Annotated in this window: 34 protein-coding genes, 1 tRNA gene, 1 other RNA gene and 1 pseudogene; 28 read left to right on the forward strand and 9 right to left on the reverse strand. The window is 69.2% G+C overall.

Annotated elements, in window-relative coordinates:
• Window positions 1–90 precede the first annotated feature (90 nt).
• A pseudogene (locus AC0Z36_RS23470) lies at window positions 91–444 on the forward strand (tyrosine-type recombinase/integrase); the annotation flags it as partial.
• A gap of 66 nt (window positions 445–510) precedes the next feature.
• On the opposite strand, the gene AC0Z36_RS23475 reads toward AC0Z36_RS23470, so the two are convergent.
• Window positions 511–595: transfer RNA gene (locus AC0Z36_RS23475), tRNA-Ser, on the reverse strand.
• 96 nt (window positions 596–691) lie between these two features.
• On the opposite strand from AC0Z36_RS23475, the gene ffs reads away from it, so the two are divergent.
• The 10 genes from ffs (at window position 692) to AC0Z36_RS23525 (ending at window position 11,011) form a co-directional block, all read left to right on the forward strand.
• Window positions 692–788: signal recognition particle sRNA small type (ffs, locus tag AC0Z36_RS23480), an RNA gene on the forward strand.
• Window positions 789–940: 152 nt separating this feature from the next.
• A complete protein-coding gene (locus AC0Z36_RS23485; protein WP_485465003.1) occupies window positions 941–3,436 on the forward strand; it encodes a DNA polymerase III subunit gamma and tau in 2,496 nt (831 codons plus the stop codon).
• Between the two features lie 175 nt (window positions 3,437–3,611).
• Window positions 3,612–3,959: a YbaB/EbfC family nucleoid-associated protein gene (locus AC0Z36_RS23490; protein ID WP_485465004.1), complete on the forward strand. Its 348-nt coding sequence runs from the start codon at window positions 3,612–3,614 to the stop codon at window positions 3,957–3,959.
• A 227-nt stretch (window positions 3,960–4,186) separates the two neighbouring features.
• Entirely contained in the window at window positions 4,187–4,786 is a 600-nt protein-coding gene (gene recR, locus AC0Z36_RS23495) for a recombination mediator RecR (protein WP_485465005.1), read from the forward strand.
• Window positions 4,779–5,474 (forward strand): DUF5063 domain-containing protein, encoded by a 696-nt coding sequence (locus AC0Z36_RS23500; RefSeq protein ID WP_485465006.1) that lies wholly within the window; start codon window positions 4,779–4,781, stop codon window positions 5,472–5,474. Before recR ends, AC0Z36_RS23500 begins: the two co-directional genes overlap by 8 nt.
• A 171-nt stretch (window positions 5,475–5,645) precedes the next feature.
• Window positions 5,646–6,911, forward strand: coding sequence for an aspartate kinase (locus AC0Z36_RS23505; protein ID WP_485465007.1), 1,266 nt, complete (start codon window positions 5,646–5,648; stop codon window positions 6,909–6,911).
• A complete protein-coding gene (locus AC0Z36_RS23510) occupies window positions 6,908–7,996 on the forward strand; it encodes an aspartate-semialdehyde dehydrogenase (protein ID WP_485465008.1) in 1,089 nt (362 codons plus the stop codon). Before AC0Z36_RS23505 ends, AC0Z36_RS23510 begins: the two co-directional genes overlap by 4 nt.
• 547 nt (window positions 7,997–8,543) lie before the next feature.
• Complete coding sequence (locus tag AC0Z36_RS23515; protein WP_485465035.1) at window positions 8,544–9,062, forward strand: SigE family RNA polymerase sigma factor; 519 nt, start codon at window positions 8,544–8,546, stop codon at window positions 9,060–9,062.
• Window positions 9,062–10,174, forward strand: coding sequence for a hypothetical protein (locus AC0Z36_RS23520; protein ID WP_485465009.1), 1,113 nt, complete (start codon window positions 9,062–9,064; stop codon window positions 10,172–10,174). The genes AC0Z36_RS23515 and AC0Z36_RS23520 overlap by 1 nt, the downstream gene beginning before the upstream one ends.
• A gap of 30 nt (window positions 10,175–10,204) precedes the next feature.
• A complete protein-coding gene (locus AC0Z36_RS23525) occupies window positions 10,205–11,011 on the forward strand; it encodes an SURF1 family protein (protein WP_485465010.1) in 807 nt (268 codons plus the stop codon).
• Between the two features lie 51 nt (window positions 11,012–11,062).
• Here the strand turns inward: AC0Z36_RS23525 and AC0Z36_RS23530 are convergent, their stop codons facing one another.
• Window positions 11,063–12,877: a S9 family peptidase gene (locus AC0Z36_RS23530; RefSeq protein WP_485465011.1), complete on the reverse strand. Its 1,815-nt coding sequence runs from the start codon at window positions 12,875–12,877 to the stop codon at window positions 11,063–11,065.
• Between the two features lie 336 nt (window positions 12,878–13,213).
• A complete protein-coding gene (locus AC0Z36_RS23535) occupies window positions 13,214–16,591 on the reverse strand; it encodes an ATP-binding protein (RefSeq protein WP_485465012.1) in 3,378 nt (1,125 codons plus the stop codon).
• A 790-nt stretch (window positions 16,592–17,381) separates the two neighbouring features.
• Between AC0Z36_RS23535 and AC0Z36_RS23540 the strand changes: the two genes are divergently transcribed.
• The 5 genes from AC0Z36_RS23540 to AC0Z36_RS23560 all read left to right on the forward strand — a co-directional run bounded on the left by AC0Z36_RS23540 (window position 17,382) and on the right by AC0Z36_RS23560 (window position 21,624).
• Window positions 17,382–17,597, forward strand: a complete 216-nt coding sequence (locus tag AC0Z36_RS23540) for a hypothetical protein (protein WP_485465013.1) — start codon at window positions 17,382–17,384, stop codon at window positions 17,595–17,597.
• Window positions 17,598–17,621: 24 nt separating this feature from the next.
• On the forward strand, window positions 17,622–19,160 hold the full coding sequence (locus AC0Z36_RS23545) for a GMC family oxidoreductase (protein WP_485465014.1): 1,539 nt from the start codon (window positions 17,622–17,624) through the stop codon (window positions 19,158–19,160).
• A gap of 162 nt (window positions 19,161–19,322) precedes the next feature.
• The gene (locus tag AC0Z36_RS23550) at window positions 19,323–20,435 is read left to right on the forward strand and encodes an NAD(P)-dependent alcohol dehydrogenase (RefSeq protein ID WP_485465015.1); all 1,113 of its coding nucleotides are present in this window, start codon (window positions 19,323–19,325) and stop codon (window positions 20,433–20,435) included.
• Window positions 20,432–20,650, forward strand: a complete 219-nt coding sequence (locus AC0Z36_RS23555) for a hypothetical protein (protein WP_485465016.1) — start codon at window positions 20,432–20,434, stop codon at window positions 20,648–20,650. The genes AC0Z36_RS23550 and AC0Z36_RS23555 overlap by 4 nt, the downstream gene beginning before the upstream one ends.
• Window positions 20,651–20,769: 119 nt before the next feature.
• Complete coding sequence (locus tag AC0Z36_RS23560; RefSeq protein ID WP_485465017.1) at window positions 20,770–21,624, forward strand: alpha/beta fold hydrolase; 855 nt, start codon at window positions 20,770–20,772, stop codon at window positions 21,622–21,624.
• A gap of 422 nt (window positions 21,625–22,046) precedes the next feature.
• Here the strand turns inward: AC0Z36_RS23560 and AC0Z36_RS23565 are convergent, their stop codons facing one another.
• Complete coding sequence (locus tag AC0Z36_RS23565) at window positions 22,047–22,919, reverse strand: catalase (RefSeq protein WP_485465018.1); 873 nt, start codon at window positions 22,917–22,919, stop codon at window positions 22,047–22,049.
• A gap of 94 nt (window positions 22,920–23,013) precedes the next feature.
• Between AC0Z36_RS23565 and AC0Z36_RS23570 the strand changes: the two genes are divergently transcribed.
• The 7 genes from AC0Z36_RS23570 to AC0Z36_RS23600 all read left to right on the forward strand — a co-directional run bounded on the left by AC0Z36_RS23570 (window position 23,014) and on the right by AC0Z36_RS23600 (window position 32,399).
• Complete coding sequence (locus AC0Z36_RS23570; protein WP_485465019.1) at window positions 23,014–25,746, forward strand: AAA family ATPase; 2,733 nt, start codon at window positions 23,014–23,016, stop codon at window positions 25,744–25,746.
• An 89-nt stretch (window positions 25,747–25,835) separates the two neighbouring features.
• On the forward strand, window positions 25,836–27,359 hold the full coding sequence (locus AC0Z36_RS23575; protein WP_485465020.1) for a GMC family oxidoreductase: 1,524 nt from the start codon (window positions 25,836–25,838) through the stop codon (window positions 27,357–27,359).
• Window positions 27,360–27,405: 46 nt separating this feature from the next.
• Window positions 27,406–28,827: an aldehyde dehydrogenase family protein gene (locus AC0Z36_RS23580; protein ID WP_485465021.1), complete on the forward strand. Its 1,422-nt coding sequence runs from the start codon at window positions 27,406–27,408 to the stop codon at window positions 28,825–28,827.
• A complete protein-coding gene (locus AC0Z36_RS23585) occupies window positions 28,820–29,428 on the forward strand; it encodes an antibiotic biosynthesis monooxygenase (RefSeq protein ID WP_485465022.1) in 609 nt (202 codons plus the stop codon). Before AC0Z36_RS23580 ends, AC0Z36_RS23585 begins: the two co-directional genes overlap by 8 nt.
• 12 nt (window positions 29,429–29,440) lie before the next feature.
• Window positions 29,441–30,565: an NAD(P)-binding domain-containing protein gene (locus tag AC0Z36_RS23590; RefSeq protein ID WP_485465023.1), complete on the forward strand. Its 1,125-nt coding sequence runs from the start codon at window positions 29,441–29,443 to the stop codon at window positions 30,563–30,565.
• Window positions 30,566–30,648: 83 nt separating this feature from the next.
• Window positions 30,649–31,743 carry an LLM class flavin-dependent oxidoreductase gene (locus AC0Z36_RS23595; protein ID WP_485465036.1) on the forward strand — a complete coding sequence of 365 codons (1,095 nt, stop codon included), beginning with the start codon at window positions 30,649–30,651 and terminating at the stop codon, window positions 31,741–31,743.
• Between the two features lie 35 nt (window positions 31,744–31,778).
• Window positions 31,779–32,399: an FMN reductase gene (locus tag AC0Z36_RS23600; protein ID WP_485465024.1), complete on the forward strand. Its 621-nt coding sequence runs from the start codon at window positions 31,779–31,781 to the stop codon at window positions 32,397–32,399.
• Window positions 32,400–32,634: 235 nt separating this feature from the next.
• Here the strand turns inward: AC0Z36_RS23600 and AC0Z36_RS23605 are convergent, their stop codons facing one another.
• On the reverse strand, window positions 32,635–33,087 hold the full coding sequence (locus AC0Z36_RS23605) for a MarR family winged helix-turn-helix transcriptional regulator (RefSeq protein WP_485465025.1): 453 nt from the start codon (window positions 33,085–33,087) through the stop codon (window positions 32,635–32,637).
• A gap of 78 nt (window positions 33,088–33,165) precedes the next feature.
• Between AC0Z36_RS23605 and AC0Z36_RS23610 the strand changes: the two genes are divergently transcribed.
• The 5 genes from AC0Z36_RS23610 (at window position 33,166) to AC0Z36_RS23630 (ending at window position 36,703) form a co-directional block, all read left to right on the forward strand.
• Window positions 33,166–34,065 carry an alpha/beta hydrolase gene (locus AC0Z36_RS23610; RefSeq protein WP_485465026.1) on the forward strand — a complete coding sequence of 300 codons (900 nt, stop codon included), beginning with the start codon at window positions 33,166–33,168 and terminating at the stop codon, window positions 34,063–34,065.
• A 472-nt stretch (window positions 34,066–34,537) separates the two neighbouring features.
• Window positions 34,538–34,789 (forward strand): helix-turn-helix domain-containing protein, encoded by a 252-nt coding sequence (locus AC0Z36_RS23615; RefSeq protein ID WP_485465027.1) that lies wholly within the window; start codon window positions 34,538–34,540, stop codon window positions 34,787–34,789.
• Between the two features lie 45 nt (window positions 34,790–34,834).
• Window positions 34,835–35,359: an NsdA family TPR-like regulatory protein gene (locus AC0Z36_RS23620; RefSeq protein WP_485465028.1), complete on the forward strand. Its 525-nt coding sequence runs from the start codon at window positions 34,835–34,837 to the stop codon at window positions 35,357–35,359.
• A gap of 22 nt (window positions 35,360–35,381) precedes the next feature.
• Window positions 35,382–35,939 carry a GNAT family N-acetyltransferase gene (locus AC0Z36_RS23625; RefSeq protein ID WP_485465029.1) on the forward strand — a complete coding sequence of 186 codons (558 nt, stop codon included), beginning with the start codon at window positions 35,382–35,384 and terminating at the stop codon, window positions 35,937–35,939.
• Between the two features lie 32 nt (window positions 35,940–35,971).
• Window positions 35,972–36,703 (forward strand): haloacid dehalogenase-like hydrolase, encoded by a 732-nt coding sequence (locus AC0Z36_RS23630; protein ID WP_485465030.1) that lies wholly within the window; start codon window positions 35,972–35,974, stop codon window positions 36,701–36,703.
• A gap of 472 nt (window positions 36,704–37,175) precedes the next feature.
• Here the strand turns inward: AC0Z36_RS23630 and AC0Z36_RS23635 are convergent, their stop codons facing one another.
• The 4 genes from AC0Z36_RS23635 to AC0Z36_RS23650 all read right to left on the reverse strand — a co-directional run bounded on the left by AC0Z36_RS23635 (window position 37,176) and on the right by AC0Z36_RS23650 (window position 41,668).
• Window positions 37,176–38,456, reverse strand: coding sequence for an ABC transporter permease (locus AC0Z36_RS23635; protein WP_485465031.1), 1,281 nt, complete (start codon window positions 38,454–38,456; stop codon window positions 37,176–37,178).
• Window positions 38,453–39,163, reverse strand: coding sequence for an ABC transporter ATP-binding protein (locus tag AC0Z36_RS23640; RefSeq protein ID WP_485465032.1), 711 nt, complete (start codon window positions 39,161–39,163; stop codon window positions 38,453–38,455). Before AC0Z36_RS23640 ends, AC0Z36_RS23635 begins: the two co-directional genes overlap by 4 nt.
• A 32-nt stretch (window positions 39,164–39,195) precedes the next feature.
• Window positions 39,196–40,815: a peptidoglycan-binding protein gene (locus AC0Z36_RS23645; RefSeq protein ID WP_485465033.1), complete on the reverse strand. Its 1,620-nt coding sequence runs from the start codon at window positions 40,813–40,815 to the stop codon at window positions 39,196–39,198.
• 139 nt (window positions 40,816–40,954) lie between these two features.
• Window positions 40,955–41,668, reverse strand: coding sequence for a hypothetical protein (locus AC0Z36_RS23650; protein WP_485465034.1), 714 nt, complete (start codon window positions 41,666–41,668; stop codon window positions 40,955–40,957).
• Between the last annotated feature and the right edge of the window lie 124 nt (window positions 41,669–41,792).

Below are 41,792 nucleotides of genomic sequence, written 5' to 3' on the forward strand. Positions count from 1 at the left end.
TCGCCAAGCGCATAACGGACGAAACAACACCAACCTGGCGAGGGACTTACTAGTGCATAAAGGTAAATTTGCCTACATTAAACGCCCTCTCAGACCGGGTACGTCTTCACTTCGCCGACCGGGGCCCCGCTGATGCCGAGCACGGACTACGACGCGTGGAAGCAACTGCTCATCGACGCGAAGGTCCGGGACGGACGTCTGCACGACGCACGCCACACCGCCGGAACCATCCTGCTCATCCTCGGAGTGCCGGAGCGGGCCGTCATGGAAATCATGGGTTGGTCGTCGACGTCGATGGCCGCTCGGTATCAGCACATGACGGCAGGTATCCGGCGGGACGTGGCTAAGAAGGTCGGCGGTCTCGTCTGGGAAGTTGCCAAGAAGAAGGAAGGCAAGAAGGCCAAGAAGAAGGGCAAGAAGAAGGGCTCTCCGAAGGCTCGTTGAGACTACGGATGAGACTAAAAAACGCAGAAGCCCCGCACTGGTGAACAGTGCGGGGCTTCTGACCTGCGGAGGATAGGGGATTCGAACCCCTGAGGGGTTTCCCCCAACACGCTTTCCAAGCGTGCGCCCTAGGCCACTAGGCGAATCCTCCGTGGAGAACATTACCCGACTGGGGAGGGTGGTCGTACACAGGTATCTCCCGGGGGTCGTGGTGTCGGCTGGAGGCGGGGTTCCGGTACTGTAGCTGCGGGACCCCCCGCGTGGTGGCATCCGACTGAACTCCCCCAGGGCCGGAAGGCAGCAAGGGTAGGTTGGCTCTGTCAGGTGCGCGGGGGGTTCTTTTGATTTTCCGGCCCGACACCAGCCCCGCACCGGCCCGACACCAGCCCGACATCGACCCCACACCGGCCCGTATCGGCTCCGGACGGCCTGAGCGCAAGACCCGCCTCCGGGCTGTGGTCCGCAAGTGTCGGCCTCCCCGGCTAACGTTGGGGTCGTGTCGCTAGCCCTGTACCGCCGCTACCGTCCCGAGACCTATGCCGAGGTCATCGGGCAGGAACACGTGACCGACCCGCTGCAGCAGGCGCTGCGCAACAACCGGGTCAACCACGCCTACCTGTTCAGTGGGCCCCGTGGTTGTGGAAAAACGACCAGTGCGCGCATCCTCGCCCGCTGTCTCAACTGCGAGCAGGGCCCCACACCGACCCCGTGCGGGGTGTGCCGGTCCTGTCTGGACCTGGCCCGCGGCGGTGGCGGCAGCCTCGATGTGATCGAGATCGACGCGGCCTCGCACGGTGGCGTCGACGACGCCCGTGACCTGCGAGAGAAGGCATTCTTCGCACCGGTCCACTCGCGCTACAAGATCTACATCATCGATGAGGCCCACATGGTCACCTCGGCGGGCTTCAACGCCCTGCTGAAGGTGGTCGAGGAGCCGCCGGAGCACCTGAAGTTCATCTTCGCGACCACCGAGCCTGAGAAGGTCATCGGCACGATCCGGTCGCGGACGCACCACTACCCCTTCCGGCTGGTCCCCCCGGGCACCCTGCGCGACTACCTGGAGAAGGTCTGCGGGGAGGAGGGCATCGCCGTCGACCCGCTGGTGCTTCCGCTGGTCGTCCGGGCCGGTGCCGGCTCCGTCCGTGACTCGATGTCCGTCATGGACCAGCTGCTCGCGAGCTCCGCCGAGGACGGCGTGACGTACGCGATGGCGACCTCCCTGCTCGGTTTCACCGACCGGGCGCTGCTCGATGAAGTGGTCGACGCTTTCGCGGCCCACGACGGTGCTGCGGCCTTCCAGCTTGTCGACAAGGTGATCGAGGGCGGCTACGACCCGCGCCGGTTCGTCGCGGACCTGCTGGAACGTCTGCGTGACCTGGTGATCCTGGCCGCCGTCCCCGACGGCGCGGACAACGGGCTGATCGACGCCCCCGTGGACCAGCTGGAACGCATGGTCGAACAGGCCGGTCACTTCGGTCAGGTCGAGCTCACCCGCGCGGCTGACATCGTCAACTCCGGGCTGACCGAGATGCGCGGGGCGACCACGCCCAGGCTTCAGCTCGAACTGATCGTCGCCCGGGTGCTGCTGCCCGCCGCCGACCACGGCGAGCAGGGCCTGCAAGCCCGTCTCGACCGCCTGGAGCGGCGGATGGCCCTGGGTGTGCCCGTGGCGGCCGGGTCGCCCCCTGTCGGAGTCGCGATTCCGGCGGCGCCCGCCCAGCAGGCGGCACCGACCTATGCGGCACCGACCTATGCGCCCCCGAACCAAGCGCCGCTTAGCCACCCGGCACAGCACCCGGCAGCACCGCAGCAGGCGCCTGGGCAGATCGCGCCGACACAGCCCGCAGCCGCGCAGCAGCAACCCGTACAAACTGCTTCGCTGCCGCCCGCCCCGGCAGCATCCGCTCAGCACGCACCGCAGTCCCCGCACCAGCAGCCTGCCCAGCCGCTGGCCCCGGCCGTCCCCCAGGGGCGGGCCCCCGGCAGTTGGCCTCTCCTGCGTTCGGCCGGCAGCGGACCTGCCGCGTCCCCGGCCGCACCGACGACCCCGCAGCCCCCCGCGCCGCAGGCCGCCCAGAACTCTCAGCCGGGGCACCCGACACAACTGGCCCAGCCTCTGCGGGGACAGGCTCCCCAGGGGGCCCCGGCACCGCAGCACCAGGCTCCGCCCGTCGGCGTGGTCCCTGCCGGGGACGCCTCGGCCATCCGCCAGATGTGGCCGGACATCCTTGAGAAGGTCAAGAACAAGCGACGCTTCACCTGGATGATCCTGACGCAGAACGCCCAGGTCGTCGGAATGAACGGCAACACGCTCACGGTGGCGTTCATCAGCGCCGGGGCTCAGGAGCGGTTCGTCGGCGGCGGCAGCGAGGACATCCTCAAACAGGCGATCTCCGAGACGCTCGGCGGCGAGTGGCGTATCGAGGCCGTGGTCGACCCCACCAAGGAGCCGGGTGGAGCCCCTGCCGCAGGAGCGTTCGGGGCACCTTCGGCACCCCCCGCGTCTCCGCCGGCCGCTGCCCCGGGCAGCGACTGGTCAGCCCAGAACCAAGTTCAGAATCAAGTTCAGAACCAAGCTCAGAATCAAGTTCAGAACCAAGCTCAGAATCAAGTTCAGAACCAAGCTCAGAATCAGGCTTACAACCAAGCCCAGAACCAAGTTCAAAACCAGGTCCAAGCCCAAGCCCAAAGCCAAGCCCAAGCCCAAGCCCAGAACCAGGCTTTCAACCAAGCCCAGCCCCAGGGCCACACCCACTCGCAGCCGCCGTCGGCCACACCTCCCCCCAACGGATTCCAGCCGACCGCGCGGCCCGCCGCCCGGCCCAGCGCGCCGCAGTCGGAGCCTCCCGTGCCGCCGCCGGTGCACGTCGCCCCCGAGGACGACGTGGTCAGCGAGAGCGACGAGAACATCGACGACGAAGGTGCCTCCGTACAGGCGTTGCTCGCTCAGGAACTGGGCGCGACGGTCATCGAGGAGACACCGAACTACTGAGTTCTCAATCCACGGGTGACAATCGGGTGGACGGCCTCCGCCGTACGGATGAGGCCGGATGCCTCGCGCGCCCGCTGTCTGTCACGGGCCCCAGGCCGTAGGCTCGTGCCGAGCGCCGCCGGAGGGCTTGTGCGGCGGTGTGGATCGACGACAACCGAGACGAAGGTGACTTCAGGTGTTTCCCGGTGGCGGCGCGCCAGACATGCAGCAGTTGCTCCAGCAAGCGCAGAAGATGCAGCAGGACCTCATGGCCGCGCAGGATGAACTCGCGCGCACACAGGTCACGGGAAGCGCCGGCGGTGGCCTGGTCACCGCGACGGTGACCGGCGCGGGCGAGTTGCTCTCCCTGGAGATCTCGCCGCAGGCGGTGGACCCTGAGGATACCGAGACACTCGGCGACCTGATCGTGGCCGCCGTGCGGGCGGCCAACCAGGCCGCTACCGACATGGCGGCCAAGACGATGGGGCCGCTCACCGAGGGTCTCGGCGGCGGCATGGGAGGCCTTGGCCTGCCCGGCATGTGATCGGGGGGTGTCGGGCCGACGCGGTCAGCCCGACACTGTCAGGCGTACGGACGTTCCCCAGAGTGAGTGCGGACGTGCGGGGGACCGGAAGGGCCCAGCAGTCTCAGAAGGCCTAACAGCGCCGACAAGTACCAACAGCTCCAGCAGCACCGGCGGTGCCAGCAGCACCGACAGGTGCCCCGGACAAAAGCAAGAAGACCAAGAGCAGCAAGGAGTCGTGAAGCCAGGTGTACGAAGGTGTCGTGCAGGACCTCATCGAGGAGCTCGGACGGCTTCCCGGTGTGGGGCCCAAGAGCGCACAGCGCATCGCCTTCCACCTGCTCGCGGCGGACCCGGCGGACGTCCGGCGGCTGGCGCACACGCTGATCGAAGTCAAGGACAAGGTGCGCTTCTGCACTGTGTGCGGCAATGTTGCTGCGGCCGAGCAGTGCCGTATCTGTCTCGACCCGCGCCGTGACCGCTCGGTCGTGTGCGTGGTGGAGGAGTCCAAGGACATCGTGGCGGTTGAGAAGACCCGTGAGTTCCGTGGTCGCTACCACGTGCTCGGCGGGGCGATCAGCCCGATCGAGGGGGTCGGCCCGGACGATCTGCGGATCCGTGAGCTGATGGTCAGGCTTGCGGACGGCACGATCACCGAGCTGATCCTGGCCACCGACCCCAACCTGGAGGGGGAGGCCACGGCCACCTATCTGGCCCGCCTCGTCAAGCCGATGGGGATCCGCACCACCCGGCCTGCCAGCGGGCTGCCGGTGGGGGGCGACCTGGAGTACGCCGACGAAGTCACGCTCGGACGTGCCTTCGAGGGGAGACGACTGCTCGATGTCTGACCAGACCACACAGTCCAAGGCCACCACGGCCGCGGCGGCTGACAAGAAGTCCACTGAGATCGTGGACAACCTCGACGACTTCACCATGGAGGTCGCCGATCAGATCGAGAGTTTCATCGTCGCGGTCACTGAGGTGGCCAAAGCGGAGGAACCTTCCCGCGCGGTGTCGATGCTGCTGCTCGAACTGTCCCAGCTGATGCTGGCCGGCGGGCGGCTCGGCGCGATCGGGGACATCGTTCCTGAGGAGCGCTTCGAACCGGACGCCGGTCCCGACCCGGATGTGGACGCGATGCGTTCGGCGCTCGGCGAGCTGCTTGAACCGATCGACGTCTACTACGAGATCTTCGATCCGTACATGCCGAATCCGAAGCCGGCCGCCTTCCGGATCTCTGACGACCTGGTCGATGTGGTGACGGACCTGGCCCACGGGCTGGCCCACCACAAGGCCGGTCGCAGCAGTGAAGCGCTGTGGTGGTGGCAGTTCTCCTACCTCGCGAACTGGGGCGCGACGGCGAGTGCGTCGCTGCGCGCGCTGCAGGCTGTCGTGGCCCACAGTCGGCTCGACGACCCGGTGGTCGAGTTCCTGGACCCGAACGGCGATGCCGTGGGCGACGACCTCGCCGCGGAATTGGCCGAACAGCTCGACGACGCGATGGCCATAGGCGCACCGCAAGGTGACGGGAAGTAGCGCGGAGTCACCTTGCCTGTTGTGGGCGGGCAATTTTCCGAGGTGCAGGTCAATCAGTGACGTGGTTCACGGACTGATACGGCTGTCTCGGCATATGAATACGTCATCGACAGGCATTTCGCCTCGTTAGACTGTGCCGACCGCAGTCGGAATACGAAGCGAGGAGCGCACGTGGGCCTTGTCGTGCAGAAGTACGGAGGCTCCTCCGTTGCTGATGCCGTGGGCATCAAGCGCGTCGCCAAGCGAATTGTCGACACCAAAAAGCAGGGCCACGAAGTGGTCGTGGTGGTGTCCGCGATGGGTGACACGACGGACGAGCTCATCGATCTCGCGCAGCAGGTGAGTCCCATCCCTGCCGGGCGCGAGCTCGACATGCTGCTCACCGCGGGTGAGCGGATGTCCATGGCCTTGTTGGCGATGGCGATCAAAAACCTCGGGTTCGAGGCCAGATCGTTCACTGGCAGCCAGGCCGGGGTGATCACCGACGCGGTCCACAACAAAGCGCGCATCATCGATGTCACGCCTGGTCGGATCCGCTCGGCCCTGGATGAGGACGCGATCGCGATCGTGGCCGGCTTCCAGGGTGTTTCGCAGGACACCAAGGACATCACCACGCTCGGCCGCGGCGGCTCCGACACCACCGCCGTCGCGCTGGCCGCAGCCCTTGAGGCTGAGGTCTGTGAGATCTACACGGACGTGGACGGCGTGTTCACCGCCGACCCCCGTGTGGTGAAGCGGGCCAAGAAGATCGACCGCATCTCCTACCAGGAGATGCTGGAACTGGCCGCGAGTGGCTCGAAGGTTTTGCACGTTCGGTGCGTCGAGTACGCCCGCCGCTACAACATGCCCGTACACGTGCGGTCGTCCTTCTCTGGGCGCATCGGCACGTGGGTGAGTGATGGATCCGAAGGGGACGACGTGGAGCAGGCGATCATCTCCGGTGTAGCCCACGACACCAGCGAAGCAAAGATCACCGTGGTCGGTGTCCCGGACAAACCGGGAGAGGCTGCGAAGATCTTCCGCGCGGTGGCGGACGCCGAGATCAACATCGACATGGTCGTACAGAACGTGTCGACGGCCGTGCGCCGTACCGACATCTCGTTCACCCTGCCAAAGTCGGACGGGCAGAAGGCGATGGAGTCCCTCACCAAGGTGCAGGGCGAAGTCGGCTTCGAATCGCTGCGCTATGACGACCAGATCGGGAAGATCTCGCTGGTCGGTGCCGGGATGCGGTCGCACCCCGGGGTCACCGCGCACTTCTTCGAGTCGCTGTCCGAAGCCGGTGTGAACATCGAGATGATCTCGACTTCCGAGATCCGCATCTCCGTGGTCACCCGCGCCGACGACGTGACGAACGCGATCCGCGCCGTCCACACGGCATTCGGTCTGGACGACGAGGCCGGCGAAGCAATCGTTTACGGAGGTACCGGCCGATGAGCGGCTATGTCTACGACGGTGCGTACATCGGCAAGGGTCCGACCCTGGCTGTGGTCGGCGCGACCGGTGCCGTCGGCACCGTCATGCTCGACATCCTGTCGAACCGGCAGAACGTGTGGGGCGAGATCCGGCTCCTGGCTTCGGCCCGGTCGGCGGGCAAGAAGCTCACCGTCCGCGGTGAAGAGGTCGAGGTCGTCGAGCTGACCGAGGACGCCTTCGACGGTGTCCACGTCGCCATGTTCGACGTGCCCGACGAGGTGTCCGCCCAGTGGGCGCCCATCGCCGCCGCCAAGGGTGCTGTCGCCGTCGACAACTCCGGTGCGTTCCGGATGGACGACGAGGTGCCGCTGGTGGTGCCCGAGGTGAACGCCGCCGCGGCGCGCATCCGCCCGCGCGGGATCATCTCGAACCCGAACTGCACAACACTGTCGATGATCGTCGCGCTCGGTGCGCTGCACCAGGAGTTCGGCCTGCGCGAGCTGGTCGTCTCGTCGTACCAGGCGGCCTCCGGCGCCGGGCAGCCCGGTATCGACGCGCTGCGCGAGCAGCTGTCGAAGGTGGCCGGCTCCACGACGCTGGGCACCCAGCCCGGCGATATCCGGCGCGCGGTGGGCGACTTCGGCCCGTTCCCGGCGCCGCTGGCGCTCAACGTCGTGCCGTGGGCGGGTTCGCTCAAGGAGGGCGGCTGGTCCTCCGAGGAGCTGAAGGTCCGCAACGAGTCCCGCAAGATCCTGGGGCTCGCCGACCTGAAGGTCTCCGCGACCTGCGTGCGGGTGCCGGTCATCACCGCCCACTCGCTCACGGTCCACGCCGTGTTCGAGAACGCACTGACCGTCGAGCGCGCCCGGGACATCCTGGACAGCGCCCCCGGCGTGGTCGTCTCCGACGACCCGGCCAACGGCGAATTCCCCACCCCCGCCGACGTGGTGGGCACCGACCCGACCTGGGTCGGCCGGATCCGCCAGGCACTGGACTTCGAGAACACCCTCGAACTCTTCGTGTGCGGCGACAATCTGCGCAAGGGCGCGGCGTTGAACACCGCGCAGATTGCGGAGCTCATCGCGACGGAGCTTGCGGAGTCGTGATCTACCAGCACAGTGCGACGGAGCTTGCGGAGTCGTGATCTACCAGCACAGTGCGACGGAGCTTGCGCAGTCGTGATCTACCAGCACAGTGCGACGGAGCTTGCGCAGTCGTGATCTACCAGCACAGTGCCGCAGAGCTCTCGGAGTAGTTCCGGATACGGTTCGAAAACGTCAGACGTACGGCCGACAGGTACGCAGGACCGGTACCCGTCGGCCGTTCTGCTGCCCGGCTTCCCCGCGGCGGGTGCTGACGGTGGATCATGTGACGGGGCGATTATTCCGGGCAAGCCGTCGAATCCGGCGGCTGAGTCCAATAGCCTCCTAGGCGGCAGTCGAGCTTCCCGGCAGGCTTCCGACATGCTCCGATGCGGCCGGCGTGATCCCGACGCGGGCAGGACGTGATTCACACCACCTCGGGATTACTTAGTGAGTACAACCTTCCTGGGGAGCCGGGTGTCCAACAGTCGTGGCAGATGTAGTCGGGGTGAAACTGGGCACCCGCCCTACGCGGCCGGGTGCCGGTTCGGCGACGGTGGCCGGGGCGACGATGGCGGAGGCGGCCGTGTCGGTTGAGGCAGGGGCGTCCGTCGACCTGCTTACTGAGACCTACCAGGCCCACTACAAGTCCTTGATGCGGCTCGCGGCGTTGCTTCTGGACGACCCCGAGACGTGCGAGGACGTGGTCCAGGAGGCATACATCAGGGTCCACTCCTCGCGGCACCGGCTGCGTGAGCCGAGCAAGACGCTCGCCTATCTGCGGCAGACGGTGGTGAACCTGTCCCGGTCGACGCTCAGGCGTCGGCTGAACGCGATCCGGCTGCTGCCCAAGCCGACGCGTGAGGACGTGAGTTCGGAGGACAGCGTGTACGGAGTTCTGGAACGGGACGCTCTGCTACAGGCGTTGCGCAACCTGCCGCGTCGGCAGCGCGAGGTCGTCGTGCTGCGCTACTACGAGGATATGACCGAGGTACAGGTGGCCGCAGCCCTCGGGCTGTCCGCGGGATCGGTGAAGTCGTACGCTTCGCGGGGGCTAGAGGCTCTGCGGGCCCGAATGGAGACGGCGTGATGAACGAGCGGGATCCGCAGACGGACGAGAACCGGTGGGGCGGACCGGACGATCCACGTGCGGCCCGCAGGGACGGGCTGCCCGAGTCCTCCGCCGACCCCCTGGGTGACGCGTTGGCCGAACAACTGCGGGCCCGACTGCACGCAGTCGTGGAGGATGTGACCCCGGCGCCGGACGCCCTCGCCCGCCTGCACACCGCTGTGCCCGCCAGGCGCCGGCGGCGGCGCGCCACCGTCCTCGCCGCCGTCGCGGCCGTGGCCATCGTGGGGGTGGCCACGCCCGTACTCCGCAATGTGGTGATCACTGACAATTCGGCGAAGGGCACCGTCGGCTCCGTTTCGGAGAGTCCGGACGCCGACAGTGGTACGAAGTCGGCTGCCGGGTCCTCCCATGCGGGGAATGCTTCCGACACTGCCGCGGTCGACGGTGGAAAGTCGGCGAACGGGACATCCGGAGTTCCCGGGACCTCCGCGAACGTCCCCGGGAGTACCGGCCTACCGTCGCTTCCGCCGAGCCAGCAGACGGGGGCCCCCCAGCCGGGGACCGTGACGACCGGCCCGACGAGATCCGCGGGGCCGACCGGCAGTGCCCTGCCCACGCAGCCGCCGAAGCCGTCGCTTCCCCCGACCGCGCCCGTGCCGCCCCCGTCTGTCCCCTGCAACGCCTTGGACCTGGAGCAGGTCGAAGCGCGGTTGGGCGAGACGGGTGCGGACGGCATCGCCTACGGAACCATCCAGATCCGCAACAAGGGCGCCGTCGTGTGTCAGGTGTCGGGCCCGGGTGTGGTGATAGTGGCCAACGGCCCCGGAAACCCGCCGATCCAGGTCACGGTGACCATGCACCAGGCCGGCGACCCGGCGACCCGGCTGCCGGTCCTGCCGTCTTCCGCGGACGGGCTGCCGGTCAAGCCGGGGGCGTCGTACGAATTCCAGTTCGGCTGGCAGCCGCTGGCCGCCAGGGGTGACGGCACCTGTGCGGCGGACGGCCCCCCGGCGCCCACCCCGGCGCTGGGCTACATGCTCTCCGAGAGTGGGCTGAAGGTGGCCGACGTCCGGCTCACCGCGGCGTGCGGTGGGACGCTGTACCGCACTGACATCGGCCCGGCCCGCTAGGCGGTCTCCGGGCCGGGCTACCGTGGAGGGGTGTACCGCTTCCTGACGCAGCCGCGGTGGCTGGCCTTCTCCCTGCTGATCCTCGTTGCCGTGCCGACGTGCGCTGCGCTCGGCCTGTGGCAGTTCGCCCGCTACGGCGAGCACAAGGAGCAGGGCAAGTCGGTCGGTGAGGTGTCGAAGGACCCCGCCGTGGCGTACGCCGAACTGCACCCGGGCGGCCCGCTGCCGGGTGAGCACCGGGGCCGTGCCGTGATCGTCTCCGGCACGTACGACAGCGCACACCAGCTGCTGGTCCCAGGGCGGAAGCTGGAGGACGGCCGTACGGGCAGCTATGTGGTGACGCCCCTCATCACCAGGCCCGGGGCTCCGGCGGTCGTCGTCGTCCGCGGCTGGACCGCGGGCGGGCCGCGGCAGGCCCCGCCGGCCCCGGCCGGTCCGGTGACCGTCACGGGGCGGCTGGAGATGTCGGAGGCGGAACACACCACCGACGCGGACCGCGCCAAGGCGCTCGAACCGGGCCAGATCTCCATGGTCAACACTCCGGAGCTGGTCAACGCCCTGCCGTACGAGCTCCAGGACGGCTTTGTCGCGCTGACCGCCCAGGACCCGGCGGCCGACGGCGCGCTCACCCCGATGCCCCCGGCCAAGGCGCAGAAGAACAACGCGATGACCGGCAAGGCGTGGCAGAACCTCGGCTACACCGCCCAGTGGTTCGTGTTCGCCGCCGGTGCGGTCTTCTTCTGGTGGCGGGTGATCCAGCGCCGCGCCGAGGAGATCCAGGAGGCCCACGAGGCCGAGGTGCGCGCGAAGCTGGGGCTCACGACGACTTCGTCGTGAACGTACGAAAGCCCTCCGCGCAACGCGGGGAGGGCTTCCGTACGACCGTTTCTAGCCCTGTGTCGGCAGCCCCAGATGGCGCCGCACGAAGTCGAGTTCCTTCCCCACCTGCTTGATCCGCTCCTCCACCACCGCCGATCCGTGGCCCGCGTCGTAGCGGTAGACCTCGTGGACCGCGCCCAGCTCGTCAAGCCGCCCGACGTAGTTCTCGATCTGCCGGATCGGGCAGCGTGGATCGTTGAGGCCGGCGCTGATGAACACGGGCACGCGTACGGCCTGGACGTAGGTCAGCGGCGACGAGGCCGCGTAACGCTCCGGGACGTCCGCAGGGGAGCCGCCGAGCAGGGCCCGGTCCATAGCCTTCAGCGCCTCCATTTCATCTTCGTATGCGGCGACGTAGTCGGCCACCGGCACCGCCGCCAGACCCAGGGCCCAGGACTCCGGCTGTGCGCCGAGCCCGAGCAGCGTGAGGTAGCCGCCCCACGAACCGCCGGACAGGACAAGCCGCGCGGGGTCGGCGAGGCCCGACGAGACGGCCCACTCCCGGACCGCCCCGATGTCCTCCAGCTCGATCAGGCCGACCCGTTCCCGCAGGGCGTCGGTCCAGTCCTTGCCGTAGCCGGTCGATCCGCGGTAGTTCACCCGTACGACGGCAAAACCGTGGTCGACCCACGCGGCGACACCCGGTGCGAAGTGGTCGCCGTCGTGCGCGGTCGGGCCGCCGTGGATCTCGAACACCGTCGGGAACGGTTCTGCGCCGCCCGCGGGCTTGGACACCAGGGCGTGGACGCGGCCGCCGGGGCCGTCCACCCACACGTCCTCCACAGGCACTGAGGAGGGCGCCTTCTCACCCGGCGGGTCGAGGACCACCCCGCCGCCGGTCGTACGCACCTGGGACGGCGTGGCGCCGTCCGACCACTGGTATTCGACGGTTCCGTCGGGCCGGGCCGTCGCGCCCGACACCGTGCCGGACGGGGTGTCCAGCTTCTCCAGCTGTGCGGTGGAAAGCCCGTAGCGGAACAGCTCCGACCGTGCTTGGAACTCGTGTTCGACCAGGAGTGCGGTGCCGTCCGGGTACCAGTCGGCGGTCACGTCGCCGGGCAGCCCGAGGTCGATCTCCTGCTCCGCCCCGGTCACCGGGTTCCACAGCATCGGCTCCCAGCGGCCCCGCCGCTGGTGCGCGAGCAGCACCCGGGGGTCGCCGTCGATGGGGGAGAAGCCGGTCGCCGACAGGCCGAGGTCCTTGCCGTCGAAGAGGTCGGCGACAGTCGAACCGTCCAGGCGCACGACCCGCAGCGCGGGATGCATCGTGTCACCGTGCTCACTGTGCTCGACGACGATCAGCGTGCCGTCCTCAGACAGCCCGGACACGCCTGCGGACTCCCGGTGCTGATAGATCGTCACAGGATCCTGACCCGGGCGCACCACGTGGACCGTGGAGCCCTCCTCGTCGGTCGACCTGGCGACCACGGACACACCGTCCTTGCCGATCGCGAGTCCGGCCGGGTACGAAGGCTCAAGCCCGGGAGCGGCCGGCTCGTCCGCCCCGCCGCCGAACGGCTGGCGCATCCAGACGCCGAACTCGTCACCGTCGGTGTCGGCGAACCACCAGATCCACTCGCCCAGCGGGTCGAGCGTGGCCATGGTGGTGCCGTTCGGCCGGTCGGTGACCTGCCGTTGCGCGCCGCTGTCCCGGTCCCACGCGTAGATCTCGTACGTGCCGGAGGCGTTGGACAGGAACACCGCGCGCTGCGGCGCGTGCTCGGCCCAGTCGGGCAGGGTCACCCGGGACGCGCGGAAACGGCGCTGCCAGGCCGGGGCGGACGTCTCGTTCTGGTCAGCAGCAACAGGTTCAGGGGTCGGCATGGACCCATTCAACTACGAGAGCCCGGCGATCGGTGGGGGAGCCCCGGCGCTGACACTCCGCAACCGGCCGAAAACCGACTGAAGCCGCCCGCGGGCTACGCCTGGGCGCTCAACGGTCAGGCCACCGGCCCGCAGTGCGTCGAGCCGGCGGCGCTCATCGGTCAGCCGGTCCAGGAACGAGGCCATCGTCCAGCATGGACGCACCGCAAGCCGGGCTGCGAGGATGCGCGCCGCCAACGGCAGGTGCCCGCACGCCGACACGGCATGGGGGAACGCGGACTGCGGCCGGTTCCGGTTCGGGTCAAGTCAACGGGGAGTAGACGTCACTACGACTGGTCACGCCCTGGAACCCCCCGGTCTCGCGGCCCCTTCGCGGTCACTCCGCTCCCCGGTCTCCGGCTTCCGACGGTCAGCAGGCTCACGGCGTACGCAGTCGTCGATGCGTCGGAGGAGCAGTACGGCCTCCGACTGCCCGGCCAGGTCGCGCGCCCGCCGGAAGAGGGGCTGGGCGTGCGCGGGGTCGCCGGCCGCAGTGCAGGCCTCCGCCAAGTCGGTCAACGCCGTCGCGAGCTCGACCCTGGCTCCACTTTGTTCCAGGAAGACCACGGCTCTTTCCAGGGGTGCCACGCGCTGCTGGGCCGGGAGGGTGGCGGCCATCGCGCGCCAGGCCATGCCGAGCGGCCGCGGCGCCCCCCACCTCTCGGCTACGTCCAGGGCTTCCTCGGCGAGCGCCCGGGCCCGCTCGTGGTCGCCGATCTTGACCAGCTCCAGGGCCGCCGAACTGCGCCACGGCTGGAAGCCCGGGGTTTCGATGCCCCAGGCGGCCGCCCGGCGGCCGCAGTCCAGGAAGTGCGCGGCCGCCTGCTGCGCGTTCCCCTGCGCGGAGCGCAGCAAGCCGCGTACGTACAGCACCGTTATCCACGGCCAGGTCTCCGGCTCCGCGTGGTGCTGCGTGCTGTCCAGCCACTGTTCGGCCTCGTCGGTCCGGCCCAGGCCGATGAGGGCGTACGCATAGAGGCCGACCAGCGCAGCGGGGCGCCGTACGTTCTGGTCGAGCGGCACTGACGTCAACAGTCGGCATTCGGCGAGTGCCCGCCGGTAGTCGCCGCGGCGCAGGGCGGTCTCCGCCCGGTTGATGACCCGGCTCAGGTCGACGGCGGCGAAGTCGTTGTCGTTCGGTTGGTCGCACAGGTGCTCGGCCAGGGTGAGGTCGTCGCACCACACCGCGAGGCTGGCCTGTAGGCCGACCAGTTGGCGGGGCAGGTCCGTGGAGTCGGGGACGCTTTGCGCGGTGGGGAATCGTTCGAGTGTCTCCTTTGCGCTGTAACGCAGTCTGGCCGCGTCGTCCGCGAGCAGCAGCGCGGTGGCTATCGCGTCGTCCGCGGCGCACGTGGGACGGGTCGCGGAGACCTTCCGGATCATCGCGTGCCAGGTGCCCGGGGTGAGGGACGAGATGAACCATCCGGAGGCGCGAACGTCTAGCGCGGCGCGGGGGTCGACCGTTTCGGTCTCGGCGATCACCGTGTCCATGAGCTCGATGGCGGCCGTCGTCCGCCCCTGGGTCACCAGCACCCAGGCCAGGGGCACCACCGCGGTCGGTGGTCGCGCGAGTTCGCGCTGGATCTGCAGTGCTTCTTGGAGGTGGATGCAGGCCGCGTTCGGGTTGGTCTGCATTTCGGCCTGTCCGAGCCGGAGCAGGACGGCGGCTCGTTCGCCTGGCTCGGTGATGCGGGAGGCTGACTCCAGATAGCCGATCGCCGGTGCGGCGGCTCCTTCGCGCAGGCAGTCGTTCGCCGCATCGATCAGGACGGTCGACCATCGGGCCCACTGCGTCCCGGCCAACTCGCCGAGGTAGTCGGCGACTTCACGGGCTGGCCGTTGTGCCATCTGCGCCCGCCGCGCCGCCGCGACTCTGATGGCGGTCTTCGCCGCGGGCGAACAGGCGTTGAGGAGTGCTGAGGCGATGAGCGGGTGGCGGAGCCTCGGAGGTTCGGCCGAGGCCAGAACACCTCGGCGGGCCAGGTCGGCACAGCGCTGGAGCGCCTCCGCGAGAGGCTGCTCGCAGACCGCCGCCAGCAGCTCGACCGCCGGGCTGTGCTCGGCGAGGACGGCCAGCGCCTGGACGAGCCGGGCGTCCGCCGGATCATGACGGGTCAGCAGACACGACAGCGCGCGCGTGAAGTGGTCGGGTATGAGGTCCGGCGGCAGGCCGTCCCGGTGGCGGACCGGCTTGAGGTCCGCGAGCAGGGCGTGCACGAGCACCGGGACGCCGCCCGTGACGTGTTGGACGGCAGTGGCCAGCGGCTCGGAGTCCGGCGCGGCGAGGACCCGGCCGGCGAGTGCGGCGATCGCCGGCACGTCGAGCGGTCCCAGCGTGAGAGTGAGAGCGGCACGGGCCTCCAACTCGGCGTGCCACGCGGCGGCGGCGGCATCGGCGTGGGTGCCGGGCGCGACCTGTACCAGCAAAACCGGCTGGTGTCGCAGCCGCTGGGCCAGGATGACCAGTGCCTGCCGGGAGGTGGCCTCGGCGTCGCTCGCGTCATCGGCGAGCAGAACCAGCGGGCCGGCGGCGTCGGCCAGCTCCCGGCAGACCCAGTCGGCCAGGGCGCGGGCGTCGGCCGTGAACGCGGGGGCGGGCTGCGAGAGTGACCCGAGCGCCGCACGCAGGCCACCGACGAGGGCGGGTTCGCCGCCGCCTGTCAGCGGCAGCCGCCGACTGGCGGGCAACTGCCGGCCCACCTCGCGCAGCAGCAGGGACTTGCCCATGCCGGAACCCCCGGAGATCACCACCAGCCCACCCTGGCCGGACGGCAACTGGTCGGCGAGCGCGGTGATCTGACGGAGCTCGTGTTCCCTGCCCACCATCGGAAAACCGACGACCTGCCCAGCAGCAGCGGCGGCCGGCGGGGTGCCGAGTGGGCGCGGCGGGGGCTCACCGGCGAGGATTCGGGCGTGCAGGGCCCGGAGTTCGCTGCCTGGTTCCACACCCAGCTGGTCCACCAGCAGTTCCCTGGTCCTGGTGTACGCCTGGAGCGCTTCGGACTGGCGGCCACCGGCGTGGAGCGCCTGCATCAGCAACGCGTGCAGGCGCTCCCGCAGCGGATGTTCGCAGGTCAGCATCCTGAGCTGGTCGATCACCTGCTCGGCGCGTCCGCCGCTGACCGCGACCTCAAGGCTGTCCTCGACGACCACCAGCCGGCGTTCGAGCAGGGCGATGCGCTGGTGTTCGGCATAGGGGCCGGGAACCCCGGCCAGGGGCTCACTGGAGAACAGCGCGAGGGCTCGCGTGTACGACGCGTCGGCCGACTGCCACTGCTGGCGCGCGCGTGCTCGTTCCGCCTCGTTGACCAGGTGGTTGAACCGGCCGAGGTCGAGTTGGTCGTCGGCGATGCGGAGTTGGTAGCCGCCATGGCCGTACAGCAGGAGGACAGGTGGGGCTCCAGCCGGGCGGGGTGGTTCCAGCACGCTGCGCAGCGCCGAGACGTGGGTCTGGATCACCTTGGTCGCGCCGGCCGGAGCGTCCTCCTCGTACAACGCGTCCACCAGGCTGTTCACGGATACCCACTGGCGGCGACGGAGGGCCAACGCGCACAGCAGAGCTCGTCGCTGGGGAGGACCGAGGGCGATGGCCTGCTCGCCGCGGTTTGCCGTGACCCCGTTGAGCAGCGCGAATTGCAAGCCTTGCAGTGAACTGTCCACTGACACCCTGTTCATCCCCATATTGTCCTGTGGCACAGAACCCGAAATGTCTACTCCGGCATGGTATGTCATGAGCGTTTACTCCTTGTTGCATATTCGTTGAACGAGCTGACCATTGTGGTCATCACAAGCGGAGTGCGGGTTTTCTCCGCTGAGACAAGGAGTGACGATGTGCGTGCTGCCTGGCGCCGGGGTGGTGATCACCGGCGTCGCCGGTGGGATCGGGACGCGGTGAGACAGCGCGCTGAGCTGCTGAGCTGCTGTCCAGCTCCACCAGGCGCCCCTGTCAGCGCTGTGCGCTCGGCGGCAACTCACTGAGCCCCGCTCCCCCGCGCGCTCCCATTGCCACCTCCGCGACTCACCGCTCACCGCTCACCGCTCGGCACTCGGCACTCGGCGCTCGGTGCTCGGTGCTCGGTGCTCGGTGCTCGGTGCTCGGTGCTCGGTGCTCGGTGCTCGGTGCTCGGTGCTCGGTGCTCGGCTGACGTCAGTACTCGGAACGACCGTGCTGTGTGGCTTATTCCTGCCCGGGCCTGTGCGGCATTGCCCCAGCGGACCATTTAACCACTCACGCCGAGTATTTATCCTGGTAGGAACTCAATGAGTCGTGACGTTGATATCGCGGTAATCCATTCCTCCGCCATTGGCGGAATGCACGCACTCGCCAGCGCCGCCGTCGATACCGCGGAACAGCTCGGTGCGCGGGTGCGACTGCGCAAGGTGCCGGAATTTGTGTCGCAGCAGGCCATCGCGTCCACCGAGCACTGGTCGACGCACGGGGGCACAGGAAACCAAGATCGCGGCGATGAACAACACCTTCTATCACTGGGGGTCGATTATTTTCGCGCCAGGCTGCGCCGACCCCGTCCACCACATCTCCGGAAACCCGTACGGTACCAGCCATATTTCAGAAAATTGGAAGCTTCCGCCCGGCGGGAAACTCCTCGCCGAAATCGCATTCCAGACCCGATGCGCAGTCGAAATCGCGAACGCCCTCAAAACCGGTCTCACAGCTGCCTGACCGGCAAGTATTCGGAGTGAACCTGTGGAAAACACGAGTGGGGAAAACATCAGTTACGACCACATCGTCGTCGGTGCCGGATCAGCGGGTGCGGTGATTGCCCGGCGACTGGTGGAAGCCGGCCGCAGCGTCCTGCTCCTGGAAGCCGGACCGGTGGACGACACCGAGGCGATCCACAACCCCACGGGCTCCGTCCAGCTGTGGAACAGTCCCTGGGACTGGGCCTTCCAGACCGAGCCGCAGACGCACGCCGACGGCCGGCGACTGCCGTGGCCGCGCGGCAGGACGCTGGGCGGTTCCAGTTCCTTCAACGGCATGATCTACGTGCGCGGTGCGCAGGCGGACTACGACTCGTGGGCCTACCAGGGCGCGGCGGGCTGGGCCTGGAAGGACGTCGAGCCGTACTTCCGGCGGATGGAGGACTTCGACGCCGGCGCCGCGGGCGGGCGCGGCGTGGGCGGCCCCCTGCACGTCCAGCGCAACCCCGGTCCTGACCCGCTGGTCCGCGCCTGGGTGGAGGCCGGGCAGCAGTACGGCCTGCCGTACAACGAGGACTACAACAGCGGCGACCAACTGGGCGTGAGCTACACCCAGCACACCATCAAGGATCACCGCCGCCAGTCCACCTGGGTCGCCTACGGTCACGCCGTCCAGGACAACCCGCTGCTCACCGTCGTCACCGGCGCCCTGGTCACCCGGGTCATCGTGGAGGGCGAGCGCGCGGTGGGCGTCGCCTACCAGTTGGACGGGCAGGAGACCGTGGCCCGCAGCGCTGCCGACATCGTGCTGTCCGGCGGTGTCTTCGGAACCCCGCAGCTGCTGCTCCTGTCGGGCATCGGCCCGGCCGACCACCTGCGCGAGCACGGCCTGCGCGTCCGTGCGGACCTGCCCGGGGTCGGGCAGAACCTGCAGGACCACTGGTCGGCGCCGCTGGTCTGGAAGTCCACGCAGCCGCTCCCCGCCTGGGCCGCGCAGGGTCTGGAGGCGCAGTACTTCGCCACCAGCCGGCCCGGTCTGGCCGCCCCGGACGTCCAGCCGCTCTTCCTGTCGTTCGTCTACCCCGTGCCGGGTGCGGATCTGCCGGAGCACGGCTTCTCCGCGGTGGGCCAGTTGCTGCACCCCTTCAGCCGCGGCGAGGTGCGGCTGCGCTCCACCGACCCGACCGCGCCGCTGGTCCTGGACCCGAAGGTGTTCTCCGACCCGCGCGACCTGGAAACCCTGGTCGACAACCTGGAAGCGCTGCGCGACATCGCCGCGCAGAGCGCCCTCAAGGAATGGAACGACGGCGAAGTCCTGCCGGGCCCTGGCATCGCGACCCGCGCCCAGCTGCGCGACCACGTCCGCGCCACCGTGGTCTCGGGGCACCACCAGATCGGTACCGCCCGGATGGGCCTGGACGCCATGGCCGTCGTCGACCCCGAACTGAAGGTGTACGGGATCGGCAACCTGCGCGTCGCCGACGCCTCGGTCATGCCGCACGAGACCAGCGGCAACACCAACGCCCCCAGCATCATGATCGGCGAGAAGGCCGCCGACCTCCTCCTCGGCCGCAGCGCCGCATAGCCGTCCCCACCGCCACGGGCGGGTGGCGGGCGTTTTCCCCGGCACGCAACACCTACCCGGGCCACTCCCTCCTGCTCCGGCCACGGACCGGCCTCTCCTGCTCCGGCCACGGACCGGCCTCGACGTCCAGCGGGCCGGCCCGCCACGAACGGAAAGCACCGCATGCCCACCTCAGTCACCGCCGCTGTCTCCCGCGTGGCCGCCGAGGAATTCCACCTCGAAGCGCTGGAACTCGACGACCCGCGCCCGGACGAGGTCTTGGTCCGCTACGCGGCCGTCGGACTGTGCCACACCGACCTGGAGGCGGCCGCCGGCCGCCTGCCCACCCCGCACCCGGTGGTCCTGGGCCACGAGGGCGCCGGCACGGTCGAGGCCGTCGGCTCGGCGGTCACCGGCTTCGCACCGGGCGACCGCGTCGTACTCAGCCTGGATTCCTGCGGCAGCTGCCACAACTGTCTGGCCGGGCAGCCCGCTTACTGCGAACACCACATCCCGCTCAACTTCGCCTCCTGCCGGGCGGACGGCTCGGTCGGTCTGCGGGACGCGGCCGGGCGGAGCGTCCACGACCACTTCTTCGGCCAGTCCTCCTTCGCCTCGCACGGCCTCGCCCATGCCCGCGGTCTGGTGAAGGTCCCGGATGATCTGCCGTTCACCACGCTGGCGCCCCTCGGCTGCGGCATCATCACCGGCGCCGGCGCCGTGTTCAATTCCCTCGCGGTGCGGGCGGGCAGCACCGTGGCGGTCTTCGGCCTCGGCACCGTGGGCCTGGCGGCCCTGATGGCCGCCGCCGCTTCCGGGGCGACCCGCATCATCGCGGTCGACCGCAACCCCGGACGCCTCACCTTCGCCAAGGAACTGGGCGCCACCGATGTGGTCGACGCCGCAGCCGTCGACACCGCCCAGGCCGTCATGGAGCTGACCGGGGGACGCGGAGTGGACCACAGTGTCGAGTCCACCGGGTCCGTCCCCGTCATGAACACCGCCATCGGCGTCCTCGCCCCGCTCGGATCAGCGGCCGTCCTCGGAGTCGCCGGCCTCGACGCCGAGCTGAAGGCCAACGCCTTCGAACTGCTCAAGGGCCGCACCGTCACCGGATCCGTCATGGGCCACCAGGCCCCCGGCGTCCTCATCCCGCGCCTGCTGGACCTCCACCGCCAGGGCCGCTTCCCCGTGGACCGCCTCGTCACCACCTACCCGCTGGCCGACATCAACCGGGCCATCGCGGATGTCAGGGCGGGACACACCGTCAAGGCCGTCCTCACCCACGGCTCATGAGCACCGACGGCTTCTCCACGACCGGCACCGCCGACTGGTCCGTCCGCACCCGGCGTGCACTGGACCTGCACGCTGCCCATGGCGGCGCCGCGCGTCTGTCCGCGGCCGACGACCTCGCGGCCGACGACTGCGCGGGCCCGGTCAAGGCAGGCCCGGTCGACGCGGAAGCGGTCGACGCGGCACCCGGCAGCATCGCCGGCCGCCGCCACCGCTGACACCCCCCCACCCCCAAGGCCTGCGGAACCCGGCGCTCCCAACGGCCGGCCCCAGGGGTGCACGCACGTGCACCCAGACGTCTCCACCTCCAACGTCCCATCTCTTACGGAGCTTTCCCATGACCCACCCCAAGACCCCGCGCCCCACTGCCCTCCGTGCCACAGCGGTAGCCACAGCGGTCGCCGCGGTGGCGACGCTGGGCGTACTCGCCCCCACCGCAATGGCAGCACCGGAGCAAGACGCCGCAGCCCAGGCCGGCGCCAAGCCGACCGTGGTCCTGGTCCACGGCGCCTTCGCCGACGCCTCGGGCTGGAACGCCACAGCCACCCGCCTGCGCTGCGCCGGCTATCCGGTGCTGGCCCTCGCCAACCCGTTGCGCGGTCTCGACTACGACGCCGCCTACGTCGCCAGCCAGCTCAAGACCGTCAAGGGTCCGAAGATCGTGGTCGGCCACTCCTACGGCGGCGCCGTCATCACCAACGCCGCCGCGGGCGTGCCCGATGTCAAGGCACTTGTGTACATCGCCGCCTTTATCCCCGAACAGGACGAGTCTCTCGGCGCCCTGATGGAGCAGCACCCGGACTCCAGCATTCCGCCGCTGCCGCAGCAGACCTTCTCCTACACCCGGCCCGACTCGACCACCGGGACCGACGTCCTCCTCGACCCGGCGAAGTTCCGTGCGTCCTTCGCCGCCGACGTCCCCGCCCAGGAGGCCGCGCTCATGGCCGCCTCCCAGCGTCCCATCTCCGTCGAGGCGTTCGGCCAGCCCACCAAGCAGGTCGCTTGGAAGAAGCTGCCCTCCTGGGCCCTGGTCGCGACTCAGGACCAGGCCATCGGCGCGAACCTGGAACGCTTCATGGCCAAGCGGGCCGGTGCCCGGATCACCGAGGTCCGCGGCTCCCACGCCGTCATGGTCAGCAACCCCGACGCCGTGAGCCGCATCATCAAGCAGGCGGACCAGGCCACCCACTGAGCCGACGGCCCCGGCCACTGAACGAAAGCCCGGACCTCAGCACCCTCGCCCCTCGCCCGGCGTCCGCCTCACGTGGCGGCCGCCGGGCGAGGGGCGGCTGTGCGGCCAGTACGATATTTCGTACGATATTTCGTACGATATTCCGTACGGAATCTTGTGCGGAATTTCGTACGAGAACTCCAGCCGGCACCCGCTGGGCGAAACGGAAATCGCCATGCCGCAACCCGGTCACCTCGCCGCGCCGAACCGCCCCCGAACACTCCGGCCGACAACCCCGCCCCGTCCACCGCCTACGTGCCTCGCACGAGGCGGAGGTGAGTGCGCCATGGCCGCAGACAAGGCAAAAGCCGGTGGAGATCCATGGGATCTCCACCGGCCACAGGGGAACGTACGGGGTCCGTGGAGCGGCCCCAGCACAGGCGCTAGGCGGCCCGGCGCCGACGCGCCGCCCCGTAGGCGGTGCTGCGGTCCTTCGACAGTTGGTCCTGCGGGGCCACGATGCCCTGCGGCAGTCGCAGCGGGTCGAACGGCGGCTCCGTGGACGGTGCCTTAGGGCTGGTGATGGTGAGGGTGCCGAGCGGGATCGTCTCCGTGCCGGTCCACAGCTGGGTCGGGTCATGAAGCTCGTCCGTCGGGTCCGGGAGGTGGGCCGTCAGCTCGAAACCGGCCGGAAGGCGGTCGGCGAGGTCCCGCGTGAGGTAGTCGCCCGGCAGCGCCAGGGCCTGCGCCGGCTCCAGGGACGGCAGCGGGCGCAGCGGCCGCAGGCTCAGCCGTGCCCAGCGGGTCGTGCCCACCGCGTCCACCAGTCCGAAGGCGTGCACCGCGTGGTATGTCACCCCGGTGAAGCTCGCGGCGGGCCGGGCCTTTTCGGCGAAGCCCAGCGCGGTGGCGGCCTCCGGGTGGCTGCGCAGGAACGCGGGGAAGGCCGCCGGGTCGTCGGACCGTGTGGCCCGGAAGAAGTCGATCAGGTCAGGTCCGGTACGGACGAAGAACACCGGCAGCGTGAAGGTGACGAGGTCCAGGTCCCCGGCGCGGAGCGCGAACCCCTGGTCACCGGGGTCGCCGTCGTGCCCGCCGGAGCCGCCCAGCGTGGTGGAGAAGCGGGCCGTCACCGGTGTGCGGGGTGCGGCGAAGACCGTCGCCGTGCTGATTCCGGCTGCCTGCGGGGACGGGGTGAACTCACCTTCCACCCAGTTGCCACGGGCGTGCAGCAGCCGCTGCCGGGGATCGGCATCAGTCGCCGCAGCCAGTTGTTCCACAAGGTGAGTGCCTTCGACCTGCGTGTCGCTGTTCATGACAACGACCGTAGGGACAGGGCCCCGCCCAGCGCATCGGTCACCGTATCGGTCGCGGAGAAGCACACGAATGATGTTGCACAGATGGCGAGAAATGATTCTTTTTGGTCGGGGCAAGGAAAAGACAGAGCTCGACGGTGTCCTTCACGGGGCGCGGAAAGGCACAGGTTCGGCGTTGATGCTCTGGGGGGACCCCGGCATCGGGAAGACCGCGCTGCTGGAGTACGCGACCGCCGCCGCAGCCGACTTCACGGTACTGAGCTGCCGTGGCACCCGGATGGAATCCGGGCTGGCCTTCGCCGCGCTGCACGAGCTGCTGTGGCCGGCCGCGGACCGGATCGACGCGCTGCCCGCGCCGCAGGCGGCCGCGCTGCACGGGGCGCTCGGGCACAGCGGGGAGGCGGCGGACCGCTTCCTCATCGGGGTGGCCACCCTCACACTGCTGTCCGAACTCGCGGGCGGGAAACCGGTGCTCATCACCGTGGACAACGCGGATCTGCTCGACGAGCCGACCGCCGAGTGCCTGGCCTTCATCGTCCGCAGACTGCGCACCGAGCCGGTCGCACTGCTGCTCACCGGGCACAGCGACCCCGCGACGGACGGCCTCTGGGAACTGCTGCCCGGCTTGGAGGTCGCTCCGCTGTCCGACACCGATGCCGGCGATCTCGTACGTCATGACAGGTCCGGGGCGGACGAGGAGACCGTGCACCGCACGGTCCGGCTGGCCGCCGGAAATCCGCTGGCGCTCCGGGAACTGCCGTCCGCCGGCGAGACGGCAGGGGAGACGGGTGAGGCCGGGGAGCGCATCCCCGTCGGGCCCCGGCTGCGGCGCGCCTTCGGTGCCCGCACCGCCCGGCTCTCCTCCTGCGCGCAGCTGGTGCTCCTGGTCGCGGCAGCCGAGGACCTGGGGGACCACCACACGGTGCGCGAGGCCGCGACCACGCTCGGGGCAGGCACCGCGGCCTGGGACGAGGTGCTGCGTTCGGGGCTGCTCCTGGTCGCCGACGGACGGATACGGTTCCGGACCGCACTGATCGCAGCCGTCGTGTACGAGGAAGCCCCGTTCACGCAGCGGCAGGTGGTGCACCGTGCGCTGGCGCAGTCCCTGCGCGGCGCGGACGGCACCGACCTGCGGGCGTGGCATCTGGCCGCGGCCGCCGATACCGCCGACGAGGAGGTCGCCGCGCTCCTCGAACACTGCGCGCGAAGCGGCTGGACGCGAGGCGGGTACGCGTCGGCGGCGCGGGCGCTGCGCCGGGCGGCCGAGCTGTCGCCCGTACCGGCGGATGCGGCACGGCGGCTCGCGCTGGGAGCGCTGGCCGCGTGGGGGGACGGCCAGGTGGGCACGGCACGGGAGCTGCTCGACCGGGCGGACCGGTTGTCGGACGCGGAGACGGTGGTGCGCGAGAGCGAAGGGCTGCGGGGAATCATCGAGTTCGCGCACGGGGACCAGGAGCAGGCGCACCGACTGTTGCTGCACGCCACCCGTTTCGTGGCCGAGCCGGAAAAGGCCGTGCAGTTGGCGTGCCTGGCGGTACGGGCCGGCTGGTCCGGCGGGTCCGCCGAACGGCAGGCCGAGGCGCTGCACCGGCTGGAGGAGCTGGCGGTCGGCGCCGACTTCGCCGAAGCCGCGCTGCTTCCCATGATCAAGCAGTGGTGGGGCAGCGGGCCCGGCACCGGCACGGTGCCCCGCGCGGACGAGGTCTTCGCCCAGCTCGGCAGCGCGTCCTGGCGGCTGATCCCGCCCGCGCCGCTGGCCGTGGCGTGGGGCGTGGAGCAGCCGTTGGCCCAGGCGTACCAACGCGAGCTGGACGTACTGCGCCGGACGGGTGCGATCAGCCCCCTGGTGCTGACCGTGCCGCAGACGGCGACGATTGACATCGTGCGCGGGCGGTGGACGGAGGCGGCGGCCAACGCGGCGGACACGCTGCGGATGGCCGAGGAGATCGGCGCCGACCACGCGGCCTCGCAGTGCCGCAACACTCTCGCCTGGCTCGCCGCTCTGCGGGGCGACGAGCGCACGGTCGCCGAACTCACCGCCAGAACGCTGGAGCTGTCGGTACCGCGCGGGGTGCGCGCGCTGACGGCCGCCGCCTACTGGAACCGGGGCATGGCGGCACTGTTCGCCGGGCGCGCGCAGGAGGCCCTGGAGATTCTCGTACGGCTGGCCGAGCCGGGGCACCGGGCGGCGCACGGGACGTTCGCGCTGCTCGCGGCGGCCGACACGGTGGAGGCCGCGAGCAGCGCGGGCCGTCCCGGGGAGGGAGCGGTCGCGCTGCGGTGCCTGAAGGAGTGGGCGGAGCGCACCGGGGCGGCCTGGGCCGTGGCGGCGTCGTTGCGCAGCGAGGCGCTGCTGGCGGAGGAAGGCGCGGAGGAACTGTTCCTGGGGGCCCTGTCGGTTCCGGGTGTGGCGGAGCATCCCTTCGCCCACGCGCGTACGCGGCTGCTCTACGGCGAGTGGCTGCGGCGGGCCCGCCGACGTACCGACGCCCGGGTGCAGCTCGCCGAGGCGGCGGAGGCCTTCCAACGGCTCGGCGCCACGTCGTTGCTCGAACGGAGCCTGCACGAACAGGAACTGACGGGCCAGCGATTGCGCCGCACCAAGTCGTACGCGAACAGCGATGAGCCCCTCCTGACCCCGCAGGAGCTGCGGGTGGCCAAGCTCGCCGCGGACGGTCTCACCAACCGCGAGGTCGCCGCCCAGCTCCTGATCAGTCCCCGGACGGTGGGCCACCACCTGGCCAACGTCTTTCCGAAACTGGGAATCGTGGCCCGCGCAGAGCTGGCCCGGGTGGACTTCGACAACGGACTGCGGCTGCTGAGCTGACGTCCGGGGGAGCGGTAGGCCGGTGACCTGGGCGATGACCCATACGGTGACCGATTCCCACCCGGCTGGAACTTCCTAGCGTGGTCCCCATGAACGATGAACCGCACCACGACACCGCGTCCCTCCCCACCCTCGTCGTAGGGGGAGGTTCGGCCGGGGCCGTGCTCGCCGCCCGCCTCAGTGAGGACCCCGACCGCCGGGTGCTTCTCCTGGAAGCGGGCCCGGCGTACGAGCCGGACGCGTACCCCGACGAGGTCGCGAGCAGCAGCGTTCTCGGCGGATACACCGGCCACGACTGGGGCTACCTCTCGGAGCCCGGTCACATCGGCCACCCCGTCGCCGCCTACCGCGGCAAGGTCCTCGGCGGCAGCTCGGCCGTCAACGGCTCGGTCGCGGTCCGCGCCCTGCCCTCCGACTTCGCCCGCTGGTCCGAGCGCGGGCTGGAGGGCTGGTCGTACGAGGACCTCCTGCCCGCGTTCAAGGCGCTGGAGTCCACCGGGGCCGGCGACGACGATTTGCACGGCCGCGGCGGCCCGCTCCCCGTGGTCCAGCTCACCCGCGAGGACCTCAGCCCCATGGAGCGCGCCTTCGTGGACGCGGCCCTCGCGGACGGCATCCGCCCGGTGGACGACTTCAACGGCGCCGACCCGGAGGGCGTCGGCCCGTACCCGATGAATGTGCGGGACGGCGTACGCGTCAACACCGGCATGGCCTACCTGACCGAGGCGGTCCGTGCCCGGCCCAACCTGACCATCCGCGCCGGAGTCCTCGTCGACCGTGTGTCCTTCGGGAACGGGCGGGCCGTGGGTGTGATCCTCGCGGACGGTACGGAGGTCCCCGCCGGTGAAGTGATCCTCAGTGCGGGTGTCTACGGCAGCGCGGCGATCCTGCTGCGTTCGGGGATCGGCCCGGCCGAGGACCTCGAAGCCCTGGACATCCCGGTCGTCGCCGACCTGCCCGTCGGGCTGCGACTCCAGGACCACCCCTTCTACTACAACGCGTACGCCGCCGTCCCCGACCGGGTGGGCGAGCAGACCCCGGTCATCGGCGCGAAGGTGTGGACCGCCAGCTCTGAGGCCGCCGAGGGCGAGCTGGACCTGCACATCACCGCCACCCACCTCTTCGACCACGCCACCAGCCCCACCGGTGTCGGATTTGTCCTCGCGGTCGCCCTGGTGCGCCCCGAGTCGCAGGGCACCTTGACCCTGGTCAGCCGGGATCCGCAGGACCCGCCCCGCATCGACCTCAACTTCCTCGCCGAGCCGGGCGACCGCCGCCGGCTGACCGAGGGCGTCAAGCTCGCCCGCCGGCTCGGTGCCACCCAGCCGCTGGCCGGTCTGATCGAGCGTGAGCTCAACCCGGGTCCGCAGGCGGAGAGTGCCGCCGAGATAGAAGCCTCGATGCTCGCCACCCTGGACACCTACCACCACCCCACCTCCACCGCCCCGATGGGCGCGGACGACGACCCGACGGCCGTGACCGACCGGCTCGGCGCGGTGCGCGGAGTGCCCGGACTGCGCGTGGTCGACGCCTCGATCTTCCCGGACGTCCCGTCGGCCGCCATCAACCTCACCGTCATCGCGGCAGCCGAGCACATCGCCCGCCGGATCTGACCCCCGTACCTGTTCCTGCTTTCCATCCACTTAAGGGATTTCCGCCATGCAGCACGCCCGCAACTTCATCGACGGCCAGTGGGTCGACTCCGTCAAGAAGACCGAGTCGCTCAACCCCTCGACCGGCAAGGTCCTGGGCACCTTCGCCGACGCCGGAGCCGAGGAGGCGACCGCCGCGATAGCCGCCGCCCGCCGCGCCTTCGACACCACCGACTGGGCGCGTGACCGCAACCTGCGCGCCAGGGCGCTGTTCGAGATGGCCGACCACCTGGAGGAGCGGCGCGACGAGTTCGTCACCCTGCTCGCCCGGGAGAACGGCAAGATCCTCAGTGAGGCGGCCTTCGAGATCGACCTCACCGTTCCCAAGCTGCGGTACTACGCGGCGCTGGCCCTGAGCGACCACGGCAGCTCGGGCGAGGTCCGCCCCGGCCTGTACTCCATGACGCTCCGCGAGGGCGCTGGCGTTGCCGCCGTCATCGCACCGTGGAACTCCCCGGTCGTCCTGGCCGTCCGCTCCTTCGCCCCGGCCCTGGCCGCCGGCTGCACCGTCGCCATGAAGCTCCCCGGCCAGACCGGCCTGGTCAACGGCCTGCTCAGCGAACTGATCGCGCAGACCAAGAGCCTCCCGGCCGGCGTGATGAACATCTTCACCGAGTCGGGCAACGACGGCGCCCCGGTGCTCATCGCCTCCCCGGACGTGGACGTCATCAGCTACACCGGCTCCACCGTGGTCGGCCGCATGATCGCGGCGAACGCGGCGCCCACGCTCAAGGCGCTCTCCCTGGAACTCGGCGGCAAGAGCCCGATGATCGTCTTCGACGACGCGGACCTGGACCTCGCCGTACCGGTCCTCACCAAGGCCATCACCACCTTCACCGGCCAGTTCTGCATGACGGGCAGCCGCATCCTGGTCCAGAGCGGCATCGCGGACGAGTTCCGCCGTCGCATGACCGCCTCGCTGGAGGCCGTCAAGGTCGGTCCCGGCGACGATCCGGCCAGCGAGATGGGCCCGCTGATCGACGAGCGCAACGCCCGGCGCGTCGAGGGCGTCGTCGCGGACGCCGCCGCGTACGCGAAGCTGCTCGTCCAGGGCAAGCGCGACGGCGCGTTCCTGCACCCGTCGTTGATCGAGGTCGAGGACGTCAACTCGCCGATCGTGCAGTTGGAGGTGTTCGGCCCGGTCGCCACCTTCGAGGTCTTCGAGACCGAGGCCGAGGCGGTCGTCCGCGCCAACGCCACCGAGTTCGGCCTGGCCGCGTCCGTCTGGACCCGTGACGTCGACCGTCCGATGCGCGTCGGGCGCGAGATCCAGGCCGGCACGGTGTGGACCAACACCTGGGCCATCGTCCACGACATGTTCGAGGAGGGCGGCTTCAAGCAGTCCGGCGTGGGCCGGCTGAACGGGGTGCGTGGCCTGGAGGAGTTCCAGGAGACCAAGCACTACGTCCACGCCGCGCCGCGTGCCTGACCAGGCGTACCCCCTGTCTGACAGCTCCCGCGGCACCGTCCTCGCCGGCCGCGGTGACGTGGCACTGATCGCGGCGCGCGTGGTCGAGCCGGGCCACGAGGAGGCGTTCCAGGAGTGGGCGCGGGGGATTCTGGCCGCGGCGGCCGCCGCCCCCGGCAACCTGGGCGGCGGCCTCTTCCACCCGGCCGGGGGCAGCGACCCGTGGATCTTCGTACACCGATTCCGCGACCAGGAGACGCTCCAGGAGTGGATCGGCTCCCCACAACGCGCGGAGTACTTCGCCCCTCTCGAGGGGCACCGCCACACCGAGGTCGCGCGACGTGAACTGACCGGCTTGGAAGGCTGGTTCACCGATCCTGGCCGGGTGGCCGCCACCCCGCCGCGCTGGAAGACAGCGGTGGTCTCCGCCATCGGGATCTTCCCGGTCTCCCTGCTCGGCACCGCGTTCCTCACACCCCATCTGACGGCGTTGCCCCAGGTGGCACGGACGGCCGTCTTCGCCGCGCTGTTCAGCGTGCTGATGACGTACGTGGCGATGCCCGCCGTCACCCGGACCCTGCGCCGCTGGCTCAGTCCCGGAACCCCCATCACCCAGCAGTAGAAGGAGAATTCCATGACCACGGCAATTACCACGGCAATCATCGGGACCGGGAATATCGGCGGCCGTCTGGCGGCCGACCTGGTCGCGGGCGGCGTGGAGGTGCTGCTCGCCGGCCGCGATCTCGACAGCGCGAAGTCCCTCGCCGACTCGCTGGGGGACCACGCGACGGCGGTGACGGTCGACCAGGCCGTCGAGAAGGCGGACGTGATCATCCTCGCCGTCTGGCTCGACGCGACGAAGGAGCTTCTCGCCCAGTACGGCGACAGGTTGTCGGGCAAGATCCTGGTGGACCCCTCCAACCCGATCGCCCCGGACGGCAACGGCGGCTTCGTCAAGACGATCGGCGCTGAGGAGTCCTCCGGCCTGCTCCTGGCCGCCCTCGTCCCCGCGGGCGCCACCCTCGTCAAGGCGTTCGGCACGCTCTCCGCCGACACCCTGTCCGCCGCCTCCCGCAGGACCCCGGAACCCGCGGTCGGGTTCTACGCGGCCGACGACACGGCCGCGGGCGCGGTGGTCGCCCAGCTGATCACCGCGGCCGGTTTCGACCCCGTCCGGATCGGCGGCCTCGACCAGTCGATCCGCATCGAAGTCTTCGGCGACCTCCATGAGTTCGGTGCGTTGGGGAAGACGGTGAACCGGACCGAGGCGCACGCCGTTCTCTCGCCGCTCACCGCCGTGGACCGGTTCGAGATCTTTGAGCAGCTCGTACGTCACCAGCGCTACATCGACAACGACGCGAGCCGTGCGTCAGCCGACAAGTACGTGGACCTCTACTGGCCGGAGGCCACGTTCACCGTCCACGACCTGCGGACGCAGACCTTCACCGGACCCGAGGGGCTCAAGAGCCTCTACGACTACGCGCACAGCGTGTTCCCGCTGGACAAGTGGTTCCACGACGTCGGCTGGTTCGAGATCGACGGCGGCGGCGACACAGCCGTCGTGTCGTGGCGCTGGCGCGTCAACTGGAAGGAAGGCAACCAGGGAGTGGTGTCGACCGGCACCTACCAGGACCGGTTCGAGCGGCGTGCGGGCGTGTGGAAGGTCATCGACCGGGTCTCGGACATCGACCCCAACTGGCCGGCGGCGCTGTTCCAGCCGTACGTCGACCGGCAGGACGAACTGTTCACCACCTCCTGACCCCGGGAATTCGGCCGTGAGGTCCTCGGTTGACATGCATGATTCAAGATTCAACTACTTTAGGAGTGGGAAGCATGAGCGGGATGCAGTTCGGCATCTTCACCGTGGGCGACCTGACCGAGGACCCCACAACCGGGAAGACGGACACCGAGCACAACCGCATCAAGGCCATGGTCACCATCGCCCTCCACGCGGAGCAGGCCGGCCTTGACGTGTTCGCCACCGGTGAGCACCACAACCCGCCGTTCGTCCCCTCCTCACCGACGACGATGCTCGGCTGGATCGCCGCCAGGACCCAGAAGCTCCTGCTGTCGACGTCCACGACCCTGATCACCACCAACGACCCGGTGAAGATCGCCGAGGACTACGCGATGCTCCAGCACCTGGCCGACGGGCGCATGGACCTGATGATGGGGCGCGGTAACACCGGGCCGGTCTACCCGTGGTTCGGCAAGGACATCCGGGACGGCATCGACCTGGCGCTGGAGAACTACGAGCTGCTGCACCAACTGTGGCGCCGGGACTCGGTGGACTGGGAGGGCAAGTTCCGCACGCCGCTCCAGTCGTTCACCTCGACTCCGCGCCCGCTCGACGGAGTCGCCCCCTTCGTCTGGCACGGCTCGATCCGCTCCCCGGAGATCGCCGAACAGGCCGCGTTCTACGGCGACGGGTTCTTCCACAACAACATCTTCTGGCCCAAGGAGCACACCCAGAAGATGGTCCGGCTCTACCGCCGCCGCTACGCCCACTACGGCCACGGCACCGAGGAGCAGGCGATCGTCGGCCTCGGCGGCCACGTGTTCATGCGCGCCAACAGTCAGGACGCGATCCGCGAATTCCGCCCGTACTTCGACCGCGCCCCGGTCTACGGCAACGGCCCGTCGCTGGAGGACTTCTCCCGCGAGACGCCGCTCACCGTCGGCTCCCCCCAGCAGGTCATCGAGCGGACCCTGTCGTTCCGCGAGTACGCGGGTGACTACCAGCGCCAGCTCTTCCTCGTGGACCACGCGGGTCTGCCGCTGAAGACCGTGCTGGAGCAGATCGACCTCCTCGGCGAACACGTCGTACCGGTCCTGCGCAAGGAGTTCGCGATCGGCCGGCCCGCCGGCGTCCCGGACGCGCCGACGCACGCCTCCCTCGTCGCGGCGCGCGACGCCAAGACACCCGTCACACCCTGACCACCAGCCCCTCGCCCCAGGAAAGCGGACCCACCATGAGCACGCTGCGACTGGTCGCAGTCACCGCCGGTTTGAGCCAGCCCTCCTCGACCCGTCTGCTGACCGACCGCCTGACCGCGGCGGCGAAACGACTCCTCGCCGACCGGGGCGTGGCCGCGGAGGTGGAGACGGTCGAACTGCGCGACCTCGCCGTCGACATCGCCAAGGCCATGACCACCGGCTTCCCCGTCGGACGACTACGGGACGCCCTGGACGCGGTCGCCCAGGCCGACGGCGTGATAGCCGTGACGCCGGTCTTCACCGCGTCCTACAGCGGACTGTTCAAGTCGTTCTTCGACATCCTCGACAAGGAGGCCCTGACCGCGACGCCGGTCATCATCGCCGCGACCGGCGGCACCGCCCGACACTCCCTGGCCCTGGAACACGCGCTGCGCCCGCTCTTCGCGTACCTGCGCGCACTCGTCGTCCCGACCGCCGTTTACGCGGCGTCCGAGGACTGGGGGAACACCGACGGTCTCGTGTCCCGCATCGAGCGCGCCGCCGGGGAACTCGCCGACCAGCTCTCCGGGGACCGCGGACACAAGCGCGCGCCGACTGACGAGTTCGAGGACGTCACACCCTTCGGCGACAGGCTGGCAGCGCTCTACGGGGAGTGACACCGCCACCCCGCTCTATGCGGGAGGCATTCGCCAAGGCGGCACACTTCCACGAGGAGTCCTACTCCTGCCTCACCGGCCCGGCCGAGGAATTGTTCGAACTCACCGACGCCCGCCCGCTGAGCCCATTGGACGCCCGTCGCACCTGTCGTCATTCGATCGATTGCCGACAGGACAAAAGTGCCGCACGAATGATTGCTGATCATGGGCGGTGGGCCCTTGCCGGGACGCGTTCCTAACCGGTGGGCATGCCCGCCGAGGCTTCCTCCAGCTTCCTGCGCAGCAGGCCGACGGTGGACGCCAGCTGCTCCAGCGAGTCGGCCGCCAGCAGATCGGCGAGCCAGGAGCGCAGCCCGTCCTCGAAAGTGGGCGTGGCGGCGGCCAGCACCTTCCTGCCTTCGAGGGTCAGTTCCAGCAGGGAGGAGCGGCGGTTGCTGGGATTGGGGCGCCGGACCACCCAGCCGGCGGCCTCCAAGCGGTCCACTCCCTTGCTGGTCGCCCCGACGGTGATGGCAGCTTCCTCGGCCAGGTCGTTGACCCGGCAGTCGTCCCGGTCGTCGATGATGCGCAGGAACTCGAACTGGCCCATCGTCAGCCCGTGCTCGGCGCGCAGTCGTTCGCCCAGCGCGTTGTAGAGCCTGGTCTCGTAGCGGACCAGGTCCATGAAAACCTGCGTGAGGTCGGTCACACTCTGCTCCAGATTCGCGGGAATGATATTCCATGGAATATAGTTCCTGGTGAAGAACAAAACTACCTGGAGGATCCCATGAGCAAGGCGCAGCGTGCGACAGTCGACACCCTGATGCGGCAGGCGCCGTTCGACGGCAGCCTCCCCCCGGAGCAACTGCGCAAGGACTTCGAGACCCAGATGACCTCAGGCCCGGCCCCAGCCGGGGTCACCGTCACCTCCTCCGTCCTCGGCGGGCGTCCCGCCCTGACCGTCGAGCCTGAGAGCGGCCCCGCCACCGGGACGATCATCTTCTTCCACGGCGGGGGCTGGGTCCTCGGCTCACCCGCCACGGCCCTGCAACTCACCGCCTCGCTGGTGCGCCGCACCGGCGTCCGCGCCATATCGGTCGACTACCGGCTCGCCCCCGAGCACCCCTTCCCCGCCGCCGTCGACGACGGCCTCGCCGCCTACCGCGACCTCCTGGGCCAGGGCGTTCCGGCCGAGCAGATCGTCCTGGCCGGGGAGTCGGCCGGCGGCGGCCTCGCCGTCACCACCCTGCTCACCGCCCGCGAGGACGGACTGCCGATGCCGGCCGCCGCGGTCGCCTTCTCCCCGGCCCTGGACGCCACCCTCTCGGGCGAGAGCATGACCACCAAGCACGACGCCGACCCGCTCTTCACCCGCGCGGACCTGACCCTCCTCTTCGCCCACTACCTGGCCGGACAGGACCCCCGCCAGCCGCTGCTGAGCCCAGCCAGCCACGCCGACCTGACCGGGCTGCCCCCGCTCCTGCTCCAGGCCGGCTCCAACGAGGTCCTGCTGGACGACTCCACCCGGTTCGCAGTCCGGGCGGCTGCGGCCGGGGTCGACGTCCAGCTCGACATCACCGCAGACGTCCCCCACGTCTTCCACGCCTTCGAGGGGCATCTGGACGAGGCCGACGCGGCCATCGACCGCGCCGCCCGCTTCATCACCGCCGCGCTGGCCCGCACCTGAAACCGTTCTTCAGCACCCCGCGATACCGAGTCCCCAAGGCTGCTCGTTTCCCGCACCTGTCCGGGCTGCTGGTCGACGCCGCCGAAGAGCCGCGGTGACCTGCCGGCTCGGGTCGAACCGAACAGTTTCACAGGTCTGCCCTTGGGGCGGGGTGGACGATGGCCTGATGACGGGATGGGCGAGAACGTATTGGTGGGCACTGGCTGTCGCCGGAGGCCTGGCGGCGGTCGGGCTGGTGGTGTGGGTCTCGGCCGCGGACCTGGAACGGTCGAACCAGGTGGCGGGCGTGGCCGGTTCGGTGGTCGGGCTCGCCGCGCTGGGCGTCGGACTGTGGCAGCTGAGGCCCCACCGGATTTCTCCGGTGGGGCCTCTGGCCTGCATAACTTCCGAGTCGGGGTGGCGGGATTTGAACCCACGGCCTCTTCGTCCCGAATTAGCGGCTGGGCGGGTGGTGGGGTGGGTTGGGGGAGGTTTGGGCCGGTTCAAGGTCGGCGCGCTCGCCCGGCGGCTGTCGGTCAGCCCCCGGCAGTACCGGCGCTGGGAGTCGGGAAGCCCACCGTGGCCCCACGCCGACCACCGCAAACCGTTAGAACGGTTCTACGGCCAACCGGTCACCGAACTGGGCTTCACCCCAGCGGAGTCCGTCGGCCCGGCCCTGACCGTCGTACGCCCGGAAGCCGAGAACCGCGCACCCGTGAACCGCCGTCAAGTCCTCACCGCCTGAGCCGCCGTTTTAGGCGGTGCCGCCGCCGGACAACACCTGCCCTGGATGTCCCCTGCCTCCGCCGCCCCCGGACAGCCCGGCCTGCGGGTCGGCGCCCTACTTGCCATCCGCGAAGCCCACGGCCACGCCCGGCTCGGCGACGAGTTCTCCACCAACACCGCCATCAAGCGGGCCTGGAACCACTTCGAGCGCGGCACCAGCCAGCGCGACCCGGACTGGGCCGGTTTCCTCAACGAAGCCGAACTGACCTGCCTGGAAGGCATGTGCCGCCTCGACTTGGGCCAGCACCAGCGGGCCGTGACGCTCCTCGGCCACTCCGCCGCGCTCCAGGACATCGACCACTTCCGCAACCGCGGGATGTGCCTGGCCCGCCTGGCCCACGGAGCACTCGGCGGGGGAGACCTGGATCGGACGATCGCCGCCGCCGAGGAGTCACTGCGGCTGGTTGAGGGCGGGATGAGTTCGGCCCGCAACGTGAAGCAGCTCGTTCTGGTCGGCGAGGGCCTGGCCCGGCATCGCACACATGCGCCGGCCCGGGACATGGCCGAACAGCTCGCTCAGTACGCCTGACCACACCCGAGAGGAAGTCCCTGTGACGGACGTTGACCTGCAGCACCACGACCCGCACTCCGCTAAGGAGATCTTCAGCGAACTCGTCGACGTCTATGCCGAGGTGTACGACGTGCCGCCGTACATCGGCGATCCGTTCTTCTCCGTCGCCACCTACGCCGACAGGCTGGAGGCCGCGCTGGAGATGAAGGGCTTCGAGACTGTCACCGCGCGTATCGACACGCAGCTCGTCGGCTACGTCCACGGTGTGACGCTGCCCGCCGACAAGCCGTGGTGGACCTCGCTGGGCACTGCGCGGCCCGAGGCGGCGCTTCTCGCGGCCGAGGAGGGCCGGGTGTTCTGGCTGCGGGAGATCATGACTCGCCCCGCGCACGCCAATCACGGTGTCGGGCGCAAGCTCCATAACGAGGTCGTCGCCGGACGGGCCGAACCGTGGACGGCGCTGACGTGCATCATCGACAACGAGCCCGCGCACGAGGCTTACCTGCGCTGGGGCTACGAGATCATCGGCCGGATAAAGCACGCCCCGGAGTCCCCGGTTTACGACGCGATGCTGCTGCCGCCGTTCTGCCCTTCCTAACCTGCCTTGAGCTACGTGAAGGGCACCTTCCGGTGACAACGACGCCCATCCTCGTCCTGTGGGACATCGACCGGACTCTGCTGTACGTCGGACACACGGACCAGCAGGTATACCGCGACGTCTTCGCGGAGATCGTCGGTCGCCCCGCCGAGCAACTGCCCGAACGCGGTACCGGCTTCACCATGGCTCGCGCCGCCCGGTCCCTGCTGACTGAGAACGGCGTCCCTGAGGACCAAGCCGACGAACTTCTCCCCAAGGTGCTCGACCGGATGCCACAGGTGCTGGCCGGATACGCCGAACAGCTGCGAACCGACGGCGTGTTGATGCCCGGCGCGGTCGAGGCGCTCAAAGCCGTCGAAGCCGACCCGAAACTGGTGCCCACCATCGTCTCGGGCAACCTCAAAGCCAGCGCGGTGATCAAGCTTGATGTCTTCGGTCTGACCTCGTACGTCGACGTCGACCTTGGCGGCTACTCCAGCGACGACGCTGAACGCTCCCACTTGGTCGCCGTTGCTCAGCGACGTGCCGGAGAACGCCACAACACTGTTTTCACTCCGGATAACACCGTCATCATCGGCGACTCCCTTGAGGATGTCCGCACCGGCTGTGAAGGCGGCGCGTACGTCGTCGGCATCACGTCTTGGTACGACCAACGGATCCCAACTCCTTCACGCCGGTGCGGACATCGTTCTTCCCGACCTGCTGGACACGGACGCTCTGCTTGCAGCTGTCAGGCAGGTATGAGTCGCGCCTCCAGGCGATAGAGGGTGCAGAAGAAATTCGACCTGCCGGAGTGTGGCGGCCAGTGCCTCCCAACCCGCTTTGTCTCCTGCCTTCACCACCGCGGCGGGCAAGGCGATGCGGCGTGCCCGTGCCGGATCAGGCGACGAAGACTTGGCGGCCTAGGGGGACCAGGCGATGTCTGGTCCCCAGGTCTTTCGAGCTCAGGTCTCCACAAGGAGTTCTCTTAGCGTTGCGAACTTGACTGAGCTGTCGCCATCTTGAAATTGCTGGTCAGGATGGTTGCGTGATGGTCCGTACGAGAACTCGTGCTGGTGGTCGGCGGGAGTCTGTCATGTAGATCGTCCGGCAGGGTCGGTTCGCGGGTTCCTGTCCGCTACGACCGGCACCGCTTCTACGCTCCGGGCATGTCGGACACCGAGATCGCAGAGCGGATCGCCGCGCGCCGCGCGGAGCTGGACGAGTTGGCGGAAATGACAAAGTCCGGCTGGAGTACTAGCGGCGGAGCGCTTCGACGGGCTCCACCCGGGCGGCCCGCCACGAGGGATACAAGCCCGCCAGAAGACCCGTGACCACGCCGATGAGGGGCGCGACGGCGATCGTCGCCGGCTCGACCACCGGAGTCCATTTCTGGACGGTCGCCACAGCGATGATGGTGACCGTGCCGAGAGAAGTGCCTATCAGGCCGCCGAAGGCACCGAGTACGGCCGACTCGCAGAGGAACTGCTCGGCGATGTGACGGCCCCTGGCCCCCAGAGCGCGGCGCAGACCGATCTCGTGGGTGCGTTCCATGACCGCGACCAGGGTGGTGTTCGCGATTCCCACCGCTCCGATGATCAGGCATATGCCGGCCAGGAGCAGGAAGAGCGCTCCGAGGTCGGTGGTGACGTTTTCACGCAGCGATCGCGGGTCGGGCGGGGGAATCGCCTTGAAGTAGTCCTGGTGCTCCGGACGCAGCGCGATCACGGCCTCTACTGCGACTTGCTGGGCCGCACCGAGCCGGGTGTTGATGAGCATGTGGGCCCGGTTGCTGCTGGACGGTGGTCCCCAGATCCGCTCCGCTGTGGTCCGGGGGACCATGACGGAAAGCAGAAGATCGGCCTTCCGGTCGGTGCCGGAGATTATGCCGACGACTGTGAACGGCGTATCGCCGATGAAGATGGCCGGGTTCGTTTCCAGGGTGGTGATGCCCAACTGGGCGGCCATCGCCGCGCCGATGACCGCCACGGGATCGGCGCGGGAATCGTGGAACGCGTCGTACACCCTCCCGGACTGGATTTTGGCACCGGCGGCGGCCAGGACCCCCGAGGAAGCCGCGACGACGGGTACCCGCTGGCCGTCGGCGGTCTCGCCGACCGGTGCGGACCGAGTGGAGGCCCCTTCGGGGAGCGGGACCGACCAGTAGACGCCGGCGTCCTCGACGCCGTTCAGCGCGCGGACCCGCTGTTCCGCATCGGGGGGGAACGCAAGTGAGACGTGCTCCGCATCGTCGCCGCCGGTGTCGTCGACCGTGACCTCGGTGGCCGTGAGGACGTTGAAGCGGTCCGAAATCTGACTCGACGCGGTAGCGGTCAGACCCAGGATGGCGACGAAGGTCCCCACCCCGAGCACGGTGCCGAGGGCGGTGAGGACCGAACGGGCGGGACGTTGCAGCATTCCGGCGAGGGCTTCGGCCAAGAGGTCCGGGATCCGGAACCTGGACCGCACGATGGTGCGCTTCGGGGTTTTCCGGAACGGTGTCCGCCGAAGGCCGCGTGGAGGGCGGACCGCAGTCATCGGGCTCCCGTTCCCTGCTCGCTCAGGAATCCGTCGCGAATGGTCAGCGTACGGTCGCCACGTGCGGCGACCGCCTCCTCGTGGGTGATGACAAGCAAGGTCATCCCGGCGGTGTGGAGTTCGTCGAGCAGGGCCAGGACGGACTCGGTGGTGACCGAGTCGAGGTTGCCGGTTGGTTCGTCACACAACAGCAGGCTGGGGCGGCCGACCAGAGCCCGGGCGATCGCCACCCGTTGGCGCTCGCCACCGGAAAGCAAGGTGGGCGAGTGTTCGAACCGGTGTGAGAGCCCCACGAGGTCGAGCGACTCGCGGGCCCGGGCACGCCGCTGAGCGGCGGTGACGCGCGGGCCTCCCTGATACATCATCGCCAGCTCGACGTTCTCACACGCGGAGCGATGGGGCAGCAGATGGAAGGACTGGAAGACAAAACCCACGCGTGATCCACGAAGGGCCGTACGGTCGGATTCCACCAGCGCGCCGGTATCGATCCCGTCCAGGAAGTACGTTCCCTTGGTGGGGCGGTCCAGCAGACCGGCGATGTTGAGGAACGTAGATTTGCCTGATCCGGACGGCCCGACGATGGTGACGTAATCTCCCGGAGCGATGGTCAGGTCACAGACGCGGAGAGCGTGGACGGGTGGCGTCCCTGGGTAGCTCAGGGCGACCTGGGTGAATTCGATGACAGGTGTCCGAGGAAGCTCCGCCATATCGGCAGAGCCTGCTTCGGGTGCGTAGTGGCTCATTTCACCGCCCCGCCGGTGGCATCCGGGTTCTCCGGGCCGTCCCCGCGGGACTCCGCACGGCCGACGAGCACCTTCGTGCCCTCGGTGAGCGAGGCCCCGCCCACCGGGGCGACTTCGACGAAGCCGTCACCGCTGGTGCCGGGCCGCACCTCGACTCGGCGCTGGGAGCCGTCTGGTTCAACCACGGTGACCACGGTGAGGCCGTCAGCGGAGGCCGACACCGCTGACAGGGGAACCACCAGGACTTCACCGTCCGAGGAGGCGGCTTCGACGGTCAGGCGGACGTCCTGGCCGGCCAGCTTCGGATCGAGCGGCGTCTTGGGCGCGACGACGAGCTCGTAGGTGCCGGCGGCGGAACTGCCCGGACCATCGGGTTCGCCTCCCTTGTCCTGCCCGCCGGACCCGGAACCTCCAGCGGCCTTACCCGGAGTGTCAGCCACGGAACTCACCGCGGCCTCCGACTTCGCACCGCTGATGTCGGAGAGGATTTGAACCGCCATCCCAGGACGGACCAGACCTTTCTCATGGGCGGCGAGACGGCCACGGATGATCAGCTCCCCGGCTGAGAGGGTGACGGCCTTCTCCTCGACCTTCCCGCCGACGACGGCGTTCACGGCGTCGACCCGGGCGGGGAAACCGCTCAGGAAGACCACCTCGGCGGCCGGCACGCCGGCCCCCGACGTGACACGAAGGTCCGACAACCGCTGTTGGGCCTTCTTCAGGTCCTCAGTCGCGTAGGTCAGTTGCTGCTCCGCGGCCTTCACCGGATCGGCCCCGCTCCCCGGCGCACTCGAACCGGGGCCAGTGGTGGAACCCGTTCCTGCGGAGTCGGCTTTTCCAGAGCTCGGCGCAGGCGAACCCGTCGTGGGTCCGGCAGAGGACCCGACCGGTGCCTTCTTCGCGTCGGCGGCCACTCGCCGGGCCTCCGTGAGGGCGTCTTTGGCCTGGGTCTGCGCACGTTTCATCTGGGTGACCCGGTCCTCGGCAGCGGTCACCTGTTCGGTGACGGACGCGGCTGATCCCGAAGCTTCGTAGCCGATCGACTTGTAGAAATCCGAGACCGCCGCTTTGGTGCCGTCCGCGTAGAGACCCCTGCGGTCACGACCGCTGGGAAACCCCAGGTTCGTCAGGGCGGCCTGGAGCTGTTCCACGTCCTTGCCCTCGGCGCCGGGCTTGAGGTCGCGGTAGACCGGCAGTGCGCCCTGGAGGACGAAGACGGGCCGACCGGAAACCTCGATCAGCACCTGACCGGACTTCACGACTTCTCCGGCTTTTGTTCGGACTCCGGTGACGACGGGCTTTCCCGCCTCGCTTCCTCCGGAGGTTCCGGCACTCTGCGGGGAGACGTTCACCGACTGTGCCGCGGTGACCTGCCCGCGCAGGATGACCGTGTCGGACAGCCGGCGCTTTTCAACAGTTGCCGTGATAACGGACGGCGCCGGGGCCTTGGAGTCCGCGGCTTTCTGCGCGGGGGACTTCAGGACCTGCGAAGCGGCGATTCCGGCACCGGCGAGCAGCACCGCCACTGTGGTGATGACGATGAGGGCGCGCCGTCTGCGGTGGGTGAAGGATGTCGGGTCAGGTGGGGATGATTGTTCCTCACGGAGGTCGGACATGGGTTGAGCTCCTCCGTTGACGCGGACGGTGCGTACCGACAGTCATCTGATGAACAGTCAGGCTGACTGTCGGTCTAAGTCCTCGATGTAGCCGACTGGGGGTGTTCATGAGGTTGCGCGGGACACGTCTTCTGCGGCTCTACTGCTGATACTTCACAGCGCTTGACAGGACGCGTTCAGCGCGGCGGAGATCCTCTTCGCGTTTAAGTTTCTCGCTCGCGTAAGACTCGGCGAAGCGTTCGATCCGCTTCTCCTGGTACTCCTTTGAGAGAGTCAGCCACATTCCACCGAAATTAACCTTCTCCTTGCATTTTACGTCGGTAGCGGCTGCGGCTATTTCCGCGTTCTTGTTTTTGAATTTCTTATCATCGAGAAATGATTTGTACTTGTATCCGGCTTCTGCCATGCAGCTGGACCAGAGTTTCCCTGTTGCCGTGTAGCGCGGGTCCGACTGGATCTCATGCTCAACGTTGGCCAAGTCGATCTGTGCATTCTGGTAGCTGCCCGGCGCTGGCGGGGTGGCCTTCGATGCATCGATCTTCACTGGAACGGGAGAGATGCCGAGTACGATGTTTCGAGCCTGTCCGGCACAGCCTCCGGGGGGAATGTTGACGCTCGTGGTTGTTTCACCGCGGCCATAGTAGATGTCTTTCGCCTCGACAGAAAGGCTGTTTATGGGATCAGTCACTGCGGCCGGGGGCTTGGATTTTGGATCCTCACTGTATCCGTATTTTTCCGCAGCCTCCGAGTCTATTACCCCCATCGCGACCGTCGAATTGCTCTCCAGTCCGTACTGCAAAGCTGCGTAAAATCCGTCGGGGCGGTCTCTGAGCGGAAAGCCGAGCTTTGTCATGCATTGTTTGGCGGTAACTACTCAGGTGCCTGATCAGGCGTGAGCGGGCAGCCAGACGTTCCCGGCAAACAGGTCGCGGAGGACCGTCATCGGGTTGAGTCCGTGCTTGCGGGCGGTGGACAGG

This window comes from Kitasatospora sp. UYEF31, from assembly GCF_057291755.1.

Coding starts and splice junctions, on each gene's coding strand:
- AC0Z36_RS23640 (WP_485465032.1), bottom strand. CDS start 39,163: ATGGCGGAGCTTCCTCGGACACCTGTCATCGAATTCACCCAGGTCGCC.
- AC0Z36_RS23595 (WP_485465036.1), top strand. CDS start 30,649: ATGCAGTTCGGCATCTTCACCGTGGGCGACCTGACCGAGGACCCCACA.
- AC0Z36_RS23575 (WP_485465020.1), top strand. CDS start 25,836: ATGAACGATGAACCGCACCACGACACCGCGTCCCTCCCCACCCTCGTC.
- AC0Z36_RS23530 (WP_485465011.1), bottom strand. CDS start 12,877: ATGCCGACCCCTGAACCTGTTGCTGCTGACCAGAACGAGACGTCCGCC.
- AC0Z36_RS23555 (WP_485465016.1), top strand. CDS start 20,432: ATGAGCACCGACGGCTTCTCCACGACCGGCACCGCCGACTGGTCCGTC.
- AC0Z36_RS23610 (WP_485465026.1), top strand. CDS start 33,166: ATGAGCAAGGCGCAGCGTGCGACAGTCGACACCCTGATGCGGCAGGCG.
- AC0Z36_RS23550 (WP_485465015.1), top strand. CDS start 19,323: ATGCCCACCTCAGTCACCGCCGCTGTCTCCCGCGTGGCCGCCGAGGAA.
- AC0Z36_RS23590 (WP_485465023.1), top strand. CDS start 29,441: ATGACCACGGCAATTACCACGGCAATCATCGGGACCGGGAATATCGGC.
- AC0Z36_RS23620 (WP_485465028.1), top strand. CDS start 34,835: ATGTCCCCTGCCTCCGCCGCCCCCGGACAGCCCGGCCTGCGGGTCGGC.
- AC0Z36_RS23600 (WP_485465024.1), top strand. CDS start 31,779: ATGAGCACGCTGCGACTGGTCGCAGTCACCGCCGGTTTGAGCCAGCCC.
- AC0Z36_RS23540 (WP_485465013.1), top strand. CDS start 17,382: ATGAACAACACCTTCTATCACTGGGGGTCGATTATTTTCGCGCCAGGC.
- AC0Z36_RS23645 (WP_485465033.1), bottom strand. CDS start 40,815: ATGTCCGACCTCCGTGAGGAACAATCATCCCCACCTGACCCGACATCC.
- AC0Z36_RS23510 (WP_485465008.1), top strand. CDS start 6,908: ATGAGCGGCTATGTCTACGACGGTGCGTACATCGGCAAGGGTCCGACC.
- AC0Z36_RS23500 (WP_485465006.1), top strand. CDS start 4,779: ATGTCTGACCAGACCACACAGTCCAAGGCCACCACGGCCGCGGCGGCT.
- AC0Z36_RS23520 (WP_485465009.1), top strand. CDS start 9,062: ATGAACGAGCGGGATCCGCAGACGGACGAGAACCGGTGGGGCGGACCG.
- AC0Z36_RS23580 (WP_485465021.1), top strand. CDS start 27,406: ATGCAGCACGCCCGCAACTTCATCGACGGCCAGTGGGTCGACTCCGTC.
- AC0Z36_RS23650 (WP_485465034.1), bottom strand. CDS start 41,668: ATGACAAAGCTCGGCTTTCCGCTCAGAGACCGCCCCGACGGATTTTAC.
- AC0Z36_RS23560 (WP_485465017.1), top strand. CDS start 20,770: ATGACCCACCCCAAGACCCCGCGCCCCACTGCCCTCCGTGCCACAGCG.
- AC0Z36_RS23515 (WP_485465035.1), top strand. CDS start 8,544: ATGGCGGAGGCGGCCGTGTCGGTTGAGGCAGGGGCGTCCGTCGACCTG.
- AC0Z36_RS23635 (WP_485465031.1), bottom strand. CDS start 38,456: ATGACTGCGGTCCGCCCTCCACGCGGCCTTCGGCGGACACCGTTCCGG.
- AC0Z36_RS23570 (WP_485465019.1), top strand. CDS start 23,014: ATGATTCTTTTTGGTCGGGGCAAGGAAAAGACAGAGCTCGACGGTGTC.
- AC0Z36_RS23565 (WP_485465018.1), bottom strand. CDS start 22,919: ATGAACAGCGACACGCAGGTCGAAGGCACTCACCTTGTGGAACAACTG.
- AC0Z36_RS23535 (WP_485465012.1), bottom strand. CDS start 16,591: ATGAACAGGGTGTCAGTGGACAGTTCACTGCAAGGCTTGCAATTCGCG.